At 70.4% G+C, this 57,671-nt stretch carries 51 protein-coding genes and 1 pseudogene (2 of these 52 cut by a window edge); 31 read left to right on the top strand and 21 right to left on the bottom strand.

Annotated elements, in window-relative coordinates:
* On the top strand, positions 1–700 hold the 3' end of the coding sequence (locus AB0D34_RS37755; protein WP_362670283.1) for an MFS transporter. The gene continues 800 nt to the left of window position 1, outside the view; 700 of the gene's 1,500 nt are visible here — the last part of the coding sequence; its start codon lies off the left edge, out of view; it ends in the stop codon at positions 698–700.
* Positions 701–1,790: 1,090 nt separating this feature from the next.
* Here AB0D34_RS37755 and AB0D34_RS37750 read toward each other — a convergent pair.
* Both AB0D34_RS37750 and AB0D34_RS37745 read right to left on the bottom strand, forming a co-directional pair.
* Positions 1,791–2,513: a methyltransferase domain-containing protein gene (locus AB0D34_RS37750; RefSeq protein ID WP_362670316.1), complete on the bottom strand. Its 723-nt coding sequence runs from the start codon at positions 2,511–2,513 to the stop codon at positions 1,791–1,793.
* Between the two features lie 71 nt (positions 2,514–2,584).
* Positions 2,585–2,746, bottom strand: coding sequence for an alpha/beta hydrolase (locus AB0D34_RS37745; protein WP_362670321.1), 162 nt, complete (start codon positions 2,744–2,746; stop codon positions 2,585–2,587).
* Positions 2,747–2,845: 99 nt separating this feature from the next.
* On the opposite strand from AB0D34_RS37745, the pseudogene AB0D34_RS37740 reads away from it, so the two are divergent.
* The 4 genes and pseudogenes from AB0D34_RS37740 to AB0D34_RS37725 form a co-directional block, all read left to right on the top strand.
* Positions 2,846–3,094: pseudogene (locus tag AB0D34_RS37740) on the top strand (transposase); the annotation flags it as partial.
* Positions 3,095–3,999: 905 nt separating this feature from the next.
* A complete protein-coding gene (locus tag AB0D34_RS37735) occupies positions 4,000–5,064 on the top strand; it encodes an aromatic ring-hydroxylating dioxygenase subunit alpha (RefSeq protein WP_362670281.1) in 1,065 nt (354 codons plus the stop codon).
* Entirely contained in the window at positions 5,061–5,258 is a 198-nt protein-coding gene (locus AB0D34_RS37730) for a hypothetical protein (RefSeq protein ID WP_362670279.1), read from the top strand. The genes AB0D34_RS37735 and AB0D34_RS37730 overlap by 4 nt, the downstream gene beginning before the upstream one ends.
* Entirely contained in the window at positions 5,255–6,193 is a 939-nt protein-coding gene (locus AB0D34_RS37725; RefSeq protein WP_362670277.1) for a PDR/VanB family oxidoreductase, read from the top strand. Before AB0D34_RS37730 ends, AB0D34_RS37725 begins: the two co-directional genes overlap by 4 nt.
* On the opposite strand, the gene AB0D34_RS37720 is transcribed toward AB0D34_RS37725, so the two are convergent.
* Entirely contained in the window at positions 6,108–6,971 is an 864-nt protein-coding gene (locus tag AB0D34_RS37720; RefSeq protein WP_362670276.1) for an IclR family transcriptional regulator C-terminal domain-containing protein, read from the bottom strand. The two genes, AB0D34_RS37725 and AB0D34_RS37720, sit on opposite strands and share 86 nt — an antisense overlap.
* Positions 6,972–7,132: 161 nt before the next feature.
* Here AB0D34_RS37720 and AB0D34_RS37715 point away from each other — a divergent pair, with 161 nt between their 5' ends.
* The 4 genes from AB0D34_RS37715 to AB0D34_RS37700 are packed head-to-tail and all read left to right on the top strand — an operon-like array spanning position 7,133 to position 10,474.
* Complete coding sequence (locus AB0D34_RS37715) at positions 7,133–8,104, top strand: ABC transporter substrate-binding protein (protein ID WP_362670273.1); 972 nt, start codon at positions 7,133–7,135, stop codon at positions 8,102–8,104.
* Positions 8,101–8,874: an ABC transporter permease gene (locus AB0D34_RS37710; RefSeq protein ID WP_362670270.1), complete on the top strand. Its 774-nt coding sequence runs from the start codon at positions 8,101–8,103 to the stop codon at positions 8,872–8,874. The genes AB0D34_RS37715 and AB0D34_RS37710 overlap by 4 nt, the downstream gene beginning before the upstream one ends.
* Complete coding sequence (locus tag AB0D34_RS37705; RefSeq protein WP_362670268.1) at positions 8,871–9,650, top strand: ABC transporter permease subunit; 780 nt, start codon at positions 8,871–8,873, stop codon at positions 9,648–9,650. The genes AB0D34_RS37710 and AB0D34_RS37705 overlap by 4 nt, the downstream gene beginning before the upstream one ends.
* A gap of 26 nt (positions 9,651–9,676) precedes the next feature.
* Entirely contained in the window at positions 9,677–10,474 is a 798-nt protein-coding gene (locus AB0D34_RS37700; RefSeq protein WP_362670265.1) for an ABC transporter ATP-binding protein, read from the top strand.
* Positions 10,475–10,568: 94 nt separating this feature from the next.
* Here the strand turns inward: AB0D34_RS37700 and AB0D34_RS37695 are convergent, their stop codons facing one another.
* The gene (locus tag AB0D34_RS37695; protein ID WP_362670263.1) at positions 10,569–11,219 is read right to left on the bottom strand and encodes a hypothetical protein; all 651 of its coding nucleotides are present in this window, start codon (positions 11,217–11,219) and stop codon (positions 10,569–10,571) included.
* Positions 11,220–11,443: 224 nt separating this feature from the next.
* Here AB0D34_RS37695 and AB0D34_RS37690 point away from each other — a divergent pair, with 224 nt between their 5' ends.
* Positions 11,444–12,100, top strand: coding sequence for a helix-turn-helix transcriptional regulator (locus tag AB0D34_RS37690; RefSeq protein ID WP_362670261.1), 657 nt, complete (start codon positions 11,444–11,446; stop codon positions 12,098–12,100).
* A 32-nt stretch (positions 12,101–12,132) separates the two neighbouring features.
* Positions 12,133–12,663: a toxin-antitoxin system, toxin component gene (locus AB0D34_RS37685; protein ID WP_362670314.1), complete on the top strand. Its 531-nt coding sequence runs from the start codon at positions 12,133–12,135 to the stop codon at positions 12,661–12,663.
* Between the two features lie 19 nt (positions 12,664–12,682).
* On the opposite strand, the gene AB0D34_RS37680 is transcribed toward AB0D34_RS37685, so the two are convergent.
* On the bottom strand, positions 12,683–13,705 hold the full coding sequence (locus AB0D34_RS37680) for an alpha/beta hydrolase (protein WP_362670259.1): 1,023 nt from the start codon (positions 13,703–13,705) through the stop codon (positions 12,683–12,685).
* 207 nt (positions 13,706–13,912) lie between these two features.
* Between AB0D34_RS37680 and AB0D34_RS37675 the strand changes: the two genes are divergently transcribed.
* Positions 13,913–14,152 (top strand): hypothetical protein, encoded by a 240-nt coding sequence (locus AB0D34_RS37675; protein ID WP_362670312.1) that lies wholly within the window; start codon positions 13,913–13,915, stop codon positions 14,150–14,152.
* Between the two features lie 19 nt (positions 14,153–14,171).
* Here AB0D34_RS37675 and AB0D34_RS37670 read toward each other — a convergent pair whose 3' ends face one another.
* Together AB0D34_RS37670 and AB0D34_RS37665 are read right to left on the bottom strand one after the other, a co-directional pair.
* On the bottom strand, positions 14,172–14,852 hold the full coding sequence (locus tag AB0D34_RS37670) for a 4'-phosphopantetheinyl transferase superfamily protein (RefSeq protein ID WP_362670256.1): 681 nt from the start codon (positions 14,850–14,852) through the stop codon (positions 14,172–14,174).
* On the bottom strand, positions 14,849–15,709 hold the full coding sequence (locus AB0D34_RS37665) for a metallophosphoesterase (RefSeq protein ID WP_362670253.1): 861 nt from the start codon (positions 15,707–15,709) through the stop codon (positions 14,849–14,851). Before AB0D34_RS37665 ends, AB0D34_RS37670 begins: the two co-directional genes overlap by 4 nt.
* Positions 15,710–15,971: 262 nt before the next feature.
* On the opposite strand from AB0D34_RS37665, the gene AB0D34_RS37660 reads away from it, so the two are divergent.
* Positions 15,972–17,093 carry an ATP-grasp domain-containing protein gene (locus tag AB0D34_RS37660; RefSeq protein ID WP_362670251.1) on the top strand — a complete coding sequence of 374 codons (1,122 nt, stop codon included), beginning with the start codon at positions 15,972–15,974 and terminating at the stop codon, positions 17,091–17,093.
* Positions 17,094–17,257: 164 nt separating this feature from the next.
* Positions 17,258–18,937 carry a carbohydrate binding domain-containing protein gene (locus AB0D34_RS37655; RefSeq protein WP_362670248.1) on the top strand — a complete coding sequence of 560 codons (1,680 nt, stop codon included), beginning with the start codon at positions 17,258–17,260 and terminating at the stop codon, positions 18,935–18,937.
* A gap of 58 nt (positions 18,938–18,995) precedes the next feature.
* Here the strand turns inward: AB0D34_RS37655 and AB0D34_RS37650 are convergent, their stop codons facing one another.
* The 4 genes from AB0D34_RS37650 to AB0D34_RS37635 form a co-directional block, all read right to left on the bottom strand.
* Positions 18,996–20,246, bottom strand: a complete 1,251-nt coding sequence (locus AB0D34_RS37650) for an alpha-L-fucosidase (RefSeq protein ID WP_362670246.1) — start codon at positions 20,244–20,246, stop codon at positions 18,996–18,998.
* 3 nt (positions 20,247–20,249) lie between these two features.
* Entirely contained in the window at positions 20,250–23,297 is a 3,048-nt protein-coding gene (locus AB0D34_RS37645; RefSeq protein WP_362670244.1) for a glycoside hydrolase family 38 C-terminal domain-containing protein, read from the bottom strand.
* A 76-nt stretch (positions 23,298–23,373) separates the two neighbouring features.
* Entirely contained in the window at positions 23,374–24,711 is a 1,338-nt protein-coding gene (locus AB0D34_RS37640; RefSeq protein ID WP_362670241.1) for a 6-phospho-beta-glucosidase, read from the bottom strand.
* Positions 24,708–25,472: a DeoR/GlpR family DNA-binding transcription regulator gene (locus AB0D34_RS37635; protein WP_362670239.1), complete on the bottom strand. Its 765-nt coding sequence runs from the start codon at positions 25,470–25,472 to the stop codon at positions 24,708–24,710. The genes AB0D34_RS37640 and AB0D34_RS37635 overlap by 4 nt, the downstream gene beginning before the upstream one ends.
* A gap of 127 nt (positions 25,473–25,599) precedes the next feature.
* Here AB0D34_RS37635 and AB0D34_RS37630 point away from each other — a divergent pair, with 127 nt between their 5' ends.
* The 9 genes from AB0D34_RS37630 to AB0D34_RS37590 all read left to right on the top strand — a co-directional run bounded on the left by AB0D34_RS37630 (position 25,600) and on the right by AB0D34_RS37590 (position 38,147).
* Complete coding sequence (locus AB0D34_RS37630; RefSeq protein ID WP_362670236.1) at positions 25,600–26,616, top strand: carbohydrate kinase family protein; 1,017 nt, start codon at positions 25,600–25,602, stop codon at positions 26,614–26,616.
* 65 nt (positions 26,617–26,681) lie between these two features.
* Positions 26,682–27,959, top strand: coding sequence for an extracellular solute-binding protein (locus AB0D34_RS37625; RefSeq protein ID WP_362670234.1), 1,278 nt, complete (start codon positions 26,682–26,684; stop codon positions 27,957–27,959).
* 34 nt (positions 27,960–27,993) lie between these two features.
* On the top strand, positions 27,994–28,968 hold the full coding sequence (locus AB0D34_RS37620) for a sugar ABC transporter permease (RefSeq protein WP_362670309.1): 975 nt from the start codon (positions 27,994–27,996) through the stop codon (positions 28,966–28,968).
* Positions 28,965–29,834 (top strand): carbohydrate ABC transporter permease, encoded by an 870-nt coding sequence (locus AB0D34_RS37615; protein ID WP_362670232.1) that lies wholly within the window; start codon positions 28,965–28,967, stop codon positions 29,832–29,834. The genes AB0D34_RS37620 and AB0D34_RS37615 overlap by 4 nt, the downstream gene beginning before the upstream one ends.
* A 27-nt stretch (positions 29,835–29,861) precedes the next feature.
* Entirely contained in the window at positions 29,862–30,812 is a 951-nt protein-coding gene (locus AB0D34_RS37610) for an alkaline phosphatase family protein (RefSeq protein WP_362670230.1), read from the top strand.
* Positions 30,809–33,757 carry a glycoside hydrolase family 2 TIM barrel-domain containing protein gene (locus AB0D34_RS37605; RefSeq protein WP_362670227.1) on the top strand — a complete coding sequence of 983 codons (2,949 nt, stop codon included), beginning with the start codon at positions 30,809–30,811 and terminating at the stop codon, positions 33,755–33,757. Before AB0D34_RS37610 ends, AB0D34_RS37605 begins: the two co-directional genes overlap by 4 nt.
* Before the next feature lie 35 nt (positions 33,758–33,792).
* Positions 33,793–35,616 (top strand): LamG-like jellyroll fold domain-containing protein, encoded by a 1,824-nt coding sequence (locus tag AB0D34_RS37600; RefSeq protein ID WP_362670224.1) that lies wholly within the window; start codon positions 33,793–33,795, stop codon positions 35,614–35,616.
* A 15-nt stretch (positions 35,617–35,631) separates the two neighbouring features.
* On the top strand, positions 35,632–37,302 hold the full coding sequence (locus tag AB0D34_RS37595; protein ID WP_362670222.1) for a PHP domain-containing protein: 1,671 nt from the start codon (positions 35,632–35,634) through the stop codon (positions 37,300–37,302).
* On the top strand, positions 37,302–38,147 hold the full coding sequence (locus tag AB0D34_RS37590) for a hypothetical protein (protein WP_362670220.1): 846 nt from the start codon (positions 37,302–37,304) through the stop codon (positions 38,145–38,147). Before AB0D34_RS37595 ends, AB0D34_RS37590 begins: the two co-directional genes overlap by 1 nt.
* Here the strand turns inward: AB0D34_RS37590 and AB0D34_RS37585 are convergent.
* Genes AB0D34_RS37585 through AB0D34_RS37570 form a run of 4 tightly spaced genes read right to left on the bottom strand, consistent with a single transcriptional unit; the run spans position 38,138 to position 41,916 of the window.
* On the bottom strand, positions 38,138–38,593 hold the full coding sequence (locus AB0D34_RS37585) for a MaoC family dehydratase (RefSeq protein ID WP_362670217.1): 456 nt from the start codon (positions 38,591–38,593) through the stop codon (positions 38,138–38,140). The genes AB0D34_RS37590 and AB0D34_RS37585 overlap by 10 nt on opposite strands.
* Before the next feature lie 14 nt (positions 38,594–38,607).
* Positions 38,608–40,113: an o-succinylbenzoate--CoA ligase gene (menE, locus tag AB0D34_RS37580; protein WP_362670214.1), complete on the bottom strand. Its 1,506-nt coding sequence runs from the start codon at positions 40,111–40,113 to the stop codon at positions 38,608–38,610.
* A gap of 10 nt (positions 40,114–40,123) precedes the next feature.
* Positions 40,124–40,999: an amidohydrolase family protein gene (locus AB0D34_RS37575; RefSeq protein ID WP_362670212.1), complete on the bottom strand. Its 876-nt coding sequence runs from the start codon at positions 40,997–40,999 to the stop codon at positions 40,124–40,126.
* A complete protein-coding gene (locus AB0D34_RS37570; RefSeq protein WP_362670209.1) occupies positions 40,999–41,916 on the bottom strand; it encodes an SDR family oxidoreductase in 918 nt (305 codons plus the stop codon). The genes AB0D34_RS37575 and AB0D34_RS37570 overlap by 1 nt, the downstream gene beginning before the upstream one ends.
* Before the next feature lie 207 nt (positions 41,917–42,123).
* Here AB0D34_RS37570 and AB0D34_RS37565 point away from each other — a divergent pair, with 207 nt between their 5' ends.
* The 4 genes from AB0D34_RS37565 to AB0D34_RS37550 all read left to right on the top strand — a co-directional run bounded on the left by AB0D34_RS37565 (position 42,124) and on the right by AB0D34_RS37550 (position 46,179).
* Positions 42,124–42,543 carry a MarR family transcriptional regulator gene (locus AB0D34_RS37565; protein WP_362670207.1) on the top strand — a complete coding sequence of 140 codons (420 nt, stop codon included), beginning with the start codon at positions 42,124–42,126 and terminating at the stop codon, positions 42,541–42,543.
* Positions 42,540–43,325, top strand: coding sequence for an IclR family transcriptional regulator (locus AB0D34_RS37560; RefSeq protein ID WP_362670205.1), 786 nt, complete (start codon positions 42,540–42,542; stop codon positions 43,323–43,325). The genes AB0D34_RS37565 and AB0D34_RS37560 overlap by 4 nt, the downstream gene beginning before the upstream one ends.
* Before the next feature lie 992 nt (positions 43,326–44,317).
* Entirely contained in the window at positions 44,318–45,514 is a 1,197-nt protein-coding gene (locus AB0D34_RS37555) for a sensor histidine kinase (RefSeq protein WP_362670202.1), read from the top strand.
* Positions 45,511–46,179, top strand: a complete 669-nt coding sequence (locus tag AB0D34_RS37550; protein WP_362670199.1) for a response regulator transcription factor — start codon at positions 45,511–45,513, stop codon at positions 46,177–46,179. The genes AB0D34_RS37555 and AB0D34_RS37550 overlap by 4 nt, the downstream gene beginning before the upstream one ends.
* Here the strand turns inward: AB0D34_RS37550 and AB0D34_RS37545 are convergent.
* Entirely contained in the window at positions 46,176–46,583 is a 408-nt protein-coding gene (locus AB0D34_RS37545) for a VOC family protein (RefSeq protein ID WP_362670196.1), read from the bottom strand. The two genes, AB0D34_RS37550 and AB0D34_RS37545, sit on opposite strands and share 4 nt — an antisense overlap.
* A 198-nt stretch (positions 46,584–46,781) precedes the next feature.
* Between AB0D34_RS37545 and AB0D34_RS37540 the strand changes: the two genes are divergently transcribed.
* A complete protein-coding gene (locus AB0D34_RS37540; RefSeq protein WP_362670194.1) occupies positions 46,782–48,941 on the top strand; it encodes an MMPL family transporter in 2,160 nt (719 codons plus the stop codon).
* Positions 48,942–49,177: 236 nt separating this feature from the next.
* Positions 49,178–50,431 carry an Ig-like domain-containing protein gene (locus AB0D34_RS37535; RefSeq protein WP_362670191.1) on the top strand — a complete coding sequence of 418 codons (1,254 nt, stop codon included), beginning with the start codon at positions 49,178–49,180 and terminating at the stop codon, positions 50,429–50,431.
* Between the two features lie 4 nt (positions 50,432–50,435).
* On the opposite strand, the gene AB0D34_RS37530 is transcribed toward AB0D34_RS37535, so the two are convergent.
* Positions 50,436–51,224, bottom strand: a complete 789-nt coding sequence (locus tag AB0D34_RS37530; protein WP_362670188.1) for a helix-turn-helix transcriptional regulator — start codon at positions 51,222–51,224, stop codon at positions 50,436–50,438.
* A gap of 415 nt (positions 51,225–51,639) precedes the next feature.
* Here AB0D34_RS37530 and AB0D34_RS37525 point away from each other — a divergent pair, with 415 nt between their 5' ends.
* Positions 51,640–52,449: an SDR family oxidoreductase gene (locus AB0D34_RS37525; RefSeq protein ID WP_362670185.1), complete on the top strand. Its 810-nt coding sequence runs from the start codon at positions 51,640–51,642 to the stop codon at positions 52,447–52,449.
* 169 nt (positions 52,450–52,618) lie between these two features.
* A complete protein-coding gene (locus tag AB0D34_RS37520; protein ID WP_362670183.1) occupies positions 52,619–54,004 on the top strand; it encodes a glycoside hydrolase family 16 protein in 1,386 nt (461 codons plus the stop codon).
* Between the two features lie 58 nt (positions 54,005–54,062).
* Here AB0D34_RS37520 and AB0D34_RS37515 read toward each other — a convergent pair whose 3' ends face one another.
* From AB0D34_RS37515 to AB0D34_RS37500, 4 genes are all read right to left on the bottom strand, one after another.
* Positions 54,063–55,085 (bottom strand): TolB-like translocation protein, encoded by a 1,023-nt coding sequence (locus tag AB0D34_RS37515; protein WP_362670181.1) that lies wholly within the window; start codon positions 55,083–55,085, stop codon positions 54,063–54,065.
* Complete coding sequence (locus AB0D34_RS37510; protein ID WP_362670179.1) at positions 55,082–56,374, bottom strand: MFS transporter; 1,293 nt, start codon at positions 56,372–56,374, stop codon at positions 55,082–55,084. The genes AB0D34_RS37515 and AB0D34_RS37510 overlap by 4 nt, the downstream gene beginning before the upstream one ends.
* A gap of 5 nt (positions 56,375–56,379) precedes the next feature.
* Positions 56,380–57,270: an alkaline phosphatase family protein gene (locus AB0D34_RS37505; RefSeq protein WP_362670177.1), complete on the bottom strand. Its 891-nt coding sequence runs from the start codon at positions 57,268–57,270 to the stop codon at positions 56,380–56,382.
* A 183-nt stretch (positions 57,271–57,453) separates the two neighbouring features.
* A protein-coding gene (locus AB0D34_RS37500) for an AraC family transcriptional regulator (protein ID WP_362670174.1) crosses the window boundary here: on the bottom strand, positions 57,454–57,671 show its final stretch. It continues 697 nt past the right edge of the window; the window shows 218 of its 915 coding nt (coding positions 698–915); its start codon lies beyond the right edge, outside the window; its stop codon occupies positions 57,454–57,456.

The raw sequence follows: 57,671 nt of genomic DNA, 5'->3' as shown, positions 1-57,671 counted from the left end.
GGTCGCGCATCCGCTGCTGCCGCTGCGGGTCGTGCTGGACCGGACCCGCGGTGGTTCGTTCATGGCGGTGTTCGTCATCGGCATGGGGATGTTCTCGATCTTCCTGTTCCTGACCTACTACTTCGCGGCCAGCCTCGGCTACTCGCCGATCAAGACGGGGTTGGTGTACCTGCCGATGGTCGCGGCCGTCGTCGTCTCGTCGACCACCATGCCTGTGCTGGTGCTGCCCAGGGTCGGCCCGAAGATCGTGATCACCGCCGGCTTCCTGTTCGCCGCAGCCGGTATGGCCCTGCTGACCCGGATCGAGCTGGACAGCTCCTACGCCACCCACATCATGCCCGGCATGATCCTGATGGGTCTCGGCATCGGTAGCGTGATGACCACCGCGTTCCAGGGGGCGACCTCAGGCCTGCACCACGAGGACTCGGGCGTCGCCTCGGCGCTGATCAACACCGGTCAGCAGGTGGGCGGCTCCATCAGTACGGCGCTCTTGACCACCATCGCCTCCTCGGCCGCGACCGACTACCTGTCCTCGCACAAGCCCAGCGCGCTGGCCGCGGCGCAGGCCGGGGTCGAGGGCTACACGGCCACCTTCGCGTGGGGCTCCGGGTTCTTCGTGGTCGGTGCGGTGATCGCGGCGCTCCTGATCCCGAACCGGGCTCTGGCGCCGTCCGAGGGCGAGCCCGTGATGGCCCACTGAGCCTGAATCCACCCTGGAGATGCCCTGCTACCTGCGATGACTGTTGTTCTCAGGACACGGATCAGCGCAGGAAAGCAGGGCATCTGCACCGTTCCACCGCGACCGTCGCGCCCCGCCGCATCCACGACGGGTCATCCTCCGCGATGGACCTCACCGCCCGCCACCCCGCGCACCGGAGAACTGCTGTCCGGCCTCGGGCCGCCAGCGCCGGAGTCAGCGAGGGTCGTTCTTCGCCCGGCTCCAGGCGAACCGCCGTTCCAGGAGCACACAGACTCGCGAGCCGAGTAGGTCCACACCATCACATCGGTGGCGTCCCGCCAGGTGGTGTAGCGGATCAAGGCGCCGGAATCCGCAGGTCATCGCCGCATCGGTGCGGTTCGGGGCCGCGCATGGCGCTGACGGCAGGTCAGCCGCTGCGCGACCCGGGAGCCATGTCCCATGGCGTGGCCGACGCGCGGTTACCGGAACTCGTCGAGCAAGGTCGCTTACACCACGAAGAGGGACACGACCATCACATCTACGCGGGTCCTCCCCACCTCGCGCGCTGGGCGGATCCGGATGGGCCCAGGTCAGGTCGGTGATGGTGGGGAGGTCCGGCTGCGGGTGGGGAGGGGGACGTGGGCCACGGCGAAAGATTCAGACGACGGCCGCTGACGGGCCGCGCGGTGCTCCCCCGTGGCATGCGCTGTCGCTCCCCTTCCTTGCCCGCGTGTCGCCGTCGAGTTGTCCATCGCCGAACGGGGCGACCCTGCGAAGGGGGGCGGCGAAACAGCGGCGGTCGCGGGGCTTCCCGCGCCGCCATCGCGTGCCGCTGCTCGCCACGGTGACGATGCTCCCGCTGTATGTCATGTGGGCCTTTCTTCCACGCCAACGACAGCGGTGATCTCGCGGCTCCTGCTGGAACATGTAGCCCGTTGTGCGATTGAGGCCCTTGAGCGGTTCGCCGTCGATGAGCACCTTGCCCGAGGACGGGTCGCGCAGCCCGGCCACGACGTCAGCACAGTCGACTTCCCGCATCCGGTCGGACCGACCACCGACACGAAACGCCCGGGGCCCGGCGGATCCCCGCAGCCCGTGCTCCATCTGCTCTCTAGGCGGAGGCGGCAGCCACGAAGAACGGAAGGGCGACGAGGAAGCGGTCGGCCTCGGCGCGTCGGCGCTGTTCGGCGAGCCACGCATCGGCCTGGTCACGGCCGACGGCACCGATCGTGCAGGCCGACTCGGCGAGCCCGGTGAGCAGCGGCAGCATCGCGGGATCGGTGAACACGCTGGTGTGCACCTCGACGGTGACGTCGTTGAAACCGCCGTCCAGGAGCAGGTTGCGGTACTGGCGGGCGGCGCGGGGCGTGCCCAGGAGGTCGGCGCGGGCGTGCACGATCGTGCGGGTGAGCGCCGCATCATCAGAGTCGACCATGATGGCGTCCCAGTCCTGCCCGACCAGGACGATCCTGCCGCCCGGGCAGAGGACGCGCCGCGCTTCCGCCACCGCGCGCCACGGCTCCTGAAGAAAATGGAAGACCTTGTCGGCACGGTAGCCGCGCACACTCCCGTCGGCGAACGGCAGATCCTCCGCCCCCGCTTCCCGGAACTCGGCCGCTGGCCACCGTTTCCGGGCCTCGGCCAGGATCCACGGATCGGGATCCACGCCCGCCGCGTGGACGCCACGCTCGGCCAGTTCGGCGACGGCCCGCCCGGCACCGCAGCCGACGTCCACGACAGACGAGCCCGGGACAAGAGACAGCAGTTCGTAGGAGCGGGCCCGCAGCAGGCTGGCGCTCGGCATCTGGTCCATCGCGTCGAGGAGGGCCAGCATGGCCTCGGTGCCTCGGTGCTTTTCCACGGAAGGAGTCGTCACAGCCATGGCCTCCTGCCTTTCCTTGTCAGTCATGATTCGGTCAACCCTTCGAGTTCTGGGTGGCTGGCGGGGTGGCCGTTCAGGAAGTCCACGATGTGGTCGGCGACCGTCTTGGGCTGTTCGAGGTGCGGGAAGTGCCCTGTGCCGGGTATGACGATGCGTTCGAAGCCGTTCGTGAACAGGTCGTCCATGCCGTCGCTCACCTCCACGGAAAAGCAGTTGTCGTCGGCCCCGTGGAGGTAGAGCGACGGGACGGTGATGGCGCCAGACGTGCACTCAGTCTGTCCGGTGAGCTCAGGAACCGCACGCATGCCCGCGTGGAGGAGCGCATCCGCCTGCTCGTCTGGACCCAGGCCCTGCTGCTGGACGGCGAGTTGGCCACCGCCGAGCCGAAGAAGCTTCGCTACCGGCTGCTGCGCACCGCCGCCCGCATCACCCGCGGAGGCCGCCGACTCTGCCTCCGGATCTCCGCTACCTGGCGTTGGCGACCCGAGCTGACCAGCGCATTCACCCGCCTTGCAGCCCTGCCCCGCAGCACTGTCCCTGCCCATCCGCGACCCGAGGCACCCATGCCCGCCCCTCGACCAGCAACCCAATCTGCGAGGGAAGATACTCACGGACATTCCATCGTCAGCGCGCCCGGCTTCCACACGCTGACCACCCAGTCCCACTTCTCCGACGACCCGAACGTCGGCAACACCTCTGAGCCCCGCTCCACGCCCGAGTCCACCGTCTTCGACACCTGGACGACCAATGAAACGCTCGGCAGGTCGGTTTCGGCCAGGAACCATCAATCCCGGGCCGTCACGCATCAGCTGTTCCGCCTGAAGACATTTCCGCAGGACATGATCACGAAAGGCGACCGCCACCAGCAGCGAAGAATCCGCTGGTCAGCCCCCGCCCCTGGCAGCCGACCAACTCAGTGCCTCTTCAGCGGCTCATCGGCCCGACTGCTCGCCGCGCCACCCCCACCGCAAGGCGAACCACCACGCGACCTCACACCACCCTGACCAGCGGCAACACGCTCAACAGCCTGAAAGGGCGCGGATTCGACCCGGATTCGACCCGGGGGCCCCAAACTCCAAAACGAACAGTAGTTGACCTGCAGTGATGCTGATTCTTGCCGCTGTACCGAGCATCCGCCGACAGAGGAGGATCGCAATTGAAACTAAGTGGACATAATTGGGCGATTAACGCCACGCTGCGAGTAGCCGCACTCGCCGTCGCCGCCCCCGGCTCCCCCGAGCGCGAACCGAACGGTCACACCACGCGGCACTCCACTCTGGCGACCAGGGGTTGCCAGAACAAGGCTCTGACCAACCGCTTTACAGAAGTTCTTCCGCCTGGCAGAAGCCGTCTTGCCGAGCCTATGCAAGCCTCACGACCCTGATTCCAACCACGGCACGCGGGGCGACGACGCCCCGCCGACAGGGACGGGAACACCATGCCGCACATGACCGCCTTCGCCAGGAACCAGTGGTACGTCGCCGCCTACAGCCACGAGGTCGGGCGCGACCTGCTCGGCCGGACGATCCTCGGTGAACCGCTCGTCTTCTACCGCACCGAGGAGGAGGGGACGCCCGTCGCCCTGCACGACCGGTGCGTGCACCGCAGGTACCCGCTGTCGGAGAGCGGACTGGACGGCGACCGGATCGTGTGCGGCTACCACGGGTTCACGTACGACAAGACGGGCACCTGTGTGTACGTGCCCGGCCAGAAGCGCGTACCGCGTACCGCGCGTGTCGCCTCCTACCCCGTCGTCGAGCTGGACTCCCTGATCTGGGTCTGGATCGGCGACCCGGCCCTCGCCGACGCCGACACCATCCCGCGCGCCAGGCACCTCGACTCCCCCGGCTGGGTCACCGTCCGGGGCATGGAACCGATCGACGCGGACTACGGCCTGCTGGTCGACAACCTCCTCGACCTCTCCCACGAGACGTATCTGCACGGCGGCTACATCGGTACCCCCGAGGTCGCCGAGACCCCGATCACCACGGAGGTCGACGAGGGCGCCGGCATCGTACGGGTGAGCCGGCACATGGACGACGCCGAGTGCCCGCCGTTCTACGCCAGCTCCACCGGGATACAGGGCCGGATCACCCGCTGGCAGGACATCGAGTACCACGCGCCCTGCCTGTATCTGCTGCACAGCCGTATCGCCCCGGTCGGTGTGCTGCCGGAGGCCGACGGCAGCGACCCGAACGGCTTCCACACCGAGATCACGTACGCCATCACGCCGTCCGACGACGGCAAGGTGTACGACTTCTGGATGGTCTCGCGCGACTGGGCCACCGAGGACGCCGAGGTCACCGAGTTCCTGCGGGGCAACAACCACACCGTCGTGATGCAGGACGTCGACGCGCTCAACCTGCTGCAGAAGACGCTCGGTACCGAGCGGACCGGCTACCAGGAGCTGAGCATCAACATCGACACCGGCGGTCTCGCCGCCCGCCGTATCCTCGCCCGGCTGGTCGAGGAGGGCGACAAGCCCGTGGAGAAGGTCCTGTGAGTGCCGGCCCCACCGGGGAGATCTACCGGATCGACTGGCTGCCGGGCACCGACATCCTGCACGGCACCTGCCACTGCGGCCGCGAGCACAGCTCCCAGGACCCGATCGAGATGTGGGAGTGGATGCTCGCGCACCCGAACGGCCACTCCCCGCAAGAGCCCCAAGGACACGAGTCGCGAGGAAACAGTTCATGAGTGACGCGTACGAAGCCGAACTCGTCGTCGACCGAAGGGACTTCGCGGCCGACGGCGTGCTCGCCCTCACCCTGCGCCACCCGCTGGGTGAGGAGCTCCCGGCCTGGGAGCCCGGCGCCCACGTCGACGTGCTGCTCGGGCCCGGCCTGGAGCGCCAGTACTCGCTGTGCGGCGACCCCGCCGACCGCACCGCCTGGCGGATCGCCGTGCTGCGTGAACCGGCCGGGCGCGGTGGATCCGCCCATGTGCACGAGCAGGTGGAGCAGGGCGACAAGGTCCGGGTCCGCGGCCCGCGCAACCACTTCGCCCTGCGCTCCGCGCCCCGCTACCGCTTCATCGCGGGCGGCATCGGCATCACCCCCATCCTCCCGATGCTCGCGGCGGCGGAGGCCGAGGGCGCCGAGTGGACGCTGCTGTACGGCGGACGGACACGCGAATCCATGGCGTTCACCGAGGAGTTGAGCCGCTACGGCGACCGCGTCACCGTAGCTCCGCAGGACGAGACCGGCCTCCTGGACCTCGCCTCGGTGCTGGACGGCGTTCCCGAAGGCACGCTCGTCTACTGCTGCGGTCCAGGGCCGCTGCTCGACGCGGTGGAGGAGCGCTGCCCGGCCGGTCTGCTGCACGTGGAGCGTTTCACGGCGAAGGAGCAACCGGTCGGCGAGAACACGGAGTTCGAGGTCGAGCTGACGCAGACCGGCACGACGGTCACCGTCGCTCCGGACGTCTCCGTGCTGGACGCCGTGCGCGCCTCGGGTGTGGAGGTGCTGTTCTCCTGCACCGAGGGCACCTGCGGCACTTGTGAGACCGACGTCCTCGAAGGCACCCCGGACCACCGGGACTCGGTGCTCACGGACGAGGAGCGGGAGGCCGGGGAGACGATGATGATCTGCGTGTCCCGCTGCCGGGGGAAGAAGCTCGTACTGGACCTCTAGGACTCGCAGCCATCCGCAGGTCGGCCTCGATGCCGGCCACGGTCTCCAGCAGCGGCGGGAGCAGATCCCGCCGTACCGCGGCAAGTGTCGTACGCCCCGCCTGCACCGGGATGTTGACCGCCGCCACCACCTCGCCGCCCCGGTCCCGCACCGGGGCGGCGATCGAGCGCAGCCCCTCCTCCAGTTCCTGGTCGACGAGGGCGTACCCCTGCCGCCGTACCCGCTCCAGTTCCGCGCGCAGGAGGTCGGCGGCGACGATCGTGCGGGTGGTGAGCGGGACCAACTCGGCGCGGGACAGCCGTAGTTCCAGCTCGCCGTCAGGCAGGCCCGCGAGAATGACCCGGCCCACCGAGGTGACGTGTGCCGGGAAGCGGGTCCCCACTGTGATCGCCGCGGTCATGATGCGGCGCGCGGGCACCCTCGCCACGTACACCACGTCGTCGCCGTCGAGCACGCACAGGGACGACGACTCTCTTGTCCTGTCGACGAGTTGCTCCAGATGCGGTTCGGCGATCTGGGCCAGCGAGAAGCTCGACAGGTAGGAGTAGCCGAGCTCCAGGACGCGCGGGGTGAGCCGGTAGCTGCGGCCGTCGGCGCGGACGTATCCGAGGTCGGCCAGCGTCAGCAGGAAGCGGCGGGCCGCCGCGCGGGTCAGTCCGCAGGTCCGGGCCACCTCGCTCAGGCTCAGCTCCGGGTGGTCGGCGTCGAAGGCGCGGATGACGGCGAGGCCGCGTTCCAGGGAGCGGACGAAGTGAGGGGCGCGGTCTGCTGCGGACATCGTCGCCTCCGTCGAGAGAGTGTCAACAATATTGTCAGCCAAAGGAGTTGACCCCATCCTGCGAGACCAATACCTTTCGCCCTGAGCACCACTGTGCGGTCTGCGCACAGCCTGTCGTAAGCACAGCCTGTCGGAACAACGAAGTCTGCACAGGAGGAGCCATGCGTCGTATGCTCGCCGCCCTCGCGGCCGGAGCATTCCTGGTCACCGTGTCGGCCTGTGGCTCGTCCGGCGACTCGGGGGCCTCGGACGGGGGATCGTCGTCCGGCGGAACCACCACCGTCAAACTCGGCCTCATCCCGATCGTCGATGTCGCGCCGGTCTATCTGGGTCAGAAGAAGGGCTTCTACAGCAAGCACGGCCTGAAGCTGGAGATCTCGAACGCGTCGGGCGGCGCGGCGATCGTGCCCGGGGTCGCCAGCGGCCAGTTCCAGTTCGGCTTCTCCAACGTCACCTCGCTCCTGCTCGCCCAGTCGTCCGGCGTGCCGGTCAAGGCCGTCTCCAACGGCATCGCCTCAACAGGCGTCGCAGGCAAGGACTTTGCCGCGATCACGGTGAAGAAGGGCAGCTCGATCAAGTCCGCGAAGGACCTGGAGGGCAAGAAGGTCGCCATCAACACGTTGAAGAACATCAACGAGTCCGCGGTGCGCGAGTCGGTCCGCAAGGCCGGCGGCGACCCGGACAAGGTGAAGTTCGTGGAGCTGGCCTTCGACCAGATGCCCGCCGCGCTCGACAGCGGCCAGGTCGACGCGGCCTGTGCGGTCGAACCCGCGCTGGCCACCATCAAGGGCCAGGGCGGTCAGGTCGTCGCCTCCCCGATGGTGGACGTGGCCGCGAACACCACGGTGGCCATGTACTTCACCTCCACGCAGTACCAGCAGCAGAACGCCGACGTGGTGAAGAAGTTCCAGGAGGCCACCGCGGAGTCCCTCGCCTACGCCGACGCGCACCCGGACGAGGCACGCCAGATCATCACGACGTACACCAAGATCCCGGCGTCGGTACTGGGTCAGGTGATCCTGCCGAAGTGGCCGGCCGAGCCGAACAAGGCCTCGATCGAGGCACTGGCGAAGCTGGGCGAGGAGGACGGGTTCTTCAAGAAGACCCCCGACGTCGACGCGCTCCTTCCGTGAAGTACCAGAACGCGGCGCTGGGCGCCGCCGGCCTCGCGGCCTTCCTCGCGCTGGGCGAGGCGGTGCCGCGGCTCGGCCTGGTCAAGGAGGAGTACTTCCCGCCGACCAGCCGGATCGTGCGCGCCTTCGCCGACGAACTCTCCGACGGCGCGTTCTGGACGGCGCTCGGCGACACCGTCACCGGCTGGGCCCTGGGCCTGGCCATCGCCGCCTCGGCGGGGATCGTCATCGGGGTGGTCGTCTCGGTCGTGCCGTATCTGCGCGAGGCGACGGCCTCGACGATCGAGTTCCTGCGCCCGATCCCCTCGGTCGCCCTCATCCCGCTGGCGGTGCTGCTGTACGGCAACGAACTGCGCTCGGTGCTGCTGCTCGTCGTGTACGCCAGCTTCTGGCAGGTCCTCATCCAGACGCTCTACGGCGTCCAGGACGTCGACCCCGTCGCGGACGAGACTGCGCGGTCGTACGGTCTCGGCACCTGGGCGCGGATCCGCCATGTGCTGTGGCCGACCGCGCTGCCGTATGTGTTCACCGGCGTCCGGCTCGCCGCGGCCGTCGCGCTGATCCTCGCCATCACCGGCGAACTCGTCATCGGCGCACCGGGGTTGGGCGCACGGATCGCGGTCGCGCAGAACTCGCAGGCGGTGCCGGAGATGTACGCGCTGATCGTCGTGACCGGTGTGCTGGGGCTGCTCATCAACGTCGGCGCGCGTACCGTGGAGCGACGGGCGCTGGCCTGGCACCAGTCGGTGCGCGGGGAGGTGGCGGTGTGAAACGCTTCGCACTCCAACTGGTCTTCGTGATCGCGTTGCCCGCGCTGCTGGTCGCGGGCTGGTGGCTGGCGTCGGCCGACAGCACCAACGTCTTCTGGCCGCCGCTGCGCACGATCCTGCGGACCTTCCCGGACGTGTGGACCGCGGACCGGCTGCGCGACGACGTCCTGCCCAGCATCTGGCGGCTGACGGCCGGTTACGCGCTGGCGGCCGTGGTCGGGGTGGCGGTCGGCACGGTCATCGGCTCCTACCGGCGGGTGCGGGCGGTGTGCGAGCCGGTCCTGGAGTTCCTGCGTGCGGTGCCACCCCCGGTCCTGGTCCCGGTCATCATGCTGTTCGCGGGGATCGGCGACACCATGAAGGTCACGGTGATCGCGAGCGGCTGTGTCTGGCCGATCCTGCTCAACACGGTCGAGGGCGTCCGTGCGGTCGACCCCGTGATGGTGGAGACGGCCCGCTCCTACGGCATCACCGGCCGGTCGCGCCTGCGCCACCTGGTGCTGCGCTCGGCGAGTCCGCAGATCTTCGCGGGCCTGCGCCAGGCGCTGTCCATCGGCATCATCCTGATGGTGATCAGCGAGATGTTCGCGGCGAGCAACGGCATCGGCTTCACCATCGTCCAGTTCCAGCGCAGTTTCGCGGTACCCGACATGTGGACCGGGATCATCGTCCTCGGCCTGCTCGGCTATCTGCTCTCCGTCGTCTTCCAGTTGGTCGAGCGACGGGTCCTCGCCTGGTACCACGGCCTGCGCGCCTCGGCCCGGCGGTCCCCGTGAGTCACCCGAACGCGAAAGGGCGGTCCATGCTGGACGTACGCGGCCTGAACAAGGTCTACGAGGGGTCGGGGCGCAGGGTGGAGGCGGTACGCGATCTCACCTTCACCGTCGAGGCGGGCGAACTGGTGTGTCTCGTCGGCCCGTCGGGCTGCGGCAAGACGACTCTGCTGAAGTGCATGGGCGGTCTGCTCGCTCCGACGGGCGGCGAAGTCCTCCTGGGCGGACGGAAGGTGAGCGGCCCCCCGCCCGGGATGGCGTTCGTCTTCCAGGAGTACGGGCGCAGCCTGTTCCCCTGGATGCGGGTCGCCGACAACATCGAACTGCCGCTGAAGCAGAAGGACTTGAGCAAAGCGAGACGACGCGAACTGGTCGCCGACGCGCTGGAGTCGGTGGACCTCACGGAGGCCGCCGGGGCGTACCCCTGGCAGCTGTCCGGCGGGATGCAGCAGCGCGTCGCGATCGCCCGCGCGCTCGCCTACGAGCCCGAAGTCCTGCTGATGGACGAGCCGTTCGCGGCGGTGGACGCACAGACCCGCGCCGACCTGGAGGATCTCGTACGACGGCTGTGGCGGGAGCGCGGCATCACGATCCTGTTCGTCACCCACGACATCGACGAGGCGGTCTACCTGGGCGAGCGGGTGATCGTGCTGTCGGCCTCCCCCACGGTCGTACAGGAGCAGCTCAAGGTCGATCTCCCGGACGAGCGGGACCAGTTGCACACCCGCGTGGCCCCACGCTTCGCCGAACTGCGCACCCATGTGTACGAGCAGATCCAGGCGGCGAAGCGCGGGGGCGGGCAGGACGCTCCGGTCACGGCGGAGTGAGCCGGGACGGGCGGCCCCGTGGAACGCTCTTGCTCCACGGGGCCGAAAACCACTGACGGAGCGCCGTCGGCGACCTGAACGCCGACGGTGCCCGTCAGGACTGGGGGGTGGGTACCACGCTGAGGTGGGTCGCCGTGCGGCGCGGGCGGCGCCTGGTGGGGGCCGGACGGAGGACCAGGGTGAGTCGGGTGTAGCCGAGGTCGCGCAGGGTGCGCGGGGTCTCGTCGACGACCCGGCAGTCCGTGGCGCCCCAGCGCGGATCGGGGTGTACGAGGGGGCGTACGGCGCCATCATGTTCCACCGCCTGCTCGCCGACCGCGCGGATCCAGTGCGGCAGGCCGTGCCGGTAGGCGGCGTCCATGATCGGGTCCTGGGCGATGTCCCGGCGGATCGCCTGGAGGCCGTGGTCGTGGCCGTGCCGCTCCACCGCGGCCGCGAAGTGCGCGAGCATCGGCAGGCACCAGCGCGACTCGTGCTCGCCGAGGACGCTGCCGGCATCGGGATGGAAGAGGACGAACCGGAGGAAGTTGGCACCCGGCATGGCCGTCGGATGCGGTCCCACCGCGCGGAAAAGTGACGCGAAAGCGGTGTTGGCGAGGACGACGTCCCAGCGGTGGTCGAGGACGACGGACGGGAAGGGGACGGCTTCCAGGAGCGTGGTGTAGTCCTGAAGATACGCCCGGGCTTCGAGCCCCTCGGGGACGGGCCGCAGTTCCGACGGCTGCCCACCTGCCTGATATGCCATCGGGAGGTCACCCCTCTTGCCTATGCGGCCTTCACGCGGCGCCTTGATCCTGCTTCCCCGAAGCGAGGCGTGTCAACTATCGTGGCATTCAGTACCTGTTGACGGCTGAAATTGGCCACAGTTGTGGCGAGACCTGGATGTGGGTTCGAACAACGGGCTACTCTCCGGGAAGTTCACGGCGCGTGCCGGTGAGAAGTCGGGTGAGAGACGTAGGAGATCTGTCGGTGTCGGATGGCTTCGAGAGCCCGGACGACGCGGCCACGGTCGTACTGACGGCCGTCGTCGCCCGCGTCACCGCACTCACCGACCGGCTCGGTGTGCCGCATGCACAGGTCTTCGACACCGGGCGGCTGTCCGTCGCCTCCGGTGTCCCCGAGCCCGTGGTCAAGGCCCTGTTGAGCGGGCGCCCGGCGGGCGAACCGGACGTCCAGGCGCGGTTCCTGCAGCGGCTCGACCTGCTGCGCCGCACCCGCCTCAAGCCGGGCGGACGCAAGTACACCCAGCAGGAGATCGCCGACGGCGCGGGCATGTCCCGGCAGCAGGCGGGCGCCCTCATCAACGGCGACCGGCGCCCCACCATGGAGCACTGCGACGCCATCCAGCGCTTCTTCCGGGTCCACGCCGGTTTCCTGACGGCCGAGGACCCCGAGGCGCTCGCGGGCGCGCTCCAGCACACCGAGCAGGAGCTCCTGCACAAGCTCGCCGACCGGGAGCGGGAGGCCGCGGCGGCCGCCCACGACCCCCTGGAGCGGCTGTTGCAGGACCACGGCGTCCGGGGGATCGCCTGGCGGGCCGCACAGCTGCCCACCGACCAGCACCGTGACAAGGTCGCCGAGTGGCTGGACATGCTCCTGGAGAGCGTCAAGCGGCCCGAGTCCTGATCCGGGAGAGAACTGTGGGCATCGGTAAGCACATGCGCCGCCTGAGCGGCGAGTTGGTGGCCGAGCTGGAGCTGACGGCACCGGCCCGGCCCGAGGACCTGTACGGCGCCCTGTGCGACGCGATGAGCAGACGCCGGGGCCGCCCGGTCCACTTCCGTACGGCGCCCTTCCCGCCCGGCACGGCCAGCGGGCTGTGGCTCGACATGGCCGACCAGGACCTGGTCGTGATCGAGGAACGCACCGCCCCCGACCACCAGTTGGTCATCCTCGGCCACGAGCTGTGGCACATGAACGCCGGCCACTGCTCCCACCACGTCGAGGGCGCCGCGGTCGCCGCCCGTCTGCTCAGCGACGACGCCGACCTCCAGGCCACCGTGCGCAAGGTCGCCGCCCGCAGCCGCTTCGAGCTCGACGACGAACGGGATGCGGAGAGCTTCGGCCTGCTGCTGGCCAGCAAGTGCCGGGCGCTGCTGGCCGGTTCGTCACTGCGGGGTCCGGTGCAGCAGGACCATCTGGCCGGGCGTATCGAGACGTCGTTGGGCTACCTGGGCCCCCAGGGCTGAGGCGAGACCGGAGATCTTCTCAGGTCGCGCTGCGTTCGCTCGCCTCCCTCAGGTCCCGCTCCACGGCACGGCCGTGCGCGTCGCCCGGCCGTCCCTCGCACAGCAGGTCCCGCCAGTGCTCCCGGCTCCAGTCCGCCGGAGCGGTGGTGGCCGTGAACTCCTCGACCAGCTCGACGAACCGGGCGGGGTCGGTGTGGAACGGGAAGTGGCCCGCGCCCTCGAAGATCTCCAGGCGGCTGCCGGGCATCGCCTCGTGCGCCCCGAAGGCGTGCCGGACGGGCACCACACTGTCCCGGTCGCCCCACAGCAGCATGGTCGGCATGCCCTCGGTGAGATAGCAGCGGTCGAGCATCGTGACGACCTGGCCGCGCCAGTCGACGACCGCACGCAGGGTGCGGATGAAGGCGTTGCGGGAGGTCTCGTCGGGGAGGGCGTCGACGAGCTTCAGGAGATCCGGGGCGTCCTGGCCGAGGTCGGTGTCCAGCAGCTTCATCAGCCGTACGGCGAGCCCCACCTGGAGCCGCATGCCGGGCACCCGCAGCGAGGACAGCATCAGATCGGCGCCGGGCAGCGACACCAGCCGCAGCACGGGGTTGACCTCACGGCCCACCCCGCCCGCGCTGACCAGGATGAGCCGCTCGGTGCGCTCGGGGAACTGGTAGGCGAACTGCATCGCCACTCCCCCGCCCAGGGAGTGCCCGACCAGGGTGGCCGACTCGATGCCGAGGGTGGTGAGCAGATCACGCACGCCGTTGGCGTACGCGGCCACCGAGTAGTCGGCGCGCGGCTTGTCGGAGTCGCCGTGGCCGAGCAGGTCGGGAGCGATCACGGTGTGCGTGCGGGCCAGGTCGGGGATCAGCTCGGCCCAGGTCGCGGAGGAGTCCCCGATGCCGTGGATGAGCACGAGCGGCGGCCCTTCGCCGGCCATGCGGAAGGCACGGCGGTAACCGTGCACCACGCGGTACTGCAACTCCAGTTCTCCGTCGCCCACCGGGCGCAGCCGGACGGCGCGCACCGGGCGCCGGCGCGGGTCGTCGACCACGTACTCGCCTCCCGTTCCGTTGGCCGCGACGAGGCGGCCGAAAGCCCTTCCTCCCAGCGTAGGACCGCATTCCCCACGGTGATTTCGGGGAGGTTTCGCCTCCGCTAAGCGGGCGAACGCAAGGGCACCGAAGCCGGATTGTCAGTGGTGGACGGCAAGCTGGAGATGCACACCCGTATGACCGACACGACTTGGGGAGAGCCGCCGATGCCCACCGCCGTACTGACCGACCGTGAGCGCACCGCCGTCCAGGCCTATCTGCGGCTGCTGCACACGGTCCGAGCCGCTTTCGACACCGCGTCAGGCCCGCCGGACGCGGCCCGGCCCCCGGTCGTCCCGCCGGCGGTCCTCGCCGAGGCCGACCAGGCACTGGCGGACGCGGGCCTCGCGGGCAACGAGGAGGAGTTCTTCGGGCTGCTGCACAGCTGGTGCCCGCCGGAACCCTGACCGGGCAGGTGCCGTGCGCTCAGGCGTGCGGCACCGTCACCGAGGTCGCCACCAGCCCGCCCTGGACCGTCCAGCGGCCCTCGAAGACGCCGCGCCGCTCCCCGCCCACCAACGGGCCGGGGACGAGGAGTTCGGCACGCAGGGCGCCGCTGAGGGGGTTTGCCGGGTCGACGACGATCTCTATGTCGGCCTCGGAGAAGTCCAGCCACTTGCCGGTGAGGGGGAACCACGCCTTGTAGACGGACTCCTTGGCGCTGAACAGCAGTCGGTCCCAGTGGACCGCGGGGTGCGTCCCGGCGAGGTCCCGCAGCCTGACCCGCTCCCCCGGCAGGGAGACGCTCTCCAGCACACCCTCCGGCAGGAGCTCGTGGGGTTCGGCGTCGATGCCGAGGGAGGCGAGGTCGGCGGCGCGGACCAGGGCGGCGGCGCAGTAGCCCTCGCAGTGGGTCATGCTGCCGGTGAGGCCGGACGGCCACCGCGGGGCTCCGCGTTCACCGGGCAGGATCGGCTGCGGCGGCACGCCGAGCTTCTCCATGGCCCGGCGGGCGCAGGCCCGTACGACGGTGAACTCGCGGCGCCGCTTGGCGACGGCGAGGGCGACGAGGGCAGCCTCCTCGGGGTAGAGCGCCGCGTTCTCCGGCTCGTCGTGGCCGTACGCCTCGACGACCACCACGGAGTCCGGCACAAGTTCCTCGATCACCGTGCGCCGACCTCCCTGGGCACGATCCGGCGCAGCCGTCCCGGCGGGTCCGGCCGCTGCCGCCACTCCCGTGGATAGCCCACCGACACCTCCTCGAACCGGACACCCTCGTGCCAGGTGGTCCTGGGGATGTGCAGATGGCCGTAGACCATCGTCTCGACCCGGAACCTGCGGTGCCAGTCGGCGGTCAGCGCGGTGCCGCACCACATGGCGAACTCGGGGTGCCACAGGACGTCCGTGGGGTGCCGGTCGAGCGGGTAGTGGTTGACCAGGACGGTCGGCAGGTCGTCGGGGAGCGCGGCGAGTCTTCGCTCGGTCCCGGCGACCCGGGCCCGGCACCAGGCCTCGCGGGTCGGGTAGGGGTCGGGGTGCAGCAGGAACTCGTCGTTGCAGACGATGCCGGTGCCGTGCGCGTACTCCAGGCCCTGTTCCTTGGTGGTGCAGCCGGCCGGGAGGAACGAGTAGTCGTACAGCAGGAACAGCGGGGCGACGGCGACGGGGCCGCCGGGGCCGTCCCAGACGGGGTAGGGGTCCTCGGGGGTGAGGACGCCGAGCTCGCGGCACACCTCGACGAGGTGTTCGTAGCGGGCGACCCCGCGCAGGGTGACGGTGTCCTTGGGGTGGGTCCACAGTTCGTGGTTGCCGGGGGCCCAGACGACCTTGCGGAAGCGGCCGGCGAGGGTTTCGAGGGCCCAGCGGACGTCGGCGACGGTCTCGGCCACGTCCCCGGCCACGAGGAGCCAGTCGTCGTCGGTCCCCGGGCGCATCTCCTCGACCAGCGAGCGGTTCTCGGGATAGCCGATGTGCAGGTCGCTGATGGCCAGAAGCTGCGCCGCACCACCGGCCGTAGACGTCACTTCCCGCCCCCTCCGAGCACCCGAGTGGGACCACGAGAACACATTTGGTTTCCTGGTACAAGAGTGGATCGCGGCGGTGCGGTTTCATGATCGGTAAATCCGTAACACGTGCGTTGCACGCGCACCCCTTGAAAGCCGTATGATCGCCCCAACACCACCGCTCTGAACCTCCCTTCGCAAGGGGCGGTTTGGTGACCCTCCAACCACCCTGCCCGGGCCGGGCCTGCTTCGCCCTGCCCGAAAACCCCGAAAGGCGGCCTGCATGCTCTCTCGCGTACGCGTCTGGCTCAACCGCACGTACGCGGAGAACGTGTTCTTCATGGATCAGCTACGGCGAAATCCCAGCGATCGGGCCGTCGAGATCCACGCGACGCACGGAGACGCCGACTCCCCCGTACTGGCCGCCGCCGACACCGCCGAACTGGAGCCGGAGAGCCTGTCCCCGGCCGCCTACGTCGAGTTCGCCCTCGACCAGTGCCGGCGGCGCGGGATCGACGTGTTCGTGCCCCGGCTGCACCAGGCCGCGATCGTGGCGCACCGGGCCGACTTCGCCGCGGCCGGTACGGCGCTGCTGGCGCCGCCGCCGGAGGGTGTGGCCGTCTTCCACGACAAGGTCGTCGCCTACGAGGCGGTCCAGGCGATCGGCGTCCCGGTGCCGCCGTGGTGGCGGGTGCGGACCGCGAACGACCTGGTCGCGGCCGTGGAGAAGCTGGAGGCGGACGGCCACAAGGCGTGCTTCAAGCCGGCGTCCGGCGCGGGCGGGGTGGGCTTCCGGATCATCACGCGCGCCCCCTTCTCGCTCTCGCACCTCAACGGATTTCCCAGCCCGTACGTCTCCCTCGACATGGTCGTCGAGGCGCTGGAGCAGTCCGACGAGCAGGTGGACTGGCTGGTCATGCCGCGGCTCGAACAGCCGGAGGTGTCGGTGGACACGCTCACCGGGACCGACAACCGGGTGCGGCTGGCGATCGGCCGCACGAAGAACGGGCGGCGTCGGGGGTTCACGCGGGACGAGCAGTGGCTGGAGCCGGCGCGGCTGATCGCCGAGGGGTTCGGGCTGCACTATCTGTCCAACATCCAGTTCCGGATGTTCGGTGACCGTCCGGTGCTGATGGATGTCAACACGCGGCCGGCGGGTGGGTTGCACCAGCTGTCCCTGTGCGGGGTCAATGTGCCGTGGGCCGCTGTGCAGTTGGCGCTCGGGGAGGATCCCGGAGTGATCGAGCCGCCGTTCCTGGGGCAGGACTACACGGTGGTGTCGGGGCCGAGGCAGTTGCGGCCGGTGTCGGTGCCGCATCAGCGGGTGGAGGAGGTCGAGCCCTTGTTGCCGTCTGTTCCCGCGCCTTCACCTGTGGTGGAAGCGGCTCAGGTACTGCCGCTTTAGGTTGCGGCCGGGTGCGGGGTTCGGCGTGGCTTGTCGCGCAGTTCCCCGCGCCCCTGGGTGGGTCCAGTTCCTGTCAGTTGTCTTGACACGGGCATTGGTCCATACCAACTTTGTTGCGCACCCCCTTGCACTCCCGAACACCCCCATATCTTCAGGGAGATCGCGTGCGCAACCCACTCAGACGTTCCAGACTTCTCGCCCTGCTCGGCACCGCCGCACTCGCGTTCGTCGGTGCCGTCGCGCTTCCCCAGACGGCCCAGGCGGCCAACGTTCTGACGAACCCCGGCTTCGAATCCGGAAGCCCCTCCCCCTGGACCTGCACCGGGAACCTCGGGTCCGTCGTCTCCTCTCCCGTCCACGGGGGCTCCAAGGCCCTTGCCGGGGCGGTGAGTTCGAGTGACAACGCCAAGTGCAGCCAGACCGTCTCCGTGCGGCCGAACACGTCGTACAGCCTCAGCGGCTGGGTGCGCGGCAGCTATGTGTATCTCGGGGTGGACGGCGGTCCGTCCACGTGGACGTCGTCGCCCTCCGCGTACAGCCAGCTCACCACCTCGTTCACCACCGGGGCCGCGCAGACCAGCGCCACCGTCTACGTCCACGGCTGGTACGCGCAGGGCACCTACCACGCCGACGACATCAGCCTCGACGGGCCCGGCGGGGGCGGTGGTTCGGACACGCAGGCGCCGAGTGCGCCGGGGAGTCTGCGGTCCGCCGGGAAGACGTCCTCCAGTGTGTCGCTGGCGTGGAACGCCTCCTCGGACAACGTCGGGGTGACGGCGTACGACATCTACAGCGGCGCCAACCAGGTGCTCAGCGTCTCCGGGACCAGCGCCACGGTGAGCGGTCTTGCCGCCAGTACCTCCTACACCTTCACGGTGAAGGCGCGGGACGCGGCCGGGAACGTGTCGGCGGCCTCCAACTCCGTGTCCGTGACGACCGACGCGGGCGGCGGTGACGGCGCCGGGTTCAAGCAGGCCGCGCCCTATCTGTACCTCGGCTGGGGTGATCCGCCGAGCGCGACCTCGGTGATGAGCGCGACCGGGATCAAGTGGTTCACGATGGCGTTCGTCCTGTCCTCAGGTGGCTGCAACCCGGCCTGGGACGGAAGCCGGGCGCTGACCGGCGGCAGCGACCAGGCCGTCATCAACTCCATCCGGTCCGCGGGCGGTGACATCGTCCCGTCGATCGGCGGCTGGAGCGGCAACAAGCTCGGACCGAACTGCTCGACGCCCGAGGCGCTGGCGGGCGCCTACCAGAAGGTGATCGACGCCTACGGACTCAAAGCCATCGACGTCGACATCGAGAACACGGACGAGTTCGAGAACGCGACCGTGCAGGACCGGATCCTGAACGCCCTGAAGATCGTCAAGGCCGACAACCCGGGTCTGAGGACCGTTCTCACCTTCGGCACCTCGACCACCGGGCCCACCTACTGGGGCAACCGGCTGATCGAGCAGGCCAAGGCGCTGAACGCGAACATCGACGTGTTCACGATCATGCCGTTCGACTTCGGTGGCGGCAGTGACATGTACGGCAACACCGTGAACGCCACGGAGGGGCTGAAGACCAAGCTGAAGTCCACCTTCGGGTGGGACGACGCGACGGCCTACGCCCACATCGGGATCTCCGGGATGAACGGGCTCAGCGACCAGCAGGAGCTGACCAGCACCGCGGTCTGGACCCAGATCCGTGACTGGGCGAACTCCCACCACATCGCGCGGCTCGCCTTCTGGTCGGTCAACCGGGACCGGCCGTGCCCGGGCGGTGGTGTGACGAGCAACTGCTCCGGCATCGGCCAGAGCAACTGGCAGTTCACCTCGATCACGGCCGGCTTCACCGGCTGAACCGAACGGAAGAGGTCACGGCGGGCCGGAAACCCGCCGTGACCTGGTGACCTACCGCTCAGAACCGTCCCGAGCCCCGGTACAGCTCCGCTTCCCCCTCCAGCTCGACCTTGAGCACCGTGGCGTACGGGTCGAGGTCGGCCTCGGCCGGCGGGTCGATCCACACGATCCCGACGGCCTCGTGGAGACCGCCGACCACCTTGTGCCCGAGTTCGGTCCCGGTGCCGAGGACGGTCACCTTGCGGACGGGGGTGACCAGTCCGCGCAGTCCGATCTCGGCGCGCGGCGCGTCGAAGAGGACCAGATACAGGGTCCGGCCGTCCGCGGAGAGCGTGCTGGGCCCGTAGTGGTGCCCGGCGGGCAGCCCGCGCACGGTTCCGTACACCGCCTCGGAGTGCTTCGCGATCCACTCCCCCAGGCCTTCAAGCCGCTCGACCTGGGGCGCGGGGATCGTGCCGTCCTCCATCGGACCGACGTCCAGGAGCAGGTTGCCCCCGCCGCCGATGGTCTCGGTGAAGTAGCGGATCAGCTGTGCCAGGGACTTGTGGTTGTGGTCCTGGTGCTGGTAGCCCCAGGAGTCGTTGATCGTCAGGCACAACTCCCAGGGACCGTCGGGCGGTTCGATGGGAGCACCCTGCTCGGGCGTCGCGTAGTCGCCCTCGCTGAGCATGCGGGCGTTGAAGACGACGTCCGGTGTGTACGACCGGATGAGCGCGGCGAGTTCGGGGATGCGCCACTGCTCCTCGCTGCGGTCCCACTCGCCGTCGAACCACATCAGGTCGGGCCGGTAGCGGGAGGCGAGCTCCCGGATCTGGCCGTCCCGGTAGGCGATGAACCGCTCCCAGGCCTGAAGGTCCTCGTCCTCGGCCGCGACCTCGGAGTAGCGGTTGTCCTCCTGCTCCGGCGGGCGGCCCGGCTTGCGCGTGGAGGCGTAGTCGGGGTGGTTCCAGTCGGAGTGCGAGTAGTAGAAGCCGACCTTGAGGTCCTTCTCGCGCAGGGCCTCGACGTAGGGACCGACATAGTCCTTGCCGAGGTTCAGGTCGCCGTACTCCGTGTCCCACAGGGCCACACCGTCGTGGTGACGGGTCGTCAGCACCGCGTACCCGGCGCCCGCGCGGGCGAACAGGTCGGCCCAGTCACGGGGGTTGTACCTGGCCCCCGTGAACCGCTCCAGCTGGGACATGTACTGGTCGTGCGGGACGATGTCGTCGTAGAACGACCAGGACTCCTGGACACCGTCGACGGCGTAGATGCCCCAGTGGATGAAGATCCCCAACTTGGCGTCGGTGAACCAGGGTTGCATCGCCATGGGTCAGGCCCTCCGCAGCCGGAGCGTCAGCACCTGGAAGGGGCGCAGCGAGACCTGCACGCCGCCGTCGGCGACCTCGGCCGTCTCGTCCTCCAGGGGGCGCTCCAGCAGGTCGGTGACCTGGGCGCCGGCCAGCGGGAAGCCGGTGCGCAGCACACCGGTCGCGCGGCCGCCGCCCGACTCGTACAGCCGGACCACCACGTCACCGGACCCGTCGTCGGCGAGCTTGACGGCCTCGACGGTCACGCCCTCGCCGTCGACCGAGACGACCGGCTCGGGGGCACCGGCCGCGTCCGCCACCCGCAGGGGCAGGTTGAGGGAGTAGCCCTCGGCGACGGTGTCCTCGATGCTCGCGCCGGGCAGCAGCGAGTAGGTGAAGCGGTGCTTGCCCTGGTCGGCCTCCGGGTCCGGGATGCGCGGGGCGCGGACCAGGCTGAGCCGGACCGTGGTCGTCGTACCGCCGTCCTCGCGGACCGTGCGGGAGACGTCGTGGCCGTAGGTGGAGTCATTGAGGACCGCGACGCCGTAGCCCGGTTCGCCGACGTGCACCCAGCGGTGGCCGGAGACCTCGAAACGGGCCGCCTCCCAGCTGGTGTTGGTGTGCGTGGGCCGCTGGATGTGGCCGAACTGGATCTCCGCGGAGGAGTGCGCGGCGCGGACGTCCACCGGGAAGGCGGCCTTGAGGATCTTCTCGGCCTCGTGCCAGTCGATCTCGGTCTCGAAGTCGATCCGGGGGCTGTCGGCGCGCAGGGTGATGGTCTGGGTGATCGTCGAGCCCTTGCCGAAGGACCGGGTCACGCGGATGGCGCCCAGCAGCGGGTCCGCGGAGACGACCTCTACGGACGTGGGCTCCAGGAGGTCCGTGTAGCGGTTCTTGTAGTGGCTGTCGATGTCCCAGGCGTCCCAGTAGTTCGGGAGGTCGGTGTGCAGACGGAGCAGGTTGCCCTTGTCGCCCAGGACCTCACGCTGGGCACGCAGGTCGTACACGGAGGACAGGGTGCCGTCCTGAGCCACCTCCACCCGGACCAGGCCGTTGTCGAGGACGCGGCCCTCGGCTTTCACAGTCCGGACGGGCTCGGCGTCCGCCGGCGACGCGCTGCCGTTCGCGGGCACCTCGACGTACGCAAGGGCCCCCTCGGACGTACGGACCACCTCGGCCCGGTCGAACGGGCTGGTGTTGAAGACCCGGGTGCCACCGGCGCCCAGCGCGGCCACCGCCTCGGCGGTCAGCGCCTCCAACTCCTCGGCGACCCGGGCGTATTCGGCCTCGGCCTCGCGGTGCACCCAGGCGATCGAGGAGCCCGGCAGGATGTCGTGGAACTGGTGCAGCAGGACCGTCTTCCACAGTCGGTCGAGCTTCTCGTACGGGTAGGAGTAGCCCGGTGCGTGCAGCGCTGCCGTCGTCGCCCACAGCTCGGCCTCGCGCAGCCTGTGCTCGGAGCGGCGGTTGCCCTGCTTGGTGCGGGCCTGCGAGGTGTAGGTGGCGCGGTGCAGCTCCAGGTAGAGCTCACCGACCCAGACCGGGGCGTCCGGGTACTCGGCGCGGGCCTGGGCGAAGAAGTCGTCGGGGTGCTCGACGACGACCTTCGGTGAACCCTCCAGGTCGGCGAGGCGGCGCGCGCGTTCCATGATCTCGCGGGTGGGGCCGCCACCGCCGTCGCCCCAGCCGAAGGGGGCCAGGGAGCGCTGTCCCCCGCCCTTCTCCGAGTAGTTGCGGACCGCGCGGTCCATCTCCTCGCCGCTGAAGCGGGCGTTGTAGGTGTCGACTGGCGGGAAGTGGGTGAAGATCCGGGTGCCGTCGATGCCCTCCCACCAGAAGGTGTGGTGGGGGAACTTGTTGGTCTGGTTCCAGGAGATCTTCTGGGTGAGGAACCAGTCGTTGCCGGCGAGCTTGGCGAGCTGCGGGTAGGCGGCGGTGTAGCCGAAGGAGTCCGGGAGCCAGACGCCCTTGGTCTCGATGCCGAAGTGCTCGATGAAGAACCGCTTGCCGTGGATGAGCTGGCGGGCCATGGCCTCGCCGCCGGGCAGGTTGCCGTCGGCCTCCACCCACATGCCGCCGACGGGGGCCCACTGGCCCTTCTTCACGGAGTCCTGGATGCGGGCCCAGACGTGCGGGTAGTTGTCGCGCACCCACTCGTACTGCTGGGCCTGCGAGCAGGCGAAGATGAAGTCCTCGTACTCGTCGGCGAGCGCGGTGACGTTGGAGAAGGTGCGGGACGTCTTGCGCTTGGTCTCGCGGATGGGCCACAGCCAGGCGGAGTCGATGTGGGCGTGGCCGACGCCGGAGACGGTGTGCGCGCTCGCGTGCGCGGGCTTGGCCAGCACCGGCGCGAGCACCTGGCGGACGGCGGCCGCGCTGCCGGAGACGTCGTCCAGGTCGAGGGCGTCCATGGCCCGGTCCAGGGCGTGCAGGATCTCGTGGCGGCGGGGCTCGTGGTCGGGGAGGTGGACCATGAGCTCGCGCAGCACCTGGAGGTCCAGGTCGAGGTGGAAGACCTCCTCGTCCAGGACGGCGAGGTCGGCGCGCTGGAAGGTGTAGAGCGGCGCGGAGCCGGCCGTGAGCTTGTCGCCCATCGGCGTGACCTTGGAGAAGTTGTCCTTGAGGATGTCCGGGTTGGAGGCGGCCTCGACCAGGTAGTCGATCTGCTCGCCGCCGGTCGCCGGGTTGGCGATGGGGACGTACTGGTTGAGCGGGTTGACGGCCTTCAGGGGGCGGCCGTCGGGCAGGTGGACCAGCGCCTCGGCCTGGTTGCCGGGCCAGTCGCCGATGAAACCGAGGTCGATGACGGCCTCGACGCGCTTTCCGGCCCACTCGGCGGGGATCTCGCCGCGCATCCGGAACCAGGTGGTGCCCCAGGGCGGGCCCCACGGGGTGTCCATCGCGAAGGGCGTGTAGCGGGCGGCCGCGGCCTCCTCGAAGGAGACCGGCTCGCCGGGCGCCTGCCAGGCCTCGACCTCGAAGGGGACGGTGGCCGCGTAGATCGCGGGCTTGATGCGCTGGTCGTGGGCGCGCTGGACGCGCTCCTCGATGCGGCGGCGTTCGTCGTGCATGAAGAGTCTCCAGGGAGGGAGAGGGCGAGCTGGTGGGGCAGTGAAGCGAGGGGAAAGCGCTTTCCAGAGGCAGGTACTACTTAAGGTACGCGAGCCCCGGATGCACCGAGGTGTAGCCCTCGACCAGCTTGCGGGCGACATTGACGGAGTCGACAAGGGGGTGCAGTGCGAAGGCCTTCACCGCGGTGGTCCGCGAGGCGGACTCGGCGGCGGCCAGCACCTCCCGCTCGACCGCCTTGACCGAGCAGACCAGGCCGGTGGCGTGGTCGGGCAGCGGGGCGACGGTGACCGGGTGGGCGCCGTTGGCGTCGACGAGGCAGGGCACCTCGATGACGGCATCGTCGTCGAGCACGGAGAGCGTGCTCTGGTTGCGGACGTTCAGGATCAGCGTGGTGCGCTCGTCCCTGGCGATGGCCCGCATCAGGGCCAGGGCGACCTTCTCGTAGCCGCCGGAGAGGTCGTCGGCGTCGCGCTCGCCGGCGCCGGCCGTCTCCCGGTTCTCGGACATGTAGGTGGCCTCGCGCTCGGCGCGGGTGCGGTCCCAGACGTCCAGCGCCTTCGCACCGGGGGCGCCGACCTCGTCGTAGAAGCGCGCCTGCTGGTCGGCGAGGAAGGCGCCGCGGGTCTTCTCGGCCTGCTGGTAGGCGCGGACGGCCTCGCGGTTGAAGTAGTAGTAGTGCAGGTACTCGTTGGGGATCGCGCCGAGGGACTGGAGCCAGTCGGTGCCGAAGAGCTTGCCCTCCTCGAAGGAGCCGAGCAGGTCGGGGTCGGCGAGCAGGCGTGGGAGCTCGTCCCGGCCGGCGATCTTCAGGCCGCGGACCCAGCCGAGGTGGTTGAGGCCGACGTAGTCGATCCAGGCCTCGTTGGGGTTGGCGCCGAGCACGCGCGCGATACGGCGGCCGAGGCCGACCGGGGAGTCGCAGATGCCGATGACACGGTCGCCGAGGTGGCGGGACATGGCCTCGGTGACCAGGCCGGCCGGGTTGGTGAAGTTGATGACCCAGGCGTCGGGGGCGAGGCGGGCCACCCGCCGGGCGATGTCCACGGCGACCGGGACGGTGCGCAGGCCGTAGGCGATGCCGCCCGCGCCGACGGTCTCCTGGCCGAGGACGCCTTCGGCGAGCGCGACCCGCTCGTCGTTGGCACGGCCCTCCAGGCCGCCGACGCGGATCGCCGAGAAGATGAAGTCGGCGCCGCGCAGGGCGTCGTCGAGGTCGGTCGTGGTCGTCACCGTGGGGGCGTCGGGGACGGCGGCCGCCTGTTCGGCGAGGACCCGGCCGACCGCGGAGAGCCGGCCGGCGTCCAGGTCGTGCAGGACGACCTCGGTCACCCGGCCCTCGGCGCGGTCGGTGAGCAGCGCGCCGTACACGAGCGGGACGCGGAAGCCGCCCCCGCCGAGAATCGTCAGTTTCACTTCTGAGCCTTTCCTGCCAGGACCACCTCGACGCCCGCCTCCTCCAGGGAGGAGCGGGTCGCCGCGTCGACCGGCGCGTTCGTCACCACCACGTTCAGGTCCTCGGGGCCGCAGACCTTCGCCATGCCCGTGCCCGGGAACTTGGCCGTGTCGGCGAGCAGCACGACCTTGTCGCTCGCCTTGATCATGGCCCGCTTGACCGGCACCTCGACGACCGTCGTGTCCATCACCTGCCCACCGGGGCGCACTCCACTGGTGCCGAGGAAGAGCCAGTCGGCGTGCAGCTGGCGCAGGTTGTCCTCGGTGAGGAAGCCGACCAGGGAGCGGTACTCGCGGCGGACCATGCCGCCGAGCAGCACCAACTCGATGCCCTCGTCATCGGCGAGCTCCTCGTAGACCACCAGGTTGCTGGTGATCACGGTGAGCCTCCGGCCGTGCAGCTGGCGGGCCAGCCGGTAGGCGGTGGTGCCGATGTCGAGCAGCACGGACTGGCCGTCGGCGATCAGCGCGGCCGCCCGGGCGGCTATGGCGTCCTTCTCCGCCACCCGGACCTCGGCGACCTCGGCGAAGGGCTGGTCGCCCTCCTCGGCGCGGGCACCTCCGTGCACCCGGGTGAGCAGCCCGTCTTCCTCCAGTTTGACCAGGTCGCGCCTGATCGTGGCGGGGCTCACACCCAGCTGCTCGGAGAGGTCGGTCACAGCCGCGGGGCCACCGGAGCGCAGGGCCCGCAGGATGAGTTGGTGTCGTCGTTCTGCCAGCACGGCGTGAACACTACTCGTCATCTTCAATCAAATCCATGCTCAGTTCTGCTCGGGTATTGACCAATCTCGCGGATCAGCGCACGATTCCGGTCATCGAAATGACGAGTTTTGACGAGAGGCTGTGCGAGTGGACGACGACAGGCCCGATGTGCTGTTGACCGGGCTGCTCTTCTACGACCTCGTCCTGACGGGGCTCGGGAAGCCCCCGACACCGGGCGAGGAGATCTGGACGGCCGGCATGGGCTGTGGCCCCGGCGGCATCGCGAACCTCGCGGTGGCCGCGTCCCGCTTCGGCCTGAGGACCTCTCTGGCCACGGTATTCGGCGACGACTTCTACGGCGAGTACTGCCGTGACGTCCTCGACGATCAGGAAGGCGTCGACCTCGCCTTCTCCCGCACTGCGGACGGCTGGCCCACCCCCGTCACCGTCGCCCTCGCCCACGGTCACGACCGGGCCCTGGTCACCCACGGGCAGGAACCGCCGTACTCCCAGGACGCGCTGATGGGCGACCCGCCCGAGGCACGCACCGCCCTCGTCCACCTGGAGGCCGAGCCGCGCGCCTGGCTCGCCAAGGCCGCCGCCAACGGCACGCAGATCTACGCGGACGTCGGCTGGGACCCCACCCAGGAGTGGTCGAAGGACCTCCTGGACCAGCTGGCCCTGTGCCACGCCTTCGTCCCGAACGAGACCGAGGCCATGGCCTACACCCGCACCGACAGCGCGGTCGCGGCCCTCGGCACGCTCTCCGAACTGGTGCCGGTCGCGGTCGTCACCCGCGGCGGGGACGGCGCGGTGGCCGTCGACCAGATCACCGGCGAGTACGCGGAGGTCCCGGCCCTCCCCGTCGACGTCCTGGACGCGACAGGCGCCGGTGACGTGTTCGGCGCTTCGTTCGTCGCCGCCTCCCTGGGTGGCTGGCCGCTGGAGGAACGGCTGCGGTTCGCCGTCCTCGCGGCCGGACTGTCCGTCCAGCACCACGGCGGCGCCCTCGCGGCCCCCGGCTGGTACGGCGTCGACCGCTGGTGGCGCTCCCTGACCGACCCCGAGCTGCGCAGGACGTACGCCTTCCTCGCCGACCGGCTGCCGGCGGACGCGGGTCCGCCGGTGCGCCACGCCCCGGTCACCCCGCCCCGGCAGCACTGACCCTCACAACGCCCCCACAGTCCAACACCCCTCAGCACCACGAACAGGAACAACAGGAGTGACCCGTGGACCTTTCTCGTAGAGGCTTCCTCCAGGCCGCCGCGCTGACCGCGGCCGCGTCCGGACTGACCGTCGCCTGCGGCGGCAGCTCGGGCTCGGGCGGCACCAAGAACGGCAAGAACCTCACCCTGTGGTACTGGGGCGGCGCGCTCAGCGACAAGGTGGTCGCGGAGGCGAAGACCCACTTCAGCAGCGAGATCAAGCTGACCACGGCGTCCATCGGCGGCGACTTCAAGCAGAAGCTCACCACCACCCTCGCGGCGGGCACCTCCGTGCCGGACATCACCGGCATCAAGGGCGAGGACATCGCGTCCTTCCTGCCGAACGCCAACCGCTTCCTCGACCTGAACGACCTCGGCTTCAAGAAGCTCTCCTCGCAGTACCTGGACTGGAAGACCAAGCTGGCCCAGACCGAGGACGGCAAGCAGATCGGCTTCCCGATCGACATCGGCCCCACCGCGCTCTTCTACCGCGAGGACCTGTTCGCCAAGGCCGGGGTGGACACCGACCCCGCCAAGGTCGCCGCGCTGGTCAAGACCTGGGAGGACTACTTCCAGCTCGGGATCGAGCTGCAGAAGAAGAACCCTGGCACCTACCTGATCAACAACCTCGGCTCCATGTTCGACATGACCGTCGGCCAGGGCACCCAGCGGTTCATCGACAAGGACAACCACTTCATCGGCGACGGCGACCACATCCGCGCCGCGTGGACCACGTCGGTGCGCCCCTACACCCTCGGCCTCGACGCGAAGATCAACGACAACACCTGGAACGCCGCCATCGGCAAGAACCTCCTCACCGAGCTCGGCGCGGCCTGGCACGCGCTGGACATCGAGCAGGCCGCCCCGCAGACCAAGGGCAAGTGGCGGGTGTGCCCGATGCCCGTCGGACCGGCCAACCAGGGCGGCTCCTACCTGGCGCTGCCCAAGCAGTGCCGCAACCCCGAAGAAGCGTTCAAGATCATCAGCTGGATCCTCAGCCCCGCCAACGACGCCCGCGGCTTCACCGACGCCGCCATCTTCCCCGCCGCCCCGGCCGCCTACACGATGCCGGCCATGACGGGCCCCGACGCCTTCTTCGGCGGACAGAAGATCATCGAGGTCTTCGGACCGGCCGCCGAGGCCGTTCCGCTCGCCTACGAGGCCCCGGCCGACGCCGCTGTCATGGCCCCGTTCAAGACGGAACTGACCAACATCGAGGCCAAGGGCAAGAAGCCCGACGACGCCTGGAAGGACGCGGTCAGCCAGGCCAAGCAGATCGCCCGGCGGCAGGGGGTGAGCTGAGGTGACGTCCCCTCCGGTCACCGGTTCCGCCGAGGTGCCGCAGCGCCTCGGCGGGCCGGTCCCGGCCCGGTTCCGCCCGCGGCGCGCCGCTCCCCCGGGCGCCGTCCGGCCCAAGCGGCGCGGGCCGCTGGCGTACTGGCGTCAGTACCTGGCGATCTCGCCGTTCTACCTGATCTTCGCCGCGTTCTCGTTCTTCCCGGTCTTCTACTCGCTGTACCTGGCCTTCCAGCGCTGGGACGGCATGGGCACCATGCAGTTCGTGGGGTTCCAGCAGTTCCGGTTCCTGTGGGACGACCCGGTCTTCTGGCTGTCGATCCGCAACACCCTGGTGATCTGGGTGCTGTCCACCGTGCCGACCCTGTTCGGTGCCCTGGCGCTGGCGACGCTGCTGCACTCGGTGCGCCGCTTCAAGGGCTTCTACCGCATCGCGCTGTACGTGCCGAACGTGACCTCGATCGTCGCCGTGGCGATCTTCTTCGGCGCGGTGTTCAGCAACAACTTCGGTCTGGTCAACGCGATCCTGGGCGTGGTCGGCATCTCGCCCGTTCCGTGGCTGAGCAACCCGTGGCTGATCAAGGTGGTCATCTCGCTGCTGATGACCTGGCAGTGGACCGGCTACAACATGATCATCTATCTGGCCGGTCTGCAGGCGATCCCGGGCTCGATCTACGAGGCGGCGAAGATGGACGGCGCGGGTCCGATCCGCACGTTCTTCCAGATCACCATCCCGATCATGCGGCCGATCATCCTGTTCACGGTCATCATCTCGACCATCAACGGCCTGCAGAGCTTCAGCGAACCGCAGGTCCTGTTCGCCAGCAACGCCGCCAACGCCAACCTCGGCGGCCCGGGCCAGGCGGGTCTGACGACCTTGTTGTACTTCTACCAGTCGGCCTTCCTCAACAACGACTACGGCTACGGCGCGGCCATCGTGTGGGCCTTCTTCGTACTGATCATCATCCTCGTCGCCGTCAACTGGCGCATCACCACACGGGGGAGGAAGGCATGACCGCCGTCGACACCGCGCGGCCGGCCACGGGCGGCAGGAGACTGCGCCGCCCCAAGGGCCTCACCGCGCACATCATCCTCGTCGTGGCCGTCCTGATCTCGGTCTTCCCGTTCGCGTGGACGATCATCATGGCGACCAACACCACGCAGGACATCTACAAGAGCCCGCCGAAGTTCACCTTCGGCTCGCATCTGCTGGAGAACATCCGGCACGTGCTGAACACCATCGACTTCTTCGGGTCGATGCTCAACACGCTGATGGTCGCGACCGTCACCACCGTCCTGGTGCTGTTCATCGACTCCCTGGCGGCCTTCACCTTCGCCAAGTTCGACTTCCCCGGCCGCAAGCTGCTCTTCGGCACGCTGCTGCTGTTCATGATGCTGCCGCTCCAACTGGCGATCCTGCCGCAGTTCATCCTGATGTCGGAGATCGGCTGGGTCGGGATGCTCAAGGCACTCGCCCTGCCCTCCCTCGCCAACGCCTTCGGCATCTTCTGGCTGCACCAGTACATCCAGAACGGCGTGCCCGACGAACTCCTCGACGCCGCACGCATCGACGGAGCCGGGTTCTTCCGCCAGTACTGGAACATCGCGCTGCCGATGATCAGGCCCGCGCTGTCGTTCCTCGCCATCTACGTGTTCGTCAACTGCTGGAACGACTACATCTGGCCGCTCGTGGTGCTCACCGACCCGGCCCACGTGACCCTCCAGGTGGAGCTCGCCCAGCTCAACGTCGGCCACACCACCGACTACAGCATGGTCATGGCCGGTGTGCTGATGGCGGCTCTCCCGCTGGTCATCGTGTTCAGCATCTTCGCCCGCGGGTTCATCGCGGGCGCCACCGAGGGAGCGGTCCAGGGCACCTGACCGGGTGCCGGGAGGAAGGGGTGGGCGATGGGCTACGACATCGGCAAGGTGCTCGTGGTGGGGATGGACGGGCTGCGGTACGACCTGCTCACCCGCTCCCCGGCCGTGGCGCCCGTGCTGCACGGGCTCATGGCGGCGGGCGCCCACGGCACCAGCCTGCTGCCCTACGGCGAGGTGGACGGCCAGGCCCCGGACGGGCCGTCCACCAGCATGGCCTACACCGACTCCGGGCCCGGCTGGTCGAGCGTGCTGACCGGTGTGTGGCCCGACCGGCACGGAGTGCGGGGCAACGACTTCGCCGGTGCCGACTACACCCGCTACCCCGACTTCCTGACCCGGGCCGGCACCGCCCGGCGCCGGCTGCGTACCGCGGCCGTGGTGTCCTGGCCGGAGCTGATCCGGCGCGGCACCCTCGGCCCCGCCGTCGGCCGCCGGGTGCGCTACGACGGCGAGACGGACGGCTACGGCACCGCGGACCGCCTCGTCGCCCGCACCGCCGAGCGCTGGATCGCCCAGGAGAATCCCGACGCCGTGTTCGTGTACTTCGGCGCCACCGACGAGGCCGCCCACGCCATGGGCCCGCACAGCCTCGCCTACGACCGGGCCCTGCTCACCCAGGACACCCACCTCGGGTGGCTGCTGGCGGCCATCGACGCCCGGCGCTCGGACCCCGCCCGCGCGCGGGAGCGCTGGACCGTGCTGGTCACCACGGACCACGGCCACCTCGACACCGGCGGCCACGGCGGCGACACCCGAGCCGAGCGCGAGGTGTTCGTCGTCCTGGCCGAGCCCGGCATGTCCGGCGGCACCCGCCTCGACACACCGCGCCTCATCGACATCGCTCCCACCGTCCTGGACCGGCTCGGCGTCCCCGTCGACCCGGACTGGGGCCTGCAGGGCCGTGTCCTGCACGGCCACGGACAGTCCTGCCACGCCCCGGCACCACCCACCTCGCCACCGACTCCGGAACGGCCATGACCGACGCACCCCGCGGACCCCACCCCGACGATCCCCTCATCGCCCTGCGCCCCTGGGAGGCACCCGAGGTGACCTCCTGGGGGCGACTCCCCATGAACGCCGTCGACCGGCGCTCCGGAGCACTCCCCCTGGACGGCGACTGGCGCTTCCAGTTGCTGCCCACTCCGGACGCGCCGGTCGGCGGTGCCTGGTCCTCGGCGTACGTCCCCGGCGTCTGGACGATGCAGGGCACGGACGACCTGCCGCAGTACCTCAACGTCCGTATGCCGTTCCCGGAGTTTCCGCCCCACTCGCCTGCGGTGAATCCCACGGGCGTGTACGAGCGTGAGGTGGACGTCCCCGCCGAGTGGGCCGGGCGCCGGATCGTGCTCCAGGTCGGGGCCGCCGAGAGCGTGCTCCTCGTGCACGTGGACGGGCGGCCGGTCGGGATCTCCAAGGACTCCCACCTGGCGGCCGAGTTCGATCTCACAGGACTCGTGAGCGCCGGTGCGCGGAGCGTCGTACGGCTGACGGTCGTCAAGTGGTCGGACGCCTCGCACATCGAGGACCAGGACCAGTGGTGGCACGGCGGGGTCACCCGGTCCGTGCTGCTGTACGCGACGGATCCGCTGCATCTCGCGGACGTGACCGTACGGGCCTCGTACGGCGGTGAGTTGCAAGTCGACTGCCGGGTGCGTGAGTCGGGCGGCGCGCTGCCCGAGGGGTGGTACGTCAGCGGAGAGCTGGACGGTCAACTCCTCACCCAGGATGCGGAGTTCGACCGTCTCAACCGGGAGGACGAACGGGTCTCGGACTTTCAGGGCGAGGCACGTCTGGGTGCCACCGTCCCGGGCGTCCGCACCTGGAACGCCGAGACGCCCGAGCTGTACGACCTCACTGTCCGGCTGCACCGCGCCGACGGCACGGTCGCCGACACCTCACGGCACCGGATCGGCTTCCGGGACGTCGAGATCGTCGGCCGGGATCTCCTGGTCAACGGCGAGCGGGTGTTCATCCGGGGCGTGAACCGGCACGACTTCCATCCCCTGACAGGCCGGACGGTGTCGTACGACGACATGCGCGCCGATCTGATCACGCTGAAGCGCTTCGGGTTCAACGCGATCCGCACGTCCCACTACCCGAACGACCCCACGCTGTACGACCTCGCCGACGAGCTCGGTTTCTACGTCGTCGACGAGGCGGACATCGAGTCGCACGACCACGCCCACGAGATCGCCGACGACCCGCGCTATCTGAACGCCTTCGTGGACCGGGTCTCGCGAATGGTGCTGCGGGACAAGAACCATCCGTCGGTCATCATCTGGTCCCTCGGCAACGAGTCCGACTACGGGGCCAACCACGACGCGGCCGCCGGTTGGGTGCGGCGGAGAGATCCGACGCGGCCGGTCCAGTACGAGGGGGCGGCCAAGCTCGACTGGGCGGACCCGTCCCTGGCATCCGACATCGCCTGCCCCATGTACGCCTCCCTGGAGGAGTGTGTCGAGCACGCGCTCTCCGGGCGGCAGACCAAGCCGCTGATCTGGTGCGAGTACTCCCACGCCATGGGCAACAGCAACGGCACACTCGCGGACCATTGGGCGGCCATCGAGTCAACGCCAGGTCTTCAGGGCGGGTTCATCTGGGAGTTCTGGGACCACGGCATTCTCCAGCGTGTGAACGACGGCAGACCGGTCGGGCGTGGGGGCGCCGGGCTCTATGACAACGGTGTCGCCGCGCCCGGACACCGCTGGGCGTACGGCGGCGACTTCGGCGAGCCCGACCACGACGGTGCCTTCATCGCGGACGGGGTGGTCCTTCCCGACCGCACGCCCAAGCCGGTGATGTACGAGCACCGGGAGATCGCGGCGCCGGTGCGGATCGAGTGCTTCCGGCACGAGGGCATCGTGCTCGGCAACCACCAGCACTTCCGGGGCCTCGCCTGGCTGGCCGGTGAGTGGGAGCTGTCGCTGGCCGACGGCCGTACTCTGACCGCGCCCGCCGAACTGCCCGATCTGCGGCCCGGCGAGACGGCTGCCGTGCCGCTGCCCTTCACGCTGCCCGAGGACGGCGGCGAGGCCTGGCTGACGCTGCGGGTGACGACCGCCGGGGACGAGGCCTGGGCGCCGCGCGGCACGGTGGTGTGCCTGCCGCAGGTGCGACTGCGGGAGGCGGTGCCGCAGGCTCCGGTCCCGGTGCGGAACCGTTCCGTCAAGGTCGACGACGACGGTCTCCTGATCCACCCCCTGCTTACCTGCGCCCCCACGCTCTCGCTGTGGCGGGCACCCACCGACAACGACGAGCTCGGCGGGACGGCACCACGCTGGCGCGACTGGGGCCTGGACGCCCTGGTGCGCAAGGTCGCGCACATACGGCAGACCGCCGGACGGGTCACCGTCCACGCCGAGTACGTCTCCGAAGCCGGAGTCGTCCGCCATGTGCAGGTCCTCACCGAGGTCGAGGGCGGGGTGCACATCGAGGAGTCGGCGGAACTCCCGGACGTCCTCGTCGACGTGGCGCGGGTCGGCTCCGTGTTCGAGACGATCGCCGGGCTCGACCTGATGGAGTGGTACGGACAGGGCCCCTGGGAGTCCTATCCGGACCGCGCCTTCGGGGCGCCGGTCGGCCATCACTCGGTGCCCGTGGACGAGCTGTTCACCCCCTATCTGCGCCCCCAGGAGAGCGGCGGCCGGCACGGCGTACGGCACTTCACGCTCTCCGCGCCCGACGCCACCGGCCTCTCGGTCGTCCTGGACGAACCGCGCCAGGTCGGGGTGAGCCGGTACCGCGCCGCGGACCTCACCACCGTGGCCCACCACGACGAACTCGTCCCGAGGGCGGGCTGTGTGGTGCACATCGACGCGGCCCACCGCGGCCTCGGCACCGCCTCGTGCGGCCCCGACACCTCTGCCTCCTACCTCGTCGCGCCGGGCGTCCACCGCTGGAGCTGGACCCTGCGCGCGCTCTGAATCCCCTCTCGACTTCACTTTGCTACGGAGCACACGTGTGTACTTCGCATGACCAGAACCAGGGCGAGGCCGCGCAGGCCGGTGCCGGACGGCGCAGTTTCCTGCGGGCGACGGCGCTCCTGGGCGCGGCCGCCACGGCGGGTGTCGCGATGCCGGCGGTGGCCGAGGCGTCGACGTCCGGATGGCGTCCCGACACGGAGAGCCGGCGCTTCACGCTCGCCGTGATGCCCGACACGCAGTACCTCTTCGACGGGCCGAGCATCGACAAGGCGCCCTTCGAGGCCTCGCTGCGGTATCTCCTGGAGCACGGGAAGGACGAGAACATCGTCTTCCTGTCCCACCTCGGCGACCTCACGCAGAACGGCGCGGTGGCCGAGTTCGCCGCGATCGGCGACGCGTTCCGGCTGCTCGACCGGCGGGGCGTGGGCTACAGCGTCCTCGCGGGCAACCACGACGTGAAGTCGTCCAGCACCGACCAGCGCGGCGCGACGCCCTACCTGGACACGTTCGGGCCTGAGCGGTTCAAGGGGCACAGGACCTTCGGCGGTGCCTCGCCCGACGGCTACAACACGTACCACCTCTTCAAGGCCGCGGGGCGCGAGTGGATGGTGCTCGCGCTGGACTGGCGGCTGTCGGACCAGGGGTACGCCTGGGCGAAGAGTGTGCTGGCCGCCCACCCGAAGACCCCGGTCGTCCTGACCACGCACGAGCTGGTCGTCGAGGACGACACCCTCTCGGACTACGGTCAGCAGCTGTGGGACCAGCTGGTCAAGGACCACGACCAGATCTTCCTCACCCTCAACGGGCACTACTGGCCGGCCGGCCGGGCGACCCGCGAGAACACCGCGGGCAACGACGTCCACCTGCACCTGACGAACTACCAGAACCGGTACTTCGGCGGCGCGGCCATGATCCGCCTGTACCGCTTCGACCTCGACCGCGGTGTGATCGACGTGGAGACGGTGTCCCCGTGGATCCTGGGCCGGGCCTCGAAGGGGCTCAACGAGCAGGAGCGGCAGGAGATCGAGCTGAGCGGGGACGCCGACCGGTTCTCGGTCGACATCGACTTCGAGAAGCGCTTCGCCGGGTTCGACCCGGTGCCCGCGCGTCCGGCGCGTCCGGTGTCGACGATGCTGATACCGGGTACGGCCGCGTACTGGCGGTTCGATTCGGCGGTCTCCGGCACGGTCCGCGATCTCTCCGGCCGCGGCAACGACCTGACCGTCGTGTCGGTGGGCGGCGGTTCGCTCGGCTGGTCCGCCGACCACCACCCCGACCAGCCCGGCCACGGCAGCCTGGAGTTCCAGGGCTACAAGTCGCCGCTCAAGGGCGCGTATCTCCAGACGGTCGACAAGGCGCCGATCAACTCCGCGGTGTTCAAGGACGGTTACACCATCGAGGTGTTCTACCGCATGCCCGCCGACTGGGACCCGGACCACAACGCCTGGGCGGGACTGGTCAGTCGGCGGGGCACGGGCGGTGCCGCGGGCAAGACCGCGGACGACCCCGACGAGCCGCTCGCCACGCTGTCGCTGTCCAACGACCGTGAGCCGCAGTGGGCCATGCGGCCGCTCAACCAGGAGGGCATCGCCACCAACTGGGGTCAGGAGACCCCGCTGGAGACCTGGTGGCACCTCGCCGTCGTCAACGACGGAAAGCACACCACGCTGTACGTCCAGGGCTGCCCGGTGGTCCGCAACCCGAAGGCGTCCGCCGTCGGGATCACCTCGGTCTCGGAGCCGTGGCTGCTGGGCGGCTACACGTACGCCGACAAGATCGACCAGATCTTCCACGGCCGGCTCGGCGACGTCCGTATCGTGTCGCGAGCGCTGCCCGTCTCGTCCTTCATGACCCACTGACCTTCGAGGACCATTGTGACCGAGCAGCAGCTCCCCTCCTGGGCGGACCCCTCCGTCTCCCCCGCCGATCTCGACGCCCAGGGTGTGTCGAGACGTGGACTCCTGCGCCGTGCGGGCCTGTTCGGCGCGGCCTTCGCTCTGGGGTCGGCGACTCCGGCGCTGGCCGCTTCGAGTCGCCCTCGCTTCGGCGGCGACGACCCCCGCCTGGCCTACCTCGTGGGCGACCACCACGTGCACTCCGTCTACAGCCACGACGCCAAGTACACCTTCTCCCAGCAGGCGCAGGCCGCCGCGAAGTACGGCCTCGACTGGATGGTGTTCAACGAGCACTCCAACTTCGGGCACGCCTCCTACGGCGCCAAGTTGGAGCACGCGGAGATCGTCAAGGCCCGCGCGGAGAACCCGCGCCAGCTGATCTTCCAGGGCCTGGAGTGGTACATCCCGGCCGCCGAGCACTGCACGGTGTTCGCCGCTCCCGGCCCCCACGAGACCGACCTGCTCACGCAGTTCGAGCTCGCCTACGACGGCAAGCTCCTGGGCTACACCGAGGGCTCCGCGGGGGCCGCCGACACCGCCCGCAACGAGGCCCACGCCGTCAAGGCGATCAAGTGGCTGGCGGAGCAACGCCGTTCGGGGTACGTCGACGACGTCCTCGTGCTCGCCAACCACCCGCTGCGCCTCGGCATCGACTCCCCGCACGAGATGCGGGGCTGGCGGGACGCGGCCCCCGAGATCATGATCGGCATGGAGGGCGCACCGGGCGCCCAGGGCGCGGCGATCCCCGGCTGGCGCGGGGCGACCTCGATCCGCGGCGAGTACGAGAACAAGCCGTCGGCGCAGTCGTGGTCGGGCTATCCGGCCGAGGCGTATGTGACGTACGGCGGCTTCGACTGGGCGACCGCGACCGTCGGCGGGCTGTGGGACTCGATGCTGGCAGAAGGCAGCCTGTTCTCGATCACCACGAACTCCGACAACCACCGCACGGTCTTCGACACCTGGGCGAACGGCACCTGGCCGACCGGGCAGAACTTCGACAACACCGGCAAGCTGCCCGACCCGGTGAACACCGACACCCCGCAGCCCGGCAGCGACTTCTGGCCGGGCGAGTTCAGCCGCACCCACGTCGGCGTGACCCGCTACGGCTACCGTTCGGTGATGGCGGGCCTGCGCGCGGGCCGGGTCTGGGTGGACCACGGGCATCTGCTCGACGGGCTCGACGTCCGGCTGAAGCGGGACTGCGACTTCGGGCGCGGGGTCACGCTGGGCGGCCGGCTGCGGGTCCGCAAGGGCGAGAAGATCACGCTGTACGTCACGGTCACGAGCGCCTCCCGGGCCAACCCCCAGGGAATCGTGCCCGAGTTGGCGCACGTGGACGTGATCCGGGGCGCGGTGCGCGGTCCGGTGAGCGACCGGGACAGCTGGCAGGCGCCCGACACCAAGGTCGTACAGACGAAGGACGTGTCGGGCCGGAAGGGTACGTACACCCTGCGCATCCCGCTGACCGCCAGGGACGAGTCCTTCTACGTCCGGCTGCGCGGCAGCGACGGGAACCGTCATGGTGCGGGCTACCTCGGGGCCTCGGTCGACCCGCACGGGCCCGTTCCGCACGCGCCCGGAGACGGTGACCCGTGGGCGGATACGTGGTTCTATTCCAACCCCATCTTCGTCGACGTGGCGGGTGCCTGATGAAGCGTCACCTCACAGCCCTGGGCTGCTTATTAAGTGCCTTCGCGCTCGGCACGGGTCCCGCCTTCGCGGGCGGTGACCCGCACTGGGTGGAGACCGGGACGGCGTACACCGACACGCTGGGAGGCGGGCAGGGGCTCGCCTCCCGGGCGGACGGTTCGCTGCTGTACCGGGGGCTCACGGACATCCCCCTCGACCTGCGCCTCAAGGGCTGGAACCACGTGGGTGACCCGGACATCGCGCGCGGCCATGTCTTCGACGCCTACCAGGGGGCGGACACGGCCACGTCGAAGATGTTCGCGGTCACCACGCCGGCCGGGAAACGCTACGAGTACGTGCATGCCCTCAACCCCGGCGAGAAGGTCAACAACTCCTTCGCCGCCGTCTCGCCCGACGCGCAGTGGCTGGTGTCGGGCGAGTGGGGGGACCAGAACAGACTCCAGGTGTTCCCCGCGCCCCTGCTCAACTCCTCCACCCCGCCCAAGGGCGGTGCGCTGAAGGAGGCCTGGCAGATCACCCTGGACAGGCCGGTGCGCGACGTCCAGGGCTGCGACTTCGTCACGGACACCCGCCTGGTGTGCGCCTCGAACGACGCCACCGGCTCGCTGTTCCCCGAGATCCGCCCGCTCCTCCAGGTCGACCTCCCGCACAAGGTGGACGGCCGGCCGATCACGGGCGAGGTGAAGAGCCTGTTCGCGCTGCCACAGCGCAGCGTCTGCACGGAGGGCTCGTTCGAGGCGGAGGGCGTGGACCACGACCCGGGCAGCGGCACACTCCGGGCGGAGATGATCCCGCCCGGAGTGTGTGCGGTGTCGACGGCCGTGTACTCGTACCGTCAGGCGTAGAACCGCGACAGGCTCTGGAGCACCGCCGCCGGCTTGGCCCCGCCCTCGATCTCGATCGCCCCGTCGACGGTGACCTGCACGCCGCCCGGCACCTCCTCGACGTCAGTGAGCTTGGCGACGAGGCGGATGCGGGAGCCCACCTTCACCGGGGAGGGGAAACGCACCTTGTTCAGGCCGTAGTTGACCTTGGTCGTCACGCCCTGGACGTCGAGGAGCTCGGTGAACAGCGGGATGAAGAGCGAGAGCGTGAGGTAGCCGTGGGCGATGGGGGCGCCGAAGGGTCCCTCGGCCGCCTTCTCGGGGTCCACGTGGATCCACTGGTGGTCGCCCGTTGCGTCGGCGAACGTGTTGATGCGCTCCTGGGTGACCTCGATCCACTCGCTGGTGCCGAGGTCGCTGCCGGCGAGCTTCTTCAGTTCGTCGAGGCCGTTGACGGTGACGCTCATGTAGCTGTCCTTGTCTAGGAGTTGGAGCCGAAGCGCTTGCGCACCCGGGCCTTGAGGAGCTTTCCGGAGGCGGTGCGCGGGAGTTCGTCCGCGACCACCACCGATTTGGGGATCTTGTACTTGGCGAGCCGGCCGGCGAGGGAGGCGAGCACATCGTCGCCGTCGAGCCGCGCACCCTCGCGGGGCACGACGACCGCCCGCGGCACCTCACCCCACTTTTCGTCGGGGACGCCGATGACCGCGCACTCGACGATGTCCGGGTGGGCGAGGAGCAGGTCCTCGATCTCGGCGGGGTAGATGTTCTCGCCGCCGGAGATGATCATGTCCTTGATGCGGTCGACGATGAAGACATAGCCGTCCTCGTCGATCCGGGCCGCGTCCCCGCTGCGGAACCAGCCGTCGGTGAAGGAGGCGGCCGTCTCCTCGGGCAGTCCCCAGTAGCCGGGCATGACGTGCGGGCCCCGGATCACGACCTCACCGGTCTCGCCGACGTCGACGGGTGCCAGGTCCGGCCGTACGACCCGCACATCGCTGAAGAAGTGCGGTACGCCCGCCGAGCCGACCTTGCTGGCGCAGTGCTCGGCGTCCAGGAGCAGGGTGCCGGGGGACGCCTCCGTCATGCCGTACCCCTGCAGGAAGGTGAGCCCCCGCTGACCGTACGCGGTGATCAGCGGGGTCGACACCGGGGAGCCGCCGCAGGTCAGGATGCGCAGGGAGGACAGGTCCGCGTCCGCCCAGCGCGGGTGCCTCGCCACCTGTTCGAACATCGTCGGCACCCCGAACATGAAGGTGATCCGGTGCTGTTCGATCAGGTCGAAGGTCGCGTTCGGGTCGAAGGCCTCGACCAGGACGCAGGTCCCGCCCTTCAGCAGGACCGGCAGGGTCAGCATGTTCAGGCCCGCCGTGTGGAACAACGGGGCCGAGACCAGGGCGCGTTCGTCGGCGATCAGGTCGTGGTCGACGAGGACGTTGATCGCGTTCCAGGTCAGGTTGCCGTGGGTGAGCATGGCGCCCTTGGGCCGCCCGGTCGTGCCCGAGGTGTACATGATGATGCAGGTGTCGTCGGGCGTGACCGGCTCGTCGATCGGTTCGGCCGGTGAGTCGGCGAGCAACTGCTCGTACTCGGCGCCGACTTCGGCGTACGTACGCACATCGGTGCTGCCCGGCAGTCCGGCGACGAGCCCCGCGTGCGAGGGGCCGTAGACCAGCGCCCTGGCCCCGGAGTCGGAGAGCTGGTAGGCGATCTCCGGTCCGGCGAGGCGGGTGTTGAGGGGGACGAAGACCGCGCCGAGGGTGCCCGCCGCGAACAGCGTCTCCAGGTAGGAGGGGTGGTTGGGGCCGAGGTAGGCGACCCGGTCGCCGCGCCGGATGCCCCGGGCGCGCAGGGCGTGCGCGAGGCGGGTGACGCGGGTGTGCAGTTCGGCGTACGTGACCGTCGTGTCGCCGTGGATCAGGGCGGTGCGGTGCGGGGTCTTGCGGGCCCGGCGTGCGGGCCAAGAGCCCAGTCCCTCGTTGCGCATCTGAGGCCCCTTATGGCTTGGTCAGCCCGAGCAGACGGGCGGCGTTCTCCTTGAGGATCTTCGGCTTGACCTCGTCCTTGATCGACAGCTTCTCGAAGTCGGCGAGCCAGCGGTCGGGGGTGAGGACGGGGAAGTCGGAGCCGAAGAGCACCTTGTCCTTGAGCAGCGTGTTCGCGTACTGCACGAGCTGCGGCGGGAAGTACTTCGGCGACCAGCCGGACAGGTCGATGTGGACGCCCGGCTTGTGGGTGGCTACGGCGAGGGCCTCGTCCTGCCAGGGGAAGGACGGGTGCGCCAGGATGATCTTCAGATGCGGGAAGTCGGCGGCGACGTCGTCGACGTGGAGGGGGTTCGAGTACTTCAGCCTGATCCCCCCGCCCCCCGGGACTCCGGCACCGATGCCCGTCTGCCCGGTGTGGAAGAGGGCGATGGTGCCGGTCTCCTCGATCACCTCGAAGAGGTCGTACGCCACTGCCCTGTCGTTGGGGAAGAAGCCCTGGATGCTGGGGTGGAACTTGAAGCCCTTCACCCCGTACTCCTCGACCAGACGGCGGGCCTGCTTCACGCCCGCCTTGCCGCGGAAGGGGTCGATGGAGGCGAAGGGGATCAGCACGTCGGAGTTGGCGGCCGCCGCCTCGGCGACCTCCTCGTTCGGGACGGGCGCGGTGCCGGTCGCGGACTCGGCGTCCACCGTGAAGATCACGGCGGCCATCTTCCGCTCGCGGTAGTAGGCGGCCGTCTCCTCCAGGGTGGGCTTCCGCTTTCCCTCGACCTTGAAGTAGGCGGAGGAGGCGTCGTGCAGGTCGTCGTCCAGCGAGGAGTGGCCCTTGGAGGAGACCTCCGCGTGGGTGTGTACGTCGATGGCGACCAGTTCGTTGATGTCCATCAGGCCTCCGGAAGCTTCGGTGCCGGGATACCGACGGTCTGGAGCTCGGCACCGACCGAGGTGGGGAAGGCGTCGGCCAGGGTCTCGGGGGTCCAGCCGCCGTCGGCGTAGGCCGTCTTGATCTCCTGCGGATGGGACCAGAGTGCCACCTTGTCGCCGCCGATGCCGATCGCCTGCCCGGTGATGCCCCGGGCGGCCTCGGAGGCGAGGAAGGGGACCAGCGCCGCGCAGTCCTCGGGGGTGCCGAAGCCCTCGCCCTTGCGGAGGAAGTCCGGGAGCGGCTCGCCGTTCCTCATGGCCTCGATGTACGGGGCGAAGGCGGGGATGGTCTCGGTCATCGCGGTGGCGGCGACCGGCACGATCGCGTTGACGGTGATGCCCGCGCGGCCGAGTTCCATGGACCAGGTGCGGGCGAAGGCGGCGATGCCGGCCTTGGCGGCGGCGTAGTTCGTCTGCCCGAAGTTGCCGCGCTGTCCGGCCGGGGAGCCGACCAGGATCAGGGAGCCGCCCTCGCCCTGCTCGCGCATCCGGACGGCGGCGGCGCGGGCGCAGGTGAAGGTGCCCTTGAGGTGGGTGGCGATCACCGCGTCGAAGTCGTCGTCGGTCATCTTCCACAGCACCTTGTCGCGCAGGATGCCGGCGTTGGTGACCAGGATGTCCAGCCGCCCGAACTCCTCCACGGCCCGGTTCACCAGCCGCTCGGCGGCCTCGGTGGTGCCGACCGGGACGACCTCGGCGACGGCGGTGCCGCCCGCCTCGGTGATGGACTTCACGGCCTGCTCGGCCACGGCCTCGTCGACGTCGTTGACGACCACGGAGGCGCCGTGGGCGGCGAGGGCGTGCGCGTAGGCGAGACCGAGGCCCCGGCCACTGCCGGTGACGACGGCGACCTTGCCGGTGAGATCGATGCTGGACACGAGCGGGTCCCTTCACATGGGTTCACATGGGTTCGCATGGGGTGCGGCTACGGGATCGAAGCTAAGAGCAATAATTGGTGACGTCAATAGTTGTTGTTCACCTATGGGTGCGCCATGCTGGAATCTCCCTGACACACCGAGCGCGAGGAGCCCGCCATCACACGCCAGCACGTCACCCCGAAGCCCATCGACTCGGAGGAGCCGTGGATGCGCGGGCTGCACGCGGACACCGGTTACCTGCTGTACCGCCTGGGCCTGCGCTCGGGTCAGCTCTTCAACACGTTCCTCCAGGAGTCGGGCCTGCGGCTGCGGCACTATGCGGTGCTGCGCTATCTCGTCGGCTCCGAGGGCGCCCTCCAGCGGGAGCTGAGCACCCGGCTCGGCTACGACCCCAGCGCGATCGTCGGCCTGGTCGACGACCTGGAGAAGCTGGGCCTGACCGAGCGCCGGCCCTCCCCCGACGACCGGCGCAGCAAGATCGTCGTGCTCACCGAGGACGGCCGGGCCTTTCTGCGCGGCACCGACGAGGCGGGCAGACGGGTCACCAACGACCTGCTCGCCCCGCTCGACGCGGCCGAGCGCGAGACGCTCCAGGCCCTGCTCCTGAGGGTCGCCGACCAGCCATGACCGTCCGTTCCGCGCCGGACCGGCTGCTCTCCGTGCTCGCCGCGTTCGACCACGACCACGCGGCGCTGTCCCTGACCGACATCAGCCGGCGGGCGGGGCTGACCCTGACCACCACGCACCGCCTGGTGGGCGCGCTGACCGACTGGGGCGCGCTGGAACGGGACGACGCCGGCGTCTACCACGTGGGGCTCCGCCTCTGGGAGGTCGCCGCGCTCGCACCGCGCGGGGTCGCGCTCAGACAGCTGGCGCTGCCGTTCCTGGAGGACCTGTACGAGGCCACCCACGAGAACGTGCAGCTGGCGGTCCGGGACGGCTCCGACGTCGTCTACATCGAGTGGATCTCGGGGCGTTCGTCGGTCGGTGTGCACATCCGGGTCGGTGCGCGCTGGCCGCTGCACGCCACCGGGGTCGGCCTGGTGCTGCTGGCCCACTGCGAGCCGCGGGAGCAGGAGGAGTACTGCGCGACCCCGCTCGCCGTCTTCACGCCGTACACGATCGCCGATCCGGTGAAGCTGCGCCGGGCCCTGGCCGAGGTCCGGCGCACCGGCGTGGCGGTGAGCAGCCGACAGGTCACCGACGACGCCCTGTCGGTGGCCGCCCCCGTGTGCGGCCCGGACGGCTCGGTCGTCGCAGCGGTGTCGGTCGTGGTGCCCCAGGCCGACGCCCAGGTCCCGGTGTTGATCCCCGCGGTACGGCTCGCGGCGCTCGGAATCTCACGCGCCCTGGGGTGGCAGCCCAAGGTCGCACCCCGTTCGGGTGCCGGACATCCCCCGCACCGGTGAGGCCCCGGCCGCACCGGCCTCGTGATACTGGACCGAGGACGCTCATGTCCGCCGCCCGGAGGCCCTGGCAAGCCCCCTCACCGACCCGACCGCCGATCCCCGCGATGCGGCCCACGGCCCTCCGGATCTCGCGAGCCCTGGGGTGGCAGCCCACGGCCGCACCCCGCCCCGGCACCGGACATCACTCGCACCGGTGAGGCCCCGGCCGCACCGGCCTCGTGATACCGGACCGAGGACGCTCATGTCCGCCGCCCGGCGGCCCTGGCAAGCCCCCTCACCGACCCGACCGCCGATCCCCGCGATGCGCCCCACGACCCTCCGGATCTCGCGAGCCCTGGGCAGACAGCCCACGTCCGCACCCCGCCCCGGCACCGGACATCCCCCGCACCGGTGAGGCCCCGGCCGCACCGGCCTCGTGATACCGGACCGAGGACGCTCATGTCCGCCGCCCGGAGGCCCTGGCAAGCCCCCTCACCGACCCGACCGCCGATCCCCGCGATGCGGCCCACGGCCCTCCGGATCTCGCGAGCCCTGGGGTGGCAGCCCACGGCCGCACCCCGCCCCGGCACCGGACATCACTCGCACCGGTGAGGCCCCGGCCGCACCGGCCTCGTGATACCGGACCGAGGACGCTCATGTCCGCCGCCCGGCGGCCCTGGTAAGCGCCCTCACCGACCCGACCGCCGATCCCCGCGATGCGCCCCACGACCCTCCGGATCTCGCGAGCCCTGGGCAGACAGCCCACGTCCGCACCCCGCCCTGGCACCGGACATCCCGCGCACCGGTGAGGCCCCGGCCGTGTCGGCGTCGTGATAGCCGCTGATCCCCGCGATGCGCCCCGCAGCACTCGGAATCTCACGGGCCCTGGCCCGACAGCCCACGGCCGCACCCCGCCCCGCCCCGCCCCGGCACCGGATATCCCTCGCACCGGTGAGGCCCCGGCCGTGTCGGCGTCGTGATACTGGAACGGCCCCGGCCCCGAGGAGCCGCTCATGTCCGCCGCCCGGTCCTGGTACTCCCCTGTCGTGACCCGACTGAGGACGACGAACCCGTACGTCGTCGACAGCGCGCTCGCCGTGCTCGTGCTGTTCGCCGCGTCCCTGCAGTGGATGTTCCCCGACGAGGGCGACGACCGGCTGACCCTGGTGGGTTGGCTGCTGGGGGCCGCCACCGCCGTGCCCCTGGTCTGGCGGCGCCGCCATCCCTACGCGTGCGCCCTGGCGGTCTCGGCGGCCACCACGGCGATGGCCTACTACCACGCGCCACCGCCCGACGTGCTCTACGGCGGGTTCGTCGTCCTCTACACCATGGCCGCGCAGGGCCTGCCCTGGCAGCGTCGCACCATGCTGGCGAGCTGGCTGCTCGGGGCCGTGCTGACCATGCAGCACAAGGAACACTCCGAGCCCTTCGAGTACGCCTTCCACGTCACCGGCATGATCTGCGCCTACGGCCTCGGAGTGCTGGCCCGGGTGCAGCGCGCGTACACCGCGGCCGTCGAGGACCGGGCCCGTCGGCTGGAACGGGAGAAGGCCGCGGAGACCGCGAGGGCCATCGCCCAGGAACGGGCCCGTATCGCCCGGGACATGCACGACATCCTCGCGCACGCGGTGAGCCTGATGGTCGTCCAGGCGGAGGCCGGACCGGTCGTGGTGCGCAGCGATCCGGCCCGCGCCGAGGCGGCGTTCGACGCGATCGCGGCCAGCGGCCGGGACGCGATGGGCCAACTACGGCGCATCCTCGGTGTGTTGAAGGAAGAGGAGCGTCGAGGCGGAGCGGTCACGCTGCCGCAGCCGGATCTCGCCGGAATCCCCACCCTGGTCCGGCAGGTCTCCGATTCGGCAGGCCTGCGCGTCGAGTTGAGGCTCCTCGGCACCCCCCGCCCCCTTCCCCCGGACACCGAGGTCGCCGCCTACCGTGCGGTACAGGAAGCCCTCACCAACACGGTGAAGCACGCGTACGCTTCCTGCGCACAGGTGGAACTCGACTGGGCGGAGGACGAGTTGACCCTCACGGTGACCGACGACGGCCAAGGCCCCGCGCATCCGAACGGCGGGCACGGGCTGATCGGCCTCAGGGAGCGGGCGGCCGCCTGCGGGGGCAGCGCCGAGACCGGCCCGGGTCCCAACGGGGGCTTCCGGGTCGTCGTACGGCTGCCCGTCGGCGCGGACCGGGAAGCGGCCCTCGGGTGAGCATCCGGGTGGTCGTCGCCGACGACCAGGAACTGGTCCGCAGCGGCTTCAGCATGATCCTGGAGGCGCAGCAGGACATCGAGGTGGTCGCCGAGGCCGGGGACGGCGCCGAGGCGGTCGACGCGGTACGCCGGCACACACCCGACGTACTGCTCCTCGACATCCGGATGCCCGTCATGGACGGCCTGGAGGCGGCCCGGCGGGTGTGCGCCCAGTCGAGCTGCAAGGTGGTCATGCTGACCACGTTCGACCTCGACGAGTACGTGTACGACGCCCTGTACGCGGGCGCGAGCGGCTTCCTCCTCAAGGACGTGCGCCGGGACGACCTCGTGCACGCGGTCCGCGTGGTCGCGGGTGGCGACTCCCTGCTCGCGCCGACGATCACCCGCCGCCTGGTCGCCGACATCGTGCGCCGCCGCCGGGAGGAGGCCGCCACCGAGCCCACCCCCGACCGCCTGGACGTCCTGACGGCCCGCGAGGTGGAGACCCTGCGGATGCTGGCGCGTGGCCTGTCCAACGCGGAGATCGCGACGACGCTGTTCGTGAGCGAGCACACCGTGAAGACCCATGTCAGCAACGTGCTGAGCAAGTTGGGCCTGCGGGACCGGGTCCAGGCGGTGATCTGCGCGTACGAGACGGGCTTGGTGACGCCGGGCGCTGCCTAGTCCCCGAGTTCGGTGAACAGGGTCAGCTGGAGTGAACCGGGCGCCTCCAGACGGGAGTTCAGCGAGTTCCACGGCGTCCGGGTCGGCTCGGCGACCACCTCCGCACCCGCGTCGGCCAGCGCCCGCGTCACCGCCGTGGAGTCGTCCACCTCGAACGCCACCCGGACGTGACCGGCGACCCGCCGCCCCACCTCGACCTCGTCGATGAACGCGGCATGGTTCGGATCGGTGAGCTCCAGCGTCGCCCGCCCGGCCTCGAGAATCGTGACCCGCCCGTCCGGTGAGGAGAACGCGGCCCGTTCGGGCAGTCCGAGGACGTCCCGGTAGAAACGCAGGGCTTCGTCGTAGTCGTCCGCGGTGACGACGAGACGGAGTTCACGGACGGTCGGCGGTACCTCGGACATGCGGCCTCCTCGATGGTGTCCTCAAGGTCAACTCTCCGACCGGTACCGGAGATTCCTCCCTCGCGAGAGTGAGGCAGCACCCCGCCTCACCCGTACGGCGGAGGCCCCGAAACCGCCCGCCCCGGCGATCCGGTGAGCACGCCCGCGGCAGCACTCTGACGGTGCCGGTAACCACCACCAACCCGCCGGGAGGCCCCCGTGCTCTCCACACTCGCCCGGGCGGCGACCCGCCGCCCGCTGACCGTCATCGGCCTCTGGGTCGCCTTCCTGCTCCTCGGCTTCGGCCTCGGCACGGGCGTCTTCGCCGACCTCTCCGACGACGTGCCGGACGTGCCCGGCACCGAGTCCGACATGGCCGACGACCACCTGTCCGGCGTGGACCCGACCGGCGAGTCCGTCACCGCGGTCGTCGCGGGCGAGTCGGTCTCCGACGCCGCGCTGCGCGCCCAGGTCGAGCGGACCGTCGCCGAGGTCCGCGAGATCGCCGGGGTGGCCGCCGTGCCGGACCCGTACACCACGCCCGGGCTCACGGCCCGCGACGGACAGGCCCTGGTCATCCCCGTCACCTTCGAGGGCGGCCTGAGCGACGAGGCCGAGGAGGACGCGACGGACCAGGCGGTCGAGACGATCAAGCGGATCGACGCCCCCGACGTCCACGTCAGCGGCGGCGAACTCCTCGGCAGGCAGCTCAGCGAGCGCGCCCAGGAGGACGTGAAGAACGCCGAGTTGATCTCCCTGCCCGTCGTTCTCGCCCTGCTGCTCGTCGTGTTCGGCGGACTGCGCGCCGCCGCGCTGCCGCTCGTCATCGCGGTGAGCGGGATCGCGGGCGCCTTCCTGGGCCTGTTCGCCTTCAGTCAGGTCACCGACATCTCGGTGTACGCGATCCAGGTGACCACCATGCTGGGCCTCGGACTCGCCATCGACTACGCCCTGTTGATGCTGGTCCGCTTCCGCGAGGAGCGCAGGCACACCGAAGACGTCGTGGCAGCCGTCCACCGCACGGTCGAAGCGGCCGGCCGGACCATCCTGTTCTCCGGGCTCACGGTCGCCGTCAGCCTGACCGGACTGCTGGTCTTCCCGAGCGTGTTCCTGCGCAGCATGGGCCTCGCCGTGGCCGCCGTGGTGGTGGTCGACATGCTGGCCGCGGTCACCCTGCTGCCCGCGCTGCTCACCAGGTTCGGCGGGAAGATCCGGCCCTCCAAGGCCCGCTCCGAGAACGAGGAGGGCCGTGTCTTCGCCCGCCTCGCCCGCTTCGCCCAGCGCCGCCGAATCGCCGTCCTGGTCACCGTCGTACCGGCCCTGCTGGTCCTCGCCCTCCCCGTGACCGGTATGAAGATCGCCATCGGCGACGCCCGGCAGTTGCCCTCCAGCACCGAGGCACGCCGGTTGTACGACACCGTCGACGTGCACTTCCCCAAGGGCACCGGGGTCTCCCCCGTGGTGGTCGTCCTCAAGCCCGGCACCGACGCCGCGACCGCCGACCGGATCCGCGCCCTGGTCCCGAACTCCGAGTCCCGCGAACTCCCGGGCGGCAACACAGTCGTAGAGCTGCAGCCGCCCGGGACCGTGGACGGCAAGGCGGCCACCGACCTGGTCGAGCGGGTCCGGGACGTCCGCGGCGACGAGCCCGTCGAGGTGACCGGGGTCGCGGCCCGGCTGGTCGACTTCCGCGCGATGCTCGGCGAGCGGGCGCCCTGGGCGGCCCTGACCGTCCTGGCCGCCGTCTTCGTCCTGCTGTTCGCCTTCACCGGTTCGGTGCTGATCCCGCTGCGCACGATCGCGACCACCCTGCTCAGCCTGGGCGCGGCGCTCGGCGTGGTGGTGTGGGTGTTCCAGGACGGGCACGGGGCCGGGCTGCTCGGCGGCGAGGGGCTGGGCGCGCTGAGCCTGACCGCGCCACCGCTGATCGTGTCGATCGCGTTCGGGCTGGCCATGGACTACGAGATCTTCATCCTCGCCCGGATGCGGGAGAGCCTGTCGGCAGACTCCCGTCGTACGCCCGCAGGCGGGGGTCTGCCGACAGGCTCTACGGCTCGGCGGCGCGCCGGGGACGACCAGGAGGCCGTGGTGACCGGGCTGCGCCGCTCCGGCCGGGTCGTGACCTGTGCCGCCCTGCTCCTCGCGGTCGTCTTCGGCGCCTTCATGACCGGCGGTTTCTCCCCGATCCTGCAGATCGGTCTCGGGCTGACCCTGGCCGTGCTGATCGACGCGACGGTCGTACGGATGCTGCTGGTCCCGGCGACCATGGCGCTGCTCGGCCGACGGGCCTGGTGGGCGCCGAAGCCGCTGCGCAGCGTGCACGACCGCTTCGGGCTGCGGGAGGCGTCGCCGGAGCCGCCCGTACCGACGAACGCCTGAGGATCCGCGCGGGCGGGAGAACCGGCCGACGGCCTGGTCCCCCCGCCCGCGCGGCGGCCGTGCAAGGGGCGCGCGCACCGGTCCCCCGACCTGGCAGCCGATGACTTCTGGCAGCGGTGCCCTCAGGGGGAGTCCTCACCGGAATCTCAGGAAACAGCCCGCGGATTCCAAGGGGCAGCACATCTGCGCGACGCAGGATGCACCCGGCAAAGGTGGATATCCCAGGAAGGCCTGCCGTGGGCGTCTCGCACATATCGAACCGGTCCGACCAGTCGCGGAGGTGGTCCCGGCGCGGGATCCTCGCCGCGCTCGGCGCCGTACCGGCCGCGACCCTGCTGACGGGGTGCAGTGGCGGTTCGGCGGACGCCTCGGACGGATCGGGGGGCTCGGGGGGTTCAGGGGCGACCGCGTCCGCCAAGGCGGCGACGAGGCAGGCGGCCATCTCGGTCAGCCCGGCCGCCGGCACCACCAAGGCCGACTTCTCCAGCCCCGTCGAGATCACGGTGACCGACGGCACCCTCGCCTCGGTGAAGGTCACCGGCAACGACGGCTCGACGCTCGCCGGTGCCTTCAACGACGCGAAGACGAGGTGGACTTCGTCGACGAACCCGTACTCGGGCACCAAGTACACGGTGACGGCCCAGGCGGAGGGCGGCACCGCGCAGACCGCGACCTTCACCACGAAGTCCCCCGGCGAGACCTTCGTCGGCTACTTCACCCCCGAGGCGGACTCCACCTCCGGCGTCGGCATGCCGGTGTCGATCAACTTCTCGCACGCCGTGTCCGACAAGGCCGCCGTCCAGAAGGCGATCACGGTGACCGCCGAGCCCGCCGTCGAGATCGTGGGCCACTGGTTCAGCGACACCCGGCTCGACTTCCGTCCCGAGACCTACTGGGCGGCCGGCACGAAGATCACGCTCGGGCTGCGGCTCAAGGACGTCCAGGGCACGGACGGCGTCTACGGCGTGCAGTCCAAGGACGTCACCTTCCACATCGGCCGCGAGCAGATCAGCACGGTCGACCTCAGCAGCAAGGAGATGGCCGTCAAGCGGGACGGGGCGACGATCGCCACGTACCCCGTCTCGGGCGGCGACTCCGACCACACCACCTGGTCCGGGATCATGGTGATCAGCGAGCGGTTCAAGCAGACCCGCATGGAGTCCTCGACGGTCGGGCTCGGCGACGAGTACGACATCTCCGACGTCCCGCACGCCCAGCGTCTGACCACCTCCGGCACCTTCGTGCACGGCAACTACTGGGCGTCCACCTCGGTGTTCGGCCACGAGAACACCAGCCACGGCTGCGTCGGCCTGCACGACGCGAAGGGCGCGAACAACTCGTCCGTGGCCGGCTACGAGTTCTACGAGAGTTCGATGCTCGGCGATGTCGTGATCGTGAAGAACTCCGGCGAGAAGACGGTGGAGGCGTCGAACGGGCTCAACGGCTGGAACCTGTCGTGGTCGGACTGGAAGGCGGGCAGTGCGGTCTGAGGCGTCACAGGAGCCTGGCGAGGGCGGACTCGGAGGGGCTGCCGGGCACCGCCTGGTAGACGATGATCACCTGCTGTTCGGCGCCCCCGACGGTGAGCGCCTGGCGCCGCAGGGCGAGCTCCCCGACGACCGGGTGGGTGAACCGTTTGAGCTCGTCACGGGAGGGCCGGGCGTCGTACCGCTCCCACAGGGCGCGGAAGTCGCCGTCCGCCAGCAGCTCGGCGACGAGCCGAGCCGTCCGCGGGTCACGCGGGTCGGCCTCGGCGCGCAGGGCCGCGGCGGTCTGCGCGGCGATCTCCGGCCAGTCCGGGAACAGCCGACGGGTTCCGGGGTCGAGGAACACGTCCCGGGCCAGGTTGTGCCCGGGCTCGTACATCGGGGCGAGCGCGCGGGCCCACTTGTTGGCGGCCAGCACGTCGAACCGCCGGTTGCGGACATACGCCGGAGTGCCCGTCCACGCGTCGAGCAACTGGTGTACTTCGGAGGCCACTTCGGGCTCCGCGGTCCGGTCCGGGCCGGCGGGTGCGGCGAGGGCGAACAGATGCGCAGAGGTGTCGGCGTCCAGCTCCAGCGCCCGCGCGAGGGCGCCCAGCACCTGCGGCGACGGATGCCGGTCGACACCCTGCTCCAACCGGGTCAGATACGGCTCGCTGATACCGGCCAGCCGGGCCAGCTCCTCGCGACGCAGCCCCGCGACCCGACGCCTGCCGTGGGCGGGCAGGTCCGCATGCGAGGGCGGGACCCGTCCTCGCCGGGCCTTGAGGAACTCTCCGAGCGCGTTGTCGGCGGCCATGGCCGAAGGGTAACCGTGCGGGGCGCTCGGCGGCGGTCCGGCCAGAGGTGACCCTGCGGGGCTTGGCAGCGGCCGGGCCACAGGGCGCGGCTCCGGGAGCCACGGCACCGGCCCGGCCACAGGGCGCGGCTCCGGGAGCCACGGCACCGGCCCGGCCACAGGGCGCGGCTCCGGGAGCCACGGCACCGGCCCGGCCACAGGGCAACCTCCAGGCGTCACGGCACCGACCCAGCCACAAGGCCCCTCACGGACGGCCGGCTCGACGGCCGGCTTGCCACCGTCCTCCAGTCGTCGACAGCGCGTCAGTGGCCATGAGCTTCCTCCTCTGCGTCGTGACTTCCCGGCCGTCCCCGCCGGGAGGGTGACCCTCCGGGGGTGCTGGCTGCCGTCCGGCGGAGGGCGCAGGGTCGAGGGCATGACGAAAACCTGGTTCATCACCGGCGCGTCCCGCGGCTTCGGCCGGATCTGGGCGGAGGCCGCGCTGTCCCGAGGCGACCGCGTGGCCGCCACCGCCCGCCGCATCGAGTCCCTGAAGCCCCTCGCCGACACCTACGGCGACAGCGTCCTGCCCCTCCCCCTCGACGTCACCGACCGCACGGCCGCCTTCGCCGCCGTCCAGCAGGCCGCCGACACCTTCGGCCGCCTCGACGTGGTCGTCAACAACGCGGGCTACGGCCTGTTCGGCATGGTCGAGGAGGCCACCGAGGAACAGGCCCGCGCCCAGCTCGACACCAACGTGCTCGGTCCCCTGTGGGTGACCCAGGCCGCCCTGCCGGCCCTGCGCGCCCAGCGCGGTGGGCACATCCTCCAGGTGTCCAGCATCGGGGGGCTCGCGGCCTTCCCCTCACTCGGTCTGTACAACGCCTCCAAGTGGGCGCTGGAGGGCATGACTGAGGCACTCGCCCAGGAGGTCGGCCCGCTCGGTATCCACGTCACGCTGGTCGAGCCCGGCCCGTACGGCACCGACTGGTCCGGCACCTCCGCGGTGCACACCGAACCCATCGAGGCCTACGACCCCGTCCGCGAGGCACGCCGGGCCGGGGCCGGCGCCCGCGCGCCCCAGGACCCCGCGGCCACCGCCGAGGTCGTCCTCGAACTGGTCGACACCGACGAACCGCCCCTGCGGCTCTTTCTCGGCACGTACCCCTATCCCGTCGTGGAGGCCGCCTACCGGCAGCGACTCGAGACGTGGAACGCCTGGCGGCCCCTCGCGGCCAAGGCCTGATGCGCACCATTCACGGCGTGAACTCACCTGGGGCTCAACGACTTTCACTGTTTCACCTCTTGACGGTCGGAGTGACGGAGAGCACATTGGGCCCACTTTGAGAGCGCTCTCAGAGCGCTCTCGAAGTGCACCCGCACCCCCACCCCGTACCCGAGAGGCAGCACCCCCCATGAGTGAAACCTCCGGCATACCCAGACGGCGGCGTGTACTCGTAGCCGTCCTCAGCACCCTCGGTCTGGCGGCCGCCCTCGCGACGTCCGCCACCCTCCCCGCGAACGCCTCCGCCCCCACACCCCCGACCGGCTGGTCGCAGGTGTTCGTCGACGACTTCAACGGCGCCGCGGGCACCGGCGTCAACACCTCCAACTGGCAGTATGCGACCGGCACTTCATATCCGGGAGGCCCCGCGAACTGGGGCACCGGCGAGGTCGAGACGATGACCAACAGCACCAGCAACGTGGCGCTGGACGGCAACGGCAACCTGCGCATCACCCCGCTCCGCGACTCGGCCGGCAGGTGGACCTCGGGCCGTATCGAGACCAACCGCACCGACTTCCAGCCCCCTTCCGGCGGCAAGCTGCGCGTCGAGGCACGCATCCAGATGCCCAACGTCACCGGCACCGCGGCCGAGGGCTACTGGCCCGCCTTCTGGATGCTGGGGGCGCCGTACCGGGGCAACTACCAGAACTGGCCGAGCGTCGGTGAGCTGGACATCATGGAGAACGTCCAGGGCATGAACCGCGTGTGGGCCACGATGCACTGCGGCACCAACCCGGGCGGCCCGTGCAACGAAACGACGGGCATCGGGAACAACGTCGCCTGTCCGGGCCCGACCTGCCAGTCGGCGTTCCACACCTACACCATGGAGTGGGACCGCTCGGTGAGCCCCGAGACGATCCGCTTCTACGTCGACGGCACCCAGTTCCACTCCGTCAACGCGAGCCAGGTCGACGCGACGACCTGGGCCAACGCCACGGGCCACGGCTTCTTCATCATCCTCAACGTGGCGATGGGCGGCGCCTTCCCGGACGCGTTCGGCGGCGGCCTGGACTCCGGCACCCAGTCGGGCGTGCCGATGACCGTGGACTACGTCCAGGTGCTGTCGGCGGGTGGAAGCGGTACCACGCCTCCACCCACGGGCGGTGTGGACGCCTACGGCACCATCCAGGCGGAGTCCTTCAACAGCCAGAGTGGCGTGAACACCGAGACCACGAGCGACTCCGGCGGCGGCCAGGACATCGGTTCTCTCGCGAACGGCGACTGGGCGCTCTACCAGAACGTCAACTTCGGTTCCACGCCCGCGACCCAGTTCGTCGCCCGGGTGGCGAGCGGTGCCGGGAGCGGCGTCAGCGGTCTGGTCGAGGTGCGCCTGGACAGCCGTACCGCGACTCCGGTCGGAAGCTTCTCGATCGCCAACACCGGTGGCTGGCAGTCCTGGAGAACCGTCCCGGCGAACATCGGCTCCGTCACCGGCACGCACAACGTCTATCTGACCTTCACGAGCGGCCAGCCGGCCGACTTCGTGAACGTCAACTGGTTCAACTTCGGTCACTGACCGGCTGGTTGAAACCCCTCGCGAGGCCGCCGTGCGGTCTCGCGAGGGCAGCGCCGTGTCACCCCAGATAGGCCGGGGCGACCGCGGAGGTCATCAGGCGGCGGGCCGTGCCGGTGCCGTCGGCGGGGACGGTCCACAGGTCGGAGCCGTAGTCGCCGGGGAGGGCGTAGACGAGGGTGTCGTCGTCGGCCCACAGGGCCTGGTCGTCGATGTCGCGCGACTCGGCGGTCGCGGACTCCTTCATGGTGCGCAGGTTCAGGACGTACAGCCGCCAAGGGGCGTCGGGCGAGGCCCCCTTGACGCGCTTCTTGTAGGCGATGCGGGTGCCGTCGGGTGACAGGGAGGGGCATTCGACGTTGCGGTGCAGGGTGGTGAGCGTGCGCGCGGTGACGTCGCCCCGCACGAGATACGTCCGGCCGCCGGTCGCCAGCGTGGCGTAGAAGCGGTTGTCGTCGGCGAAGGTGACGCCCCAGACGTTGGTGTCGGCCGCGTGGTAGGTGTGGCCGTCCTTGAGGATGTGGAAGGTCTCCAGGTTGTCGTCGATCGCCCAGGTGCGGGTGTCGACGATGGCCGTGCGGGTGGAGAAGTTCGTTCCGGCGTACGAGTCCCCGCTGACGAACACCGTCCAGGCGACCATGTGTCCCGAGGGCGAGACCCGGGCCCGGGTGGGGATGCCGGCCGCCGGGAAGCGGTGGCGTTCGCGCAGGTGCGCGTCGAGCACCACCGCGCGGTAGGTGTCCTCCAGGGCGCCGTGCACGGCCTGGAGACAGATTCCGGTACCGGCGGCCGCGTGGAAGCGCAGGCACTTGACCCTCGAAGCGGTGCGCGGGCCCTGCGGATCGTCGGCGGGGACGGTGGCGATCTCGTCGCGGTGCGGGCCCCAGGCCAGGTTGCGTACCAGCAGGCGGCGTGGGGACGTCGGCCGGAGCGAGACGGTACCGGTCCGCACGGTCGGTCCGTCCGCCTGCTGCTCGTCCCGCATGCCCGAGCGGTGGGCGGCGTACAGCACCGAGCCGGTGCCGACCGCGCCGAGCAGCACGACGGCCACAAGTAGCGTCACCAGACGGGCTGTTCGTGTCATGCGGGCACCTCATCACTGGTGGCGGTGCCGCGCAGGACGAACGCGGCCACGACGGCGCTGACGGCCAGTGCGACCGCGGTGACCGCGAGCGCGGTCCGACCGCCCCACAGGCTCCAGGCCGCGCCGAAGGCGAGCGAGCACGCGAACCGGGCCAGCGCCTGCCCGGTGCCCACCAGAGCCTGCCCGGCGCCCTGGTGCTGTGCGGGGACGACTCCGGCGGTGGCGGCCGCGAGGACTCCGTCGGTGGCGGCGTAGAAGGTGCCGTGCAGCACGAGGACGGCGATCACGGCCGGGACGCCGTGCCATGGGGAGAGCAGCAGGCCGTAGCCGAGCAGCAGGACACCGTGGCCTGCCAGGAAGAGCCGGCGGCGGCTGACGCGGTCGGCGAGTGCGCCCAGCGGCACGGCGAGCAGCAGGAAGAAGGCGGCGGTGCCCAGCGGGAGGAGAGGGAACAGATGGGCGGGCAGGTCGCCTTCGCGCTGGAGCAGCAGGTAGAGGAAGGAGTCGCTGACGGTGGTCAGGCCGAGCAGACTCGCGCAGACGGTGAGCCGCCGTAGCCCGGGACGGCGCAGCAGCCCGAGTGCGTCCCGGAGCAACGGCCGTTCGTGTTCGGGCAGTTGTTCAGCACCGGCGGGGTGGATGCGGCCGGGCACGAAGAGCACCAGCACCAGGACGCCGAGCACGGCGACGCAGCCGCTGACCGCGAAGACCGCGTCGTAGCCGTCGACGGTGGCCCGCAGGACGGCGAAGGCGACGAGCGGGCCCAGGAGCGCGCCGGTGGTGTCCATGGCGCGGTGGACGCCGAACGCCCTTCCCCGGTGGGCGGGTCGGGTCGCCAGCGAGATCATCGCGTCCCGTGGGGCGGTGCGCAGTCCTTTGCCGGTGCGGTCGGCGGCGAGCACGGCGCTGAGGACGGGGAGGGTGTGGGCGAGCAGCAACAACGGTTTGCACAGCGCCGACAGGCCGTAGCCGAGGCCCGCCACGACCTTGTGGCGGCGGCCTCCCCGGTCGGCGAGGTGGCCGCCGGCCAGCCGGACGAGGGCGCCGACGCCGTTGTTGATGCCGTCGAGGAGGCCGAAGCCGAGCGGCGAGAGGCCGAGGCCCGCGACCACGTACAGCGGCAGCACGGCCGTGACCATCTCCGAGGAGACGTCGGTGATCAGGCTGACCGCGCCCAGGGCCAGCACGGTGGCGGGCACGGCGGCCGGCCGCCGTCCCGGACGGGTGTCCGGGACGACGGTGGCCTCGGTGCCGCGGGAACCCGTGCTCCGGGAGTCCGCGAGGTACACGGGCGTCAGTTCCAGATGCCGGTGATGTCGGAGGCCGAGGCGGCGTTGCCCGCGTGGGCGCTCAGACCGGCCAGGTCCTCCAGCGCGCGCAGCACGTTGTAGTGGTTGTAGGTGGTGGAGCTGGTGCTGCCGGGGGCGACGTGCTGCCCGTAGAACAGGGTGGGGATGCGGTTGCCGGAGAGCTTGTTGTCCTCGTCGAAGGTGACGGCGAGGATGCTGTTGTGGGTCGTGGCCCAGGTGGCGTACGCGCCCAGGTTGTTCTTGATCCAGGTGTCGCCCGTGGAGACCGAGCAGTCGTGCATGTCGCTGCACAGGTTCGGGGTGACGAAGGAGACCTTCGGCAGGGTCGTGTAGTCGGTGGGGAACTGCGCGAAGGTCATCGCGGTGTTGGCCGGCACGTTGGAGAAGCCGAACCACGGGTTGTGCTTCTGCGCGTAGTTGCCGCTGCTGCAGGTCGTCGAGCCCTGGCTCGGCAGGGACTCGTTGTAGCTCTTCCAGGTCTTACCCGCGGCGATCAGCTCGGAGGCGAGGTTCGGCGCGGAGATGGAGCCGACGCCGACGCAACTGTCGTCGGTGCGGCCCTGGTTGGAGCCGGAGAACAGCATGTAGTAGTTCGGCTCGCTGGGGTGGGTGAGGCCGTACGACTGGGTCAGGTTGGCGCCACCCGCCTTGAGGGTGTTGTTGAGGTAGGGGGCGCTGGAGCTGCCGATGACCTGCGAGTAGGCGTGGTTCTCCAGCACCACGACCACGACGTGGTCCGGGGTGGGGAGAGCGGCGGCCTCGGCGGTGGAGGCCGTCGCGGCCCACACGCCGATCGAGGTGGCGGTGAGGGCGACGGCTCCGGCGAGTGCGGGGAGGGAACGTCGGCTGCGCTGCGATGCCTTGACGGCGGCCATGACTGTCCTCCGGACAGAGGTGACGGACGTTCGGGGGTGGGAGGCGGCGCGGCAACTGTAGGGAGCCCCGGCCGAGCCCCGGTGAAGGCCGGACGAACCGTGGACCCCGCCAGGCAAAGATCACCCCACGCACAGGTCACGCACAGCAAAGGGCAAGTCAAATGAACATGACAAACCTCGCTCTCAGCGGAGTTCCGCACGGAACGCCGCCGGAGTCAGCTCCGTGTGCTGCTGGAAGAACTTCGAGAAGTTCGCCGCGTCCGGGAAGCCGACCGCCGCGCCCACCCTGCCGATCGGCAGGTCCGTGTGGGCCAGCAGGCGTTTCGCCTCCAGAACGACCCGCTTGTCGATGAACCCCTTGGGCGTCTCCCCGGTCGCCGCACGGACCGCGCGCACCAGCG

Source organism: Streptomyces sp. NPDC048420, assembly GCF_040651535.1.
Classification (GTDB): Bacteria; Actinomycetota; Actinomycetes; order Streptomycetales; family Streptomycetaceae; genus Streptomyces.
This window is presented reverse-complemented; position numbering and strand designations above follow the sequence as displayed.

Coding starts and splice junctions, on each gene's coding strand:
- AB0D34_RS37750 (WP_362670316.1), bottom strand. CDS start 2,513: ATGCTGGCCCTCCTCGACGCGATGGACCAGATGCCGAGCGCCAGCCTG.
- AB0D34_RS37520 (WP_362670183.1), top strand. CDS start 52,619: ATGAGTGAAACCTCCGGCATACCCAGACGGCGGCGTGTACTCGTAGCC.
- AB0D34_RS37590 (WP_362670220.1), top strand. CDS start 37,302: ATGAAGCGTCACCTCACAGCCCTGGGCTGCTTATTAAGTGCCTTCGCG.
- AB0D34_RS37650 (WP_362670246.1), bottom strand. CDS start 20,246: ATGGCGATGCAACCCTGGTTCACCGACGCCAAGTTGGGGATCTTCATC.
- AB0D34_RS37735 (WP_362670281.1), top strand. CDS start 4,000: ATGCCGCACATGACCGCCTTCGCCAGGAACCAGTGGTACGTCGCCGCC.
- AB0D34_RS37605 (WP_362670227.1), top strand. CDS start 30,809: ATGACCGACGCACCCCGCGGACCCCACCCCGACGATCCCCTCATCGCC.
- menE (WP_362670214.1), bottom strand. CDS start 40,113: ATGCGCAACGAGGGACTGGGCTCTTGGCCCGCACGCCGGGCCCGCAAG.
- AB0D34_RS37725 (WP_362670277.1), top strand. CDS start 5,255: ATGAGTGACGCGTACGAAGCCGAACTCGTCGTCGACCGAAGGGACTTC.
- AB0D34_RS37585 (WP_362670217.1), bottom strand. CDS start 38,593: ATGAGCGTCACCGTCAACGGCCTCGACGAACTGAAGAAGCTCGCCGGC.
- AB0D34_RS37515 (WP_362670181.1), bottom strand. CDS start 55,085: ATGACACGAACAGCCCGTCTGGTGACGCTACTTGTGGCCGTCGTGCTG.
- AB0D34_RS37525 (WP_362670185.1), top strand. CDS start 51,640: ATGACGAAAACCTGGTTCATCACCGGCGCGTCCCGCGGCTTCGGCCGG.
- AB0D34_RS37660 (WP_362670251.1), top strand. CDS start 15,972: ATGCTCTCTCGCGTACGCGTCTGGCTCAACCGCACGTACGCGGAGAAC.
- AB0D34_RS37700 (WP_362670265.1), top strand. CDS start 9,677: ATGCTGGACGTACGCGGCCTGAACAAGGTCTACGAGGGGTCGGGGCGC.
- AB0D34_RS37575 (WP_362670212.1), bottom strand. CDS start 40,999: ATGGACATCAACGAACTGGTCGCCATCGACGTACACACCCACGCGGAG.
- AB0D34_RS37695 (WP_362670263.1), bottom strand. CDS start 11,219: ATGGCATATCAGGCAGGTGGGCAGCCGTCGGAACTGCGGCCCGTCCCC.
- AB0D34_RS37505 (WP_362670177.1), bottom strand. CDS start 57,270: ATGGCCGCCGTCAAGGCATCGCAGCGCAGCCGACGTTCCCTCCCCGCA.
- AB0D34_RS37610 (WP_362670230.1), top strand. CDS start 29,862: ATGGGCTACGACATCGGCAAGGTGCTCGTGGTGGGGATGGACGGGCTG.
- AB0D34_RS37545 (WP_362670196.1), bottom strand. CDS start 46,583: ATGTCCGAGGTACCGCCGACCGTCCGTGAACTCCGTCTCGTCGTCACC.
- AB0D34_RS37720 (WP_362670276.1), bottom strand. CDS start 6,971: ATGTCCGCAGCAGACCGCGCCCCTCACTTCGTCCGCTCCCTGGAACGC.
- AB0D34_RS37565 (WP_362670207.1), top strand. CDS start 42,124: ATGCGCGGGCTGCACGCGGACACCGGTTACCTGCTGTACCGCCTGGGC.
- AB0D34_RS37560 (WP_362670205.1), top strand. CDS start 42,540: ATGACCGTCCGTTCCGCGCCGGACCGGCTGCTCTCCGTGCTCGCCGCG.
- AB0D34_RS37555 (WP_362670202.1), top strand. CDS start 44,318: ATGTCCGCCGCCCGGTCCTGGTACTCCCCTGTCGTGACCCGACTGAGG.
- AB0D34_RS37685 (WP_362670314.1), top strand. CDS start 12,133: ATGCGCCGCCTGAGCGGCGAGTTGGTGGCCGAGCTGGAGCTGACGGCA.
- AB0D34_RS37530 (WP_362670188.1), bottom strand. CDS start 51,224: ATGGCCGCCGACAACGCGCTCGGAGAGTTCCTCAAGGCCCGGCGAGGA.
- AB0D34_RS37745 (WP_362670321.1), bottom strand. CDS start 2,746: ATGGACGACCTGTTCACGAACGGCTTCGAACGCATCGTCATACCCGGC.
- AB0D34_RS37715 (WP_362670273.1), top strand. CDS start 7,133: ATGCGTCGTATGCTCGCCGCCCTCGCGGCCGGAGCATTCCTGGTCACC.
- AB0D34_RS37675 (WP_362670312.1), top strand. CDS start 13,913: ATGCCCACCGCCGTACTGACCGACCGTGAGCGCACCGCCGTCCAGGCC.
- AB0D34_RS37645 (WP_362670244.1), bottom strand. CDS start 23,297: ATGCACGACGAACGCCGCCGCATCGAGGAGCGCGTCCAGCGCGCCCAC.
- AB0D34_RS37615 (WP_362670232.1), top strand. CDS start 28,965: ATGACCGCCGTCGACACCGCGCGGCCGGCCACGGGCGGCAGGAGACTG.